This window comes from Streptomyces albidoflavus (assembly GCF_000719955.1).
GTDB classification, from domain to species: domain Bacteria; phylum Actinomycetota; class Actinomycetes; order Streptomycetales; family Streptomycetaceae; genus Streptomyces; species Streptomyces albidoflavus.
This window is the reverse complement of record NZ_JOII01000003.1, coordinates 170341-227078: the sequence shown is the minus strand read 5'-3', so window position 1 is coordinate 227078 and position 56738 is coordinate 170341. Positions and strand designations below refer to the sequence as shown.

Sequence of the window (56738 nt, the reverse complement as noted above, 5' to 3'; positions counted from 1 at the left end):
ACTCGACACCGGCCTCGACGACGTGCAGTTCGCGGCCGGAGGGCAGCCGGACCACCACACGGCCGCCCGGCCAGACGTGCCAGCGGGCGCCGGGCACGGTCCGCACCACGACGGTGCCCAGGTACAGCCCGGCGTCGTTGCCGAGCCAGGGCAGCACCTCGGGGTCGTCGCGCCAGCGCGGCAGCAACTGGTCGAGGGCTGCCAGCGAGGCCGGGGTGTCGTCCAGCTCCAGCCCGGCCACCTGCGCGTGCGAGCGCAGCAGTTCGCACTCGGCGAAGAGGTCGGCGGCGGCGTCCGGGTGGTCCTCGAAGACGGCGGCGGCCGAGCGTCCCGGTCCGCTCTGCCGTTCGCGCCACTTGTCCAGGAAGGGGATGTGCATGCCGTCCAGCGTGGCACCGCCGGACGCCGGGAGGCCACAGGCGCGCGGCCCGGAACCGGACATGGCCTGTTCGGTGCCTGTTCACGTCCCGTCGGCCGAGGCGCCGTTGACGCTCCCTCAGCGGCGTTTCTACCGTGGTCCGGACCTTCCGCCGCCCCGTCCGACGCACCGAAGACCCCCGGCACCACGGCACCGGCCCCGCCGACCGGCACCATCGTGTCGGCGGCGGGCCGCGACGCGTCGGTCGTGCGGCCCGCCAGGACGACCGAGGACAGACGACCGAAGAAGGGGGCGCCCGTGCGCCGACAGCTGTGGGGGCCCGCCCTCGTTCTGGCCCTGATCACCAGCGCGGCCTCGCTGACCTCTGCGGGCGCGGCCGAGGAACGGGAGCCGCGGCCACTGCGCGAGCTGTACGACAACCGGGCGGTCAGCGAGGACGGCCGGCCGGGCGCCGCCGACTTCGACGGGCAGGGCCGCTCCCTGCCGGCCGCCGCGCTGCGCGCCGCCGGCTGGCAGATCGGCGCCCGCCCCGCCGTGGAGGGCACCCGGCTCGACTGGCCGGTCTCCAGACCCGGCAGACCCGACAACGTGCGCGCCCACGGGCAGCGGGTGGCCGTCGAGGGGCGCGGAGACGCGCTCACCTTCCTGGTCGCCGGAACGGGCGGCGAGGCGACCGGCATCGGCACCGTCCACTACCGCGACGGCGGCCACAGCCGCTACCGGCTGACCGCCCCCGACTGGCGCACCGGCCCACTCGCCACCAAGGCCGTCGCCCTGCCGTACCTCAACAGCCGCGAGGGCCGCGTCGCGGACCCCCCCCGGCTGTACGTGGTGACGGTGCCGCTGGACGCGGGCCGCACCGTGGAGTCGGTACGGCTGCCGCACGTGCGGGGGCTGGGCCGCTCGCTCCACGTCTTCGACCTGCGGGTCCGTCCGGCGGCGGAGGGCTGGACGGGGAGCTGGTCGGCGTCGACCGCGGGGCTGCCGGAGGTCGGGCCGTGGCGTGACCAGACGCTGCGGCTGGTGGTCAACCCCACCAAGTCCGGGCCGACGGCGCGGGTGCGGCTCTCCAACACCTTCGCGGGGACGCCGGTGCGGGTGGGCAGCGCCACCGTGGCCGTCCGCGCCGAGGGCGCGGAACCCCGGTCGACGCCCGTGCCGCTGACCTTCGGCGGGCAGGAGTCGACGGTGCTGCCCGCCGGGGCAGAGGCGGTCAGCGACCCGGTCGGGCTCGCCGTGGAGGAGGGCGCCGATCTGCTGGTGAGCCTGCATCTGCCGGGCGCCGTGCCCTCCGTCCCGCTGCACGACAAGGCGGTACAGAAGTCGTACCTGAGCACCCCGGGCGACCACGCGGCCGACGCCGACGGCGCCGCGTACACCGGGACGGTGGGGACCTGGCCGCTGCTGACCGGGGTCGACGTGAGCGGCGGGCCGGGGTCGGTGGTGGTGCTCGGGGACTCCATCACCGAGGGGGTCGGCACCACCGAGGGCGCCAACAAGCGGTGGACCGACGCGCTCGCCCGGCGGCTGCGCGACCAGGACCGCGTGCCACGCTACGGCGTGCTCAACCAGGGCATCTCCGCCAACCGCGTGCTCAGCGACCGCTATCCGGGCGACGGCGTCTCCAGCGACACCGGCGGCGTCAGCGCCCTCCACCGGCTGGACCGGGACCTGCTCTCGCAGACCTCGGTGCGGACCGTCGTCCTCTTCGAGGGTATAAACGACGTCCGGTGGGGTGCGCGCGCCGACGAGGTCGTCGACGGGCTGCGGCAGCTGGCCGAACGGGCGCGCGCCCGGGGCGTACGGGCCGTGGTGACCACGCTCGCGCCGTGCGAGGGCGAGTCGCGGTGCACCCCCGCCGTCGACGCCGAGCGGACCGAGATCAACCGGGCGCTCCGCGCCGACCGGGACTCCTTCGACGCCGTCCTCGACTTCGACCGCGTCCTGCGCGACCCCGACCGCCCGGCGCGGATGCTCCCCGCCTACGACAGCGGCGACCACCTGCACCCGGGCGAGGCGGGGCTCCAGGCGCTGGCCGACGCCGTCGACCTGACCGTGCTGGACGGGCGGCGGGGGCGCACGCGGTGAGCGCCCCGGCGGCTCAGACGGTGAGGTCGGTGACGACGGGGGCGTGGTCGGAGGCGCCCTTGCCCTTGCGCTCCTCGCGGTCGACGTAGGCGTCGGAGACGGCCGCACGGAACGGGTCGTTGCCGTAGACGAGGTCGATGCGCATGCCGCGGTTCTTCGGGAAGCCGAGCTGGCGGTAGTCCCAGTAGGTGAACGGCTGGTCGTACTTGAGGGGGCGCGGGACCACGTCGTCCAGCCCCGTGGCGCGCAGGGCGGCGAGGGCCTCGCGCTCCTCGGGGGTGACGTGGGTGGCGCCGATGAAGGCGGTGGGGTCCCAGACGTCGGTGTCGTGGGGGGCGATGTTGTAGTCGCCGAGGACGGCGAAGGGGCGACCGCCCGCCGCGTCGTCGGCGACGGCGTCCCGCAGGGCCTTGAGCCACTGGAGCTTGTAGGCGAAGTGGGGGTGGCCGACCTCGCGGCCGTTCGGCACGTAGACCGACCAGACGCGGACCGGGCCGCAGGTGGCGGAGATCGCCCGGGGCTCCTCCACGCCGTCGTACTCGGGGCCGCCGGGCAGGCCGCCGACGACGTCGTCGAGGCCCGCGCGGGAGACGATCGCGACGCCGTTCCACCGGCCGGTGGCGCGGACCGCGCTCTCGTATCCCAGCTCGGCGAGGGCGTCGGCGGGGAAGGCTTCCTCGGTGGTCTTGGTCTCCTGGATGCACAGCACGTCCGTGCCGCTGCTCTCCAGCCAGGCCAGCAGCCTCGGGAGGCGCGCGGTGATCGAGTTGACGTTCCAGGTGGCGATGCGCATGCCTGACAACCTAACCGACCCCGCCGACAACGCCCGTCAGACCTCGGTGAACGTGCCGGGGCCCAGGTGGTGGTGGTCGGTGCCGGCCAGCGCGCCGATCTGCCGCTCGTAGACCGGGAGGGCCAGGTCGGTGAGGAGGGCGTCGTGGATGTCGTAGGCGCGCGTCGGGCGGACCTCGCGGACGTAGTCGACGACCTCGGAGAGCTTGTTCCAGGGGGCCATGACGGGCAGCAGCAGGGTTTCCACGGGCCGGTCGGGGACGGTCAGCGCGTCGCCGGGGTGGAAGACCTCGCCGTCGACCAGGTAGCCGACGTTGGTGACGCGCGGGATGTCCGGGTGGATGACGGCGTGCAGCTCGCCGTGGACCTCGACGTCGAACCCGGCGGCGGTGAAGGTGTCGCCGTGGCCCACGGTGTGGACCCGGCCGGGGAAGGCGGCGGCCATGGGCCCGGCCACCGAGGCGAGGGTCCACAGCTGGGCCGCCGGATTGGCCTCCAGGGCGGCGCGCAGGCGGCCCTCGTCGAAGTGGTCCGGGTGCTCGTGGGTGACCAGCAGGGCGTCGGCGCCGAGGGCCGCGTCGGGCTCGGTGAAACCGCCCGGGTCGATGACGAGCGTGCCCGACTCCTTCTCCAGCCGGACACAGGAATGGCGCTTCTTGATGAACCTCATGCTCCCATCGTGCTCCTCTCCTCCGGGCCCGGCACGTTCCCCCCTCCCCCGGCCGTGAAGAGCGGCATCAGCACCTCGTCGACGAGCGCCTCCACCTCGTCCCGCGGGACCGTGCCGTGCTCCATGTGGGCCGCGATCACCAGGCGGGGCGCGGTGGCGGCGGTCCGGACGCCGAGGGCCCCGGGACCGGCCTCGCCCCGCTCGACGGCAGCGCCCAGGACGCCCAGCAGGATCTCCTTGTGGGGCAGGACGACCCGCCGGTACACCTCCGCGTACAGCTCGGGGTGGCGGGCGCGCTGGGCGAGCAGCGGACGCAGGGCGCGGCCGTGCGGGCGGTCCAGGGCGTCGGCGAAGGCGCCGAGCAGCCGGACGAGGTCGGTGCGCAGCGATCCGGTACGGGGCTGGGGCGGGGGGTCGCCGAAGCCGGAGACGGGGTCGGTGAGGGCTTCGAGGAGCAGTCCGGCCGGGGTGCTCCAGCGGCGGTAGAGCGAGGCCTTGCCGGCACCGGCGCGGGCCGCGATCCGCTCGAAGCTCAGCTCCTCCAGGCTCGTGTCGGCCAGCTCGGCCAGGGTCGCCAGGTGGATCGCCCGCGTCAGGTCGGCGCCGTGGCGGCGGGGCGGCCGGCCGCTCGGCGCGGCGTCCGGGGCCTGGGGGTCCGGGGCGGAGGTCATGGCTTCTGTATAGCGGCACGGGGCGAGGTCGGAGAGCACGGGGCCGCGTTAGGGTCTCAGTGAACAACTTCGTCTCTTGAGACGCGGAGAGAGCCAGGCCCGCGCACCCGCCGAACGCCCACCCGGATGGAGCCCCCGTATGACCGCGAGCACCGCCACGGCCCTGACCCACGTCCGCGTCTTCGACGGTGAGCGCCTGCGGGAGCCGGGGACCGTGGTGATCGACGGGCCGCTGATCGGCACCGACCCGGCCGGCGCCCGGGTCGTGGACTGCCGGGGCGCCACCCTGCTCCCCGGCCTGATCGACGCCCATGTGCACGTCCGCGACGCCGGGACCCTGGACCGGCTCGCCGACCACGGCGTGACCACCGCCCTGGACATGGGCGGCTGGCCCCGGCCCTCCTCGACTCGCTGCGCGGTCTGCCGGGCACCACCGCCCTGCTGCGCGCCGGGGCCCCGGCCGCCGCGCCCGGCAGCGTCCAGTCGCGCATGCCGCACTTCCCCCGGAGCGGCCTGCCCGCCGGGCCCGGGGACGCGCCGGCCTTCGTCGCCGAGCGGGCCGAGCAGGGCGTGGACTACGTCAGAATCATCGCGGAGGTGCCGGGCACGCCCGGGGCGCTCTCCCAGGAGACGCTGGAGGCCGTGGTCCGCGCCGCCCGCGAGCGGGGGCTGCGCACGGTGGCCCACGCCTCCGCCGTGGCCGCCTTCGCCGCCGCCCGCCGGGCCGGGGTGGACGCGGTCACCCATGTGCCGCTGGACGCGGAGCTGCCCGCCGGCGAGGCCGAACTGACGGCCGCCGAGGGCCGGTTCGTGGTTCCGACGCTCGCCATGATGGAGGCCGTCGCCGAGGCCCTCGGCCACCTGGGGCTCGACTACGCCCACGCGCGGGCGGGCGTCGCCGCCCTGCACGCCGCTGGGGTGCCGATCCTCGCCGGGACCGACGCCAACAACGCGCCCGGCGCCCCGGCCTCCGTCCCGCACGGCCCGAGCCTCCACCACGAACTAGCCCTGCTGGTCGACGCGGGCCTCACTCCGCTCGACGCCCTGCGCGCCGCCACCGTCCTGCCCGCCCGCCACTTCGGCCTGACCGACCGCGGCGCCGTCGCCCCGGGGCTGCGGGCCGACCTGGTGCTGGTCGACGGCGACCCGCTGGCCGACATCACGGCGACGGCCCGCGTCCGGGCGGTCTGGTGCGGGGGTGTGGAGCGCCCGGGCCTGTGACCCGGGCCCAGGCCCGCCGCCTACTCCTGCGGCGTCGTCTCCTCGGCGACCACCGCGCGGGCGACCCGGAACGCCTCCTCGGCAGCCGGGACCCCGCAGTAGACGGCGGCCTGGAGCAGGACCTCGCGGAGTTCCGCGACGGTGAGGCCGTTGCGGAGCGCCGCCCGTACCTGCGCGGGCAGTTCGGCCGTGTGCCCGGAGGCGATCAGCGCGGTCAGCGCGACACAGGAACGGGTACGGCGGTCCAGACCGGGCCTGCTCCAGATCTCGCCCCACGCGTACCGGGTGAGGAAGTCCTGGAACTCGCCCGAGAAGCCGTCGGCCTCGGCCAGTTCACGGTCGACATGGGCGTCGCCCAGCACCTCCCGGCGCACCTTGATACCCGACTCGTACGGGTCGGGCCGCACGGCGGCGTCGGGGTCGACCCAGGGGGCGATCTCGGCGACCGGGCCCGTGGGCTGCGGCGGCACGACCACCGGTGCCGGAACCGGCGACAGGATCTGGCCGGTCGCCTCCGGGGCGGGGCTCCAGGGCGCGGAGAAGTGCCGCACCAGCAGGTCGGTGACGGCGGCCGGCTGCTCCACCGGCGCCAGGTGCGAGGCACCGGGCACCACGGCGAGGCGGGCGTCCGGTATACCGGCGACCAGGGTGCGCGCCTCGGCGGGCCCGGTGACCTGGTCCTCGGAGCCGACCAGGACGAGGGTCGGCACCCCGATCCGCCCCAGTTCGGGGCGGATGTCGAAGGAGGCCAGCGCCTCGCAGGCGGCGATGTAGCAGCCGGGGTCGGTGGTGCGCACCATCTGCACCGCCCACTCGGTGATGGCGGGCTGCGCCCCGGCGAACCCCGGCGTGAACCACCGCTCGGGCGCGGCCCGCGCCACCGGGTCCAGCCCGTGCGACCGGACCACCACTCCGCGCTGGCGGAACTCGTCGGCGGTCCCGAACCGCGGGGAGGCGGCGATCAGCGCCAGCGAGGCGACCCGCCCGGGGTGCCGCAGCGCCAGCTCCGCCCCCACGGCCCCGCCGAGCGCACACCCGGCGTACCCGAACCGCTGCACCCCGGCGGCGTCCAGCGCGGCGAGCACCCGGTCGGCCAACTCGGCGACCGACCCGGCCGGATGAGCCGGCGCCCCGCCGTGCCCCGGCAGATCGAACCGGAACACCCGCCAGCTGCGCGCCAGTTCGGGAACCTGGCGGTCCCACATGTGCCAGGTCGTCCCCAGTGAGGGACCCAGGACGAGAACGGGGGCGTCTTCCGGCCCGTCGAAGCGGTACTGAAGGGTGTTCGCTGGTGTCTCACTCACGCTTCAGACTTTCTCACGCCTGGCGGAATCTCACACAGCCGGGGGAAGAGCGATACGGGGCCGGCCCGGCGCGTCCGGAGGATGCCGTCGCCCCGTCACCCGGCCAGGCGCCCGCTCAGCCCTCGATGCGATAGCGACTCTGCGAGACGACGGCCTGCCGGATCTTGGTGGTGAAATCAGGAGTACGGGCGATCCGGTCCACGCCACCTGCCTTGTTACGGCGCAGGGCGCTCTTGAAGCCCTGCTCCAGCGTGCCCACCATGCGGAACATCAGGTCGTCGCTGAGGTGACTCAGGTCGATGTTGAAAAGGTCACGCTGCGTGGGCTGCCGCAGCCGGGTCAGGGTGTAGGCGGACATGGCCGCCAGCGGGTACAGCCAGTTCTCCAGCGAATCACCCAGCAGGGGGCGGTCCTCGGCATGACGGGTGAGGAACGTCCGCAGCCTCGTGTGGATCTCGAGACACAGGAGGTAGATGTCGAGGTCGTTCCGCGACGAGAAGATCTGCGCGTAGTGGTGATCGTCGAGCAGAAGCGCGTCGGATTGGCGTAGCGCGGTGTGCGGTTCGCGCAGCGCGAAGGCGGTGAACTCGCGGGCCAGCCTGGACATGCTGACGACCCGGTCGAGCGGGAAGCCGAGATTGCGGTAGTAACTGGCACGGCGCTCGTAGTAATAGCCGCCCGCCTGGCCGAGACTCTCCTCGATGTCCTTCTGGATGGACTCGGTCGCCCGCAGGGCACCGGCGGGGAGCTGGGTCTGGCTGTTGGTCGCCCGGATGATGCGGTCCCGGGCCGTGCCGGACTCCGGTGCGACCACGATCTTGACCAGGAGGGACCGGTCGCGATGCTGGCCGCCGTTCTGGACGTAGCTGTAGATCTCGTGGCTGGTCTGCAGCCCGTTGACGATCTGGGGCTCCCTGACCACGATCTTCTTGCCGGCGATCTGGGCCGCGTCCGCGACGACGGTGACCCCGTTGTTGAACCACCAGAAGTCCTCGCCGGTCCCCGATTTCAGGGTCTCGCCAATGGCGTTGTTGACGGCGGTCGACCCCGCGTAGTCGCGCACGTTGGACTCGAACAGCTCCAGGCGCAGGGCCTCGTTGTCGGAGGTGATGAAACGGTAGTACTCGTCCAGCCGGGCCAGGCACACGTACCCCTCGCCGAGCGATGTGCTCATCGGCGTCTCGGTGAACACCATCTGCGCGACGGCCTTGGCGCCACGGGCGGTGCGCTCGCGCAGGTCGGCGGCGTTGAGGTACTCCAGGTCGGCCTGGGTGTCGGAGGTGATCTTCGCGAGTTCGCGCCGGAGCCTGTCGCCCTTGGCCTTCACGTTGGGGTGCGGGGTGTCCGCCGACTTGTTCGCGTAGATGACCTTGATGCGCACCTGCGGAAAGGAGGAGGCCAACTTCTCGAGGATGTGCAGGAAACGGCGGGTGCGCTCCAGCAGCTTGGCGTTGGTGTGGGCGACCAGGTCCTCTTCGTCCCTGCCCATGTCGAGCAAGGTGGGCAGGTGGAAGTGCAGCTTCTCGATCACCGACTCCTGGTAGCCCGATGAGTTCTTCGCCTGGAGAATGATCAGCTCGATCTTTCCGGCGCGCGAAGGAAGGAACTGGTGCGCGTCGGCGGTGATGTAGCGCTCGTCCACGAAGGTCCAGATGCCGTCGATACCGCAGTCGTGCGCGCCGTCGACGATGCCGTCCGCGATCTCGTCGTTGTCCAGGTCCCAGTCCTGCAGCGCCTTGTCCGCGGCGAAGAACGTGAAGAAATCGTCCCTGTTCTTGTCCGGCGCCAGCTTGCGGTGCTGGTCCTCCAGGATGCGCTCCAGGAGTCGCTGGTCGTTGCTCTGCACTGCCCCCATGTACCCCCCAATGCCCTATTGACATCGAGATGTTGACAGACCCGGTCGCGCCTGAACAGACCGCCCGCACCAACCGGCCGCTGCCGATGGCGGGCTACTCGCGGAACGGCCGGCCTTTGCCGGCCGGATCCGCGGCGAGAGACTTGCGCAGTGCCCGGTTGATGTGGGGGTCTCGGTGTGCGACGTAGGAGGCGATCGGGGTGTACCCACGGCTGGTGTAGAGAGCCAGGGCGGCGACGTTGGCGACCCCGGTCTCCAGGATCACCTGCGTCATGCCGCGCCGGCGGGCATCGCCCTCCAAGGCCGCGAGGATCTGTCGGCCCAGCCCGCGCCCCCGGGCTGCCGGCGTGACGTACATCCGTTTGATCTCGGCGGTGGCCTGTGCCGCGGTGCGCCAGCCGCCGCAGGCCAGGGCAGTACCGTCCGGCCCGGTGACCACGAGGAACGCGCCCCGCGGAGGGGTGAAATCGGCTGGTCGTGCGGCCTCGGGGGCGTCGGCCCGGCCGTAGAGGCCCACCTGCTCCGCGTGGAGGGCTCTGGTGAGTTCGCGGGCGGCGGGGCTGTCGTAGGAGACGGGGATGAGCGCTCCCGCTCGGTCTGCCTGAGCGTGCGGGTACGACGCGGGGCCCGCAGGGAACTCGTCGCGGGCCCCGTCGGCGGTCGTCACCCCGGGATCCGCCCCAGCACCCCGTCGAAGTCCGTCCCCGGCTCCAGGGTCCCGAAGGCCAGGCCCCGGTCGCCGGCGAGGCGGGAGGCGCAGAAGGCGTCGGCCACGGGGGTGGGGGCGTGGCGGACCAGGAGGGAGGCCTGGAGGACGAGGGCGGCGCGTTCGATGACGCGGCGGGCGCGCAGTTCGGCGTCCTCGGTGAGGGTGAGCCGGCTCTGGAGCTCGCGCCAGGCGGTGTCCAGGCGCCGGTCGGCGCCGGAGGCCGCCTCGATCTCCGCACGGAACGCCTCCAGGGACTCCGGTTCGCGGGCCAGGGCTCGCAGCATGTCCAGGGCGTTGACGTTGCCCGAGCCCTCCCAGATGCCGTTGAGGGGGGCCTCGCGGTAGAGGCGCGGCATGCCGGACGCCTCGTCGTAGCCGTTGCCGCCGAGGCATTCCAGGGCCTCGGCGACGGCGGCGGGCTGGCGCTTGCAGACCCAGTACTTGCCGACGGCGGTGGCCAGGCGGAGGAAGGCGCGCTCCCCCGGGTCGTCGCGCCGGGCCCGGTCGGCGGCGCCGGCCAGGCGAAGGGCGAGGGTGGTGGCGGCCTCGGACTCCAGGGCGAGGTCGGCCAGGACGTTGCGCATCAGCGGCTGGTCGACCAGCTTGGCGCCGAAGACCGAGCGGTGGCGGGCGTGGTGGGCGGCCTGGACGAGGGCGGCGCGGGTGCCGGCGGCGGAGCCGAGGACGCAGTCGAGCCGGGTCATCGTCACCATCTCGATGATGGTCCGCACGCCCTTGCCCTCGTCGCCGACGAGCCAGGCTACGGTGGCGTCGAACTCGGGCTCGCTGCTGGCGTTGGAGCGGTTGCCGAGCTTGTCCTTGAGGCGCTGGATGCGGAAGGTGTTGCGGCTGCCGTCGGGCAGGACGCGCGGGACCAGGAAGCAGGAGAGTCCGCCCGGGGCCTGGGCCAGCACCAGGAACAGGTCGTTCATGGGGGCGCTGGTGAACCACTTGTGGCCGCGCAGCAGCCAGGTCCCGTCGCCCTGTTCGGTGGCGGTGGTGGTGTTGGCGCGGACGTCGGTACCGCCCTGCTTCTCCGTCATCCCCATCCCGGCGAGCAGGCCGCGCTTGCCTGCGGGGGTGCGCAGCCCGGGGTCGTAGACGCGGCTGGTGAGCAGTGGTTCGTAGGTCTTGGCGAGGTCGGGGGCGTGGCGCAGGGCGGGGACGACGGCGTAGGTCATGGAGACCGGGCAGAGGTGTCCCGGCTCGACCGTGGTGGCCACCATGAAGCCGGCGGCGCGGGCCACGTGGGCGCCGGTCCGCTCGTCGGCCCAGGCGGCGCCCGCGAGGCCGGCGCTCACGGAGGCGTCCATCAGGGCGTGGTACGCGGGGTGGAACTCGACCTCGTCGACGCGGTGGCCGTAGCGGTCGTGGGTGCGCAGTTCGGGCTCGTGCCGGTTGGCCTGGTCGGCCCGGTGCTGGGCCTCCTCGCTGCCCGCGTAGCGGCCGAAGCGGTGCAGCTCGGGCAGGTGCCACGCGGCTCCCTCGCGGCGCACGCCCTCCAGCAGGACCAGGTCGTCCGCGACGTCGTGGCCGGTCAGCGGCGGGGCCTGGTTGGTCACTTCATGGGTGACGGAGCCGGTGGTGTGCATGGGGCGTCCTCCAGGTGCGGGATGCGGGGCGGGAGCGGGAGCGGTGACGGGTGGGTCAGGTGGCCGGGGGGGCGCCCGCGCAGCGCAGGGCGGTACCGGTGAGGTCGGCGAGGAGCGCCTCGGTGGCGTTCTCGTCGGGGGCGGCGAGCGGGTCGACGAGCACCTCGCCGATGGCGCCGGTCAGGGCGGCGGCGGTGATCTCGGCGTTCTGCGGCGGGAGGGCGCCCGCGGCGATCCCCTCGCGGACCACTGCGGCGAAGAGGGCGCGGTAGCGGCGGCGGAAGTCGAGGCGTTCCGCGCCGACGGCGGGTTCGGCGGGGGCGGCGAGCAGCGCGTAGGCCAGGCCCCGGTTCTCCAGGGCGCGGCGGGCGAAGACCTCGGTGCCGCGGGCGAGGCGCCCGACGGGGTCGCCCGGGCCGTGCAGCACCTCGCCGAGCACCTCCACCTCGCGTCCGGCCGCGCGCCGGAAGACCTCGACGGCGAGCGCCGCCTTGGAGGGGAAGTGCTGGTAGACCGAGCCGGCCGCGATGCCGGCGGCGTCCGCCACGGCGGTCACGGACGCCTGCGCCCAACCCACCTCCGCCACGACCTCGGTGGCGCGGACCACGAGGTGGTCGCGGGCGGCTTCGAGCCGGCTGATTTCGGCAGGGGTCTTGCGGTAGGCCATGAAAGAAGTGAACCATCATTCAGACTTTCCCGCTACGGCCGCTTCCCGCCGGCCGGTGGCTCGTCAGGAGAACGTGATGCACCTCAGTGCCCTGCTGGACAGCGCGGTTCGCTCGGCCGGTGAGAAGGAGGCGGTCGTCTACGGCGACCGGCGATGGACGTACCGGGAGTTCGCCGACGGCGCCCGGCGTGCGGCGACGGTGCTGCGCGAGGCCGGGCTGCGCCCCGGCGACCGGCTGGCGGTGATGACGTACAACACGCCCGCCTTCCTCTTCGCGGCGTTCGGCGCCTGGTACGCGGGGGCCACGCTGGTGCCGGTCAACCACAAGCTGCGGACCGCAGAGGTGGAGCGTCTGCTGCGGCACTGCGGCGCCCGGCTGGGGGTGGTCGACGCGGAGATCGGTGAGCGGGCGACCTCGGCGGGGGTGGACGTGCCGTGGCTGGTCAGCCACCCCGACGCCGACGAGCGGTCCCGCCCCGGGGACTCCTTCGAGTCCCGGCTGGCGCTCGCCGAACCGTGGCCGGAGCAGGAGCCCGGCGCGGACGACACCGTCGCCCAGATCCTCTACACCTCGGGCACCTCCGGCGCTCCCAAGGGCTGCGTGCACACGCACCGCTCGATCGCCCTCACGGCCACCTGCACGGCGGCCACCATCCCCCTCCACCGCGACGAGCGGTTCCTGATCTCCATGCCGATCTGGCACGCCTCCCCGCTCAACAACTGGACGATGAGCACCCTGTTGCTCGGCGCCACCGTCGTCCTCCAGCGCGAGTACGACCCGCGCGGCATGCTGGAGACGATCCAGCGCGAGCGGATCACCGCCCTCTTCGGCGCCCCGATCGCGCTCATCGCCCCGCTCCAGACCGTCCCCGACCTCGCCGCCTTCGACCTCACCTCGGTCCGCGCCTGGATCTACGGCGCCGGCCCCCTGGACGCCGACACGGCCCGCCGCCTGATGAAGGCGTACGGCTCGGACAACTTCCACCAGGTGTACGGGATGAGCGAGACCGGGCCGGTGGGCGCCTCGCTCTCCCCGGCCGAGCAGGTCGCGAAGGCCGGGGCGATCGGGCGCGGCGGCATGCCCGGGGTGGATCTGCGGGTGGTGCGGACGGACGGCGCGGACGCCGGGGCCGGGGAGACCGGCGAGATCTGGCTGCGCTCGGACACCCGCATGGTCGGCTACCTCGACGACGAGGCCGCCACCGCGGCGGCCTTCGCGGGTGACTGGTACCGCAGCGGTGACCTGGGCCGGGTCGACGAGGACGGCTTCGTCACGGTGGTGGACCGTATGAAGGACGTCATCATCACCGGCGGTGAGAACGTCGCCTCGCAGGAGGTGGAGGGCGCGCTGCGCGGCCACCCGGACCTCCTCGACGTGGCCGTCGTCGGCCGCCCGCATCCGCAGTGGGGCGAGACGGTCGTCGCCGTCGTCGTCCCGCGCGAGGGCACCGCACCGGAGCTGGCGGCGCTCCGAGAGTGGCTGGAGCCGCGCATCGCCCCCTACAAGATCCCGCGCGAGCTGGTCCTGCGCCCGGAGCTGCCCCGCACCCCGTCGGGGAAGGTCACCAAGCATGTGCTGCGGGAGGAGCTGGGGCGGGCCGCGACGGAGGCGGCGAAGGACTGAGAACTGCCGCACGGGCTCCCTGGCACTGGCACTGCCCGGCGTTTCGGCCACCCCGCGACGGCGGCCGCTCCCGGGCGGACCAGGGAACACGAGCCCCGGTGCGCCGCCGCCCGCCGTCGGCGGGCCCCGCACCACGGCCGAATGAGGTGTGTTCGATATCCCCGCCAGGTCGTTGGTCCCCACGACACCGCCGCAGCCACCACCCCAGGGGGACCGATGACCTCGTCCGTCACACAGGAACAGCCGCCGGGACGGCCGGCCGGAGCGCCCCAGGACGCCGTGCCGGAGGAAGCCGGTGTTCGAGAGGAGGAGTTCCTCTACCGGGACGCCTCGCGGCTCCAGGCCGGTTCGCTGCTGACCACCCGGACGATGGCGCGCCGCCTGCCGGCGCTCGTCCTGCGCTCGCTGCGGCTGGCCTGGGGCGTGGACCGCGCCGCGACCGTCGGGCTGCTGGTCTGCCAGATCGCCACGGGCGCCCTCGCCGCTCTCGGCCTGCTCGTCGTCACGGGCACGATCACCGCGCTGGTCTCCTCGGGCGACATCGCGGAGCGCCTGTGGGAGGCGGCACCGCAGCTCGCCGTCATCGCCGGAGCCACCGGCCTGCGGGCGCTGCTGGGCATCGCGGTCGTCTGGCTGACCGGGCGGCTGCGGCCGGTGCTCGCCCGAGCCGCGGAGCTGACGATGGTCGAGGCCGCACTCGGCGCCGAACTGGCCGCCAACAACAAGCCCGGCTACAACGACGCCTTCGACATCGCCGACCGCGGGGCCCAGGTCACCCCCGACCTGGTGGAGGAGGCGCAGGACGTGCTCGCGGCGGCCGCGACGCTGACGGCGGGCGCCGCCGTCCTGGCCGTCCTGCACCCGCTGCTCCTCCCCCTGCTCCTGCTCGCCTGCCTGCCGCAGGCCGCCGCCTACATCCGCTCGGCCCGGGTGATGTACCTGGCGAAGGTGGCCACGTCCGGGCGGCGCCGGATGCTGAGCAAGCTGCGCTGGCACATGGCCTACCAGGAGTCGAGCGAGGAGATGCGGGCCTGCCTGGCCGGCCCGTTCCTGATCGGCCGGTACCGGAAGCTGGCCGACTCGGTCAACACCGCCGAACGCGAGGCGGCGAACACGGGGGCCCGGATGGGGCTGGCCGGTGCGCTCGCCGGCGGGGTCGCCTCGGCCGCCGTCTGGGCGGCGCTGCTGTGGCTCCTCTCCTCCGGGCGGATGAGCCTGGCGGCCGGCGGCGGCGCCGTCTTCGCGCTCCAGACGGCCACCGGCTCCGTGCGGGGCATGATCAACGGCGGGGCCCGCCTGGTCCGCACCGGCTGGTACGTCCAGGACTGGCAGAACTTCCTCGACAACGCCCACGGACAGGCCATGGCCGACTCCCGTGGCAGCCGGGTCCTGTCGGCCGTACCGGAGCGCTTCGAGGTCCGCAACGTCACCTACCGCTACGACGGTGCCCCCAAGGACAGCCTCAGCGGGGTCTCCCTCCATGTGCGGCGCGGGGAGATCGTGGCCCTGGTCGGGGAGAACGGCTCGGGCAAGTCCACCCTCTCGCGTCTGCTCTGCGGACTGCTGCTGCCCACCGAGGGCGAGGTCGCCTGGGGGCACACCTCCACGGCACAGCTCGACCCCTGGGCGGCGTGGGGGCATGTCGCGCTGGTGCCGCAGAAGTTCACCTATCTGCCGCTGACGATGCGGGACAACATCACCTTCGGCCAGGGCGACACCGGCGACGCGGCCCTGCTCGCCGCGTGCGAGGCGTCCGGCGCCTCCGAGATGCTGCCCCGCCTCCGCTCCGGCCTGAACACCCTGCTCACCAGCGAGTGGTTCGGCGGGCAACAGCTCTCCGGCGGCCAGTGGCAACGGCTCGTCCTCACCCGCGCCTTCCACCGGCAGGCGGCGCTGCTGGTGATGGACGAGCCCACCGCCGCCCTCGACGCGCGGGCGGAGCACCGCATCTTCTCCGGCCTGCGCGAACTGGCCAAGGACCGCGCGGTCCTGCTGATCACCCACCGGCTCACCAACGTGGCCGTCGCCGACAGGATCGTCGTCCTCGACGAGGGCCGGATCGTGCAGGAAGGCACCTACGCCGATCTCACCCGCACCCCCGGGCTCTTCCGCTCCTTGTGGGAGTTGCAGCGCAGGATGAGCGGCGACCCGGCCTGACCCTCCCCCGCCCCCTCCTACCGCCCGGCCAGCAGCCCCTGCATCTCCGGATACGGCACCGCGTCCGCCAGTGCGTCGTACGTCCCCCCGGCCAGCAACTCCCGCGCCGCCCGCCCCACCACCCCGTAAGCCGCCTGAGCCACCCCCGACCCCAGGCTCACCCGGGCCACCCCCAGGCGGCCCAGTTCCGCGACGGACGGCGCTCCCGGGCCCGCCATGACGTTGAGCGGTACGGGGATCTCCGCCGCCAGGGCGCTGATGGTGGCGGGGTCGGTGACGCCCGGGACGAAGATGCCGTCGGCGCCCGCGGCGACGTAGTGGTGGGCGCGGGTCAGGGTCTCGGTGAGGCGGTGTTCGGGGGCGCCGAGGCCGAGCAGGTAGGTGTCGATGCGGGCGTTGAGGAACGGGTCGGTGCCTGCCTTGTCGGCGGCGTCGCGGGCGGCGGTGAGGCGGGTGGCGAAGTCGGCCGGGCTGCGGGTGCCGTCCTCCAGGTTGATGCCCGCGGCGCCGGCCGCGAGGGCGCGGGTGACGGTGGCGCCGACCTCGGCGGGGCCGGCGCCGTAGCCGTCCTCCAGGTCGGCGGTGACCGGGACCGTCACGACGGCGGTCACCTGGGCGAGGGCCGCCAGCGCGCGGTCGCGGTCGAGGCTGTTGCCGTCGACGCTCCCCAGCGCCCAGGCGACCCCGGCGCTGGTGGTGGCGACGGCCGGGGCGCCGGCGGCCTCGACGACGCGGGCGCTCGCGGCGTCCCAGGCGTTGGCGAGGGCCAAGGGGGCGGACGGGGTGTGCAGGGAGCGGAAAAGGCGGACGTGAGCGGCGTGAACGGCGTGAGCGGTGGTCATGACCGCAGTCAAGCAGCGAGGCGGGGGCCTGGTCCGGCGGGAAAACGACATGGACGTGCGGGGAGTCACGGGCGCCGTCAGTCCCTCAGTCCGTCAGCCGCCAGAGGTGGTCCTCCGTTCCGTTGTCCGTGTACTGGACGACCTGGGCGCTGTTCCCGGTGGCCATCTCGTGGACGCCGAGGACCTTGCCGCTGTGGGCGTTGCGGAGCAGGAACCAGCCGTCGCCCTGGTCCTCGCGGGTCCAGAGCAGGTCGGGGCGGCCGGTGTCCTCGTACTGGACGGCGAGGGCGCTGTCGGCGGTGGAACTGTCCCGTACCGCGAGGTACTTGCCGCTCTGGCCGTTGCGCAGGCGCAGGGCTCCCCCGGGTACGGGCAGCAGTTGCCAGGCGTGGTCGCCGGTGCCCGCGTTGTCGAACTGGACGACCCGGGCGTCGTTCGCGGTCGACATGCCGTCCACGGCCAGGACCTTGTCGCTGTGCTTGTTGAGTATCCGGTGGTGAGGGGGTTCGGGTGTCCAGGGGTGGCCGGTGGGGGCGGCCGTGGGAAACGCCGTGATGCGCAGGCGGGCGGCTCCCATCGGCACCAGGGTCACCTCCTCGACGGCGGCGAGGCTGCGCGCGGGGCTCTGCTGGAGGGGTGCCACCACCTGTTCGTCGTCCGCGGTCCACTCGGGGATGCGGCGGGCCCGCGCGGTGAGGGTGACGGGCGTTCCCTCCAGGGTGAAGGGGTTGCCGTCGCGTGCGCCCCGCGCTCGGTGGAGGGTGAACGAGCCGTCCGGCGCCAGGCCGTAGTTCCAGGCGGAGGCGGCGTGCACGTCGTACTCGGGGAAGGGGTCGCTGCCGCCCGTGCGGACGTAGCGTTCCTCGATCCTCAGGGAGTACGTCAGCGGGCCGTGGTCGACGCTGACGCGGTCGTGGTTGCCGGACCAGGTGCGCAGGGTGGTGCGCTGGGGCAGTCGGAGCACCACCTCGTCGCCGTCGTGCCAGGTGCGGCGGATCTCGGCGTAGCGGGGTCCGCCGGAGACGGGGACGGCTTCCCCGTTCACCGTCAGCCGGGGCGCTTCGCACCAGCCGGGGACGCGCAGACGCAGCGGGAACGCGACGGGCCGCTCGACGCCGATGGTCAGGGTGACGGTCTCGTCGAAGGGGTAGTCGGTCCGCTCCCGGACGGTGGCGCCGACCCCGTCGCCGACCTCGGCGCGCACCTCGCAGTCGGCGTACATCGCGGCGACGAGGCCGCCGTCGGCCGCGAGCCAGAGTTCCTCGGTGAAGTAGGGCCAGCCCATGCCGTAGTTGTGCGGGCAGCAGCGGTACTGGTCGACGCCGGCCCGGAAGGACTGCATGGCGAAGCTGTTCTGGAACTGGCCGTCGGACTTGCGGACGTTGTCGAGGTGGACGCCGTTGGCGCTGGTGACATAGTGGATGGCCTTGCCCTGCGGGTCGAGGGCGGCGGGCAGCATGTTGAAGGCCAGCTCCTCGCAGCGGTCGGCCCAGACCGGGTCGCCGGTGATGCGGGTGAGCAGTTCGTGGCTGGCCATGAACTCGACGATGCCGCAGCTCTCGAAGCCCTGCCGGGGATCGCCGAACCCGGGGCGCAGGTTCTCGTCCCCCGCGATGCCGCCGCCGGGGAACTGGCCGTGCGAGGCGAGGACCTGGTCGTAGGTGCGGTAGGTGGCGCGGGTCAGGGCGTCGGCGCCGTCGGTCGTCCACTGGGCGTACTGGGCGGGTTCGCGGAAGCCCTGGGAGATGTCGACGTTGTGCGGGGTGGGCAGGGCGATGCCGGTCCAGTCGGCGCCGAAGCGGTGCATCTTCTCGACGAGGCCGGCCAGGAAGGCGTCGCCGGTGCGGTCGTGGAGCCAGCGGGCCGTGTCGATGCCGTCGCCCCAGCGCACGGAGACCCAGCTGGAGTCGAAGGCGCTCTCCCCCTGGTCCGCCATGTACCGCAGGAAGCGGCTGAGGAACGGCACGATGCGGGTGTCGTCCGTGTACTCCTGCCAGGTGCGCAGTGCCATCAGGAGCGGCAGGTAGGGCCAGAAGTCGGGGCCGTCGTCGAGGCCGGTGCGCAGGGCGCGCGGCCCGAAGAACCCGTCCGCCTCCTGGGTCGCGAGGATGGCGTCGATCCAGCGCTCGCAGGTGGCGAGGGCGGTGGCGTCCTGGGTGGCGATGGCGAGGGGGACGTAGCCGCGCAGCCAGTAGGGCAGTTCCTCCCAGGCGCCCAGTTCCGGGTGGACCCAGCCGCAGGTGTCCATGGCGAGGAAGTGGGAGGTCTCCGCGAACCGGCCGCACAAGCCGTCGAGCTGGAGTCTGAGCTGGCCGGCGAGCCAGCCGTGCGCGGTGATGCTGCCCGGGGGCAGCCGGGTGAAGGCGTCGGGGGCCACGGCTCCTTCGGCGCGTGCCGGGCGGGGCCGGGCCTCGGCCGTACCGGCGCCGACGCCGGCCAGGGCGGCGGCCGCCACCGCCGTACTGCTCTGGAGCACGGTGCGGCGTGTCAGTGTCATGAGGAGAGTCCTGCCTGTGGGGGCCGGTGAGGGGGCGGGTCCGGCGGGCGGGCCCGCCCCCTCGGCCGGCGGGCCGGTCAGGAGCAGTTCGGCACGGTGTCCTGCGAGGCGTCGCGGATCAGCGCCCGATGGGCGTCGTGCACGCGCTTCACGTCCGGCTTGACGACCCTGCGGTCGTACGTCGCGAGGCCGTTCAGCTCACCCTCGACGTCGGAGATCTGCGTGTAGACCGCGCCGTTGCTGCCGTCGCAGGCCAACTGGCGCACCTCGTCCAGCTTTTCGAGGTAGTCGTCCGTGTACGTGGCCGGGTCGACGTCGACGTAGGACTGCTGCACCGCCCAGGCGTGGCCCGGGACCGCGAGGCCGAGACCGCCGTACTCGCCGGTGACCATGGCGCGTTCGCCGTCCGGCTTCGGCGGCAGGGCGGGGCTGGGGTAGCCGTGTTCGTCGAGGATGTCGCCGGTACCGCCGTCGACGCCGAGGTTGATCCCCGACATCGCGTTGACCAGGCGGGTCGGGTCCCAGGACTTGGCCTGGTCGGCGAGGCGGGCTTCGTCGTACTGGCCCCAGCCCTCGTTGAGGGTGACCCACATGACGACCGAGGGGTGGTTGCGGTGCTGGTCGATCATGGTCTTCATCTCGCGCTCGAACTGGGCGCGCGCCGCCTGGCCGGGGTTGCGTCCCGCCTCCATGGACGGCATGTCCTGCCAGACCAGCAGCCCGAGCTTGTCGGCCCAGTGGAACCAGCGGTCGGGTTCGACCTTGATGTGCTTGCGGACCGAGTTGAAGCCCAGCTTCTTGTGCAGCTTGAGGTCGTAGGCGAGGGCCTCGTCACTGGGCGCGGTGTGCAGGCCGTCGGGCCAGAAGCCCTGGTCGAGGGTGGCCATGAGGAAGACGGGCTCGCCGTTGAGCAGGGTGCGCGGGGTGCCGTTCACCTTCTCGACGGAGATCGTGCGCATCCCGAAGTAGCTGCCGACCCTGTCCTTCCCGACGCTGACCTTGAGGTCGTACAGGTAGGGGTCGTCGGGCGACCACAGGTGCGGGTTCTTGATCTTCACGGTGAGCGGGGTGCCGGAGGTGCCGGTGGCGGTGGCGATCTTCCGCTTGCCCGCGAAGACGTCGGCCTTCACGGGGAGGCCGTCGCGGACTCCCCCGGTCTCGACGGTGAGCTGTTCCTTCGCCACGTCGGGCGTCAGCTTGAGGTCGTCGACGTGGTCGGCGGCGACCGGTTCCATCCAGACGGTCTGCCAGATGCCGGAGGACGGGGTGTACCAGATGCCGCTGGGGTCCAGGCGCTGCTTGCCCATCGGCGGGTTCTCGCCGCTGTCGGCGTCGGTGGGGTCGTAGACGCCGACGATCAGTTCCTGGGTGCGGCCGGGCTTCAGGGCGTCGGTGACGTCGGCGCTGAACTTGTCGTAGCCGCCTTCGTGACCGGCGACCTTCTTCCCGTTGACGTAGACCTCGGACTTCCAGTCCACGGCGCCGAAGTTGAGCCGCAGGCGCTGGCGCTGGCCGATCTTCCAGTCGGCGGGCACGGTGAAGGTGCGGCGGTACCACATGCGGTCCTCGTGCCGCTCGATGCCGGAGAGCTGCGACTCGACCGGGTACGGCACGAGGATCTTTTCGCCGAGCTTCCTGCCGACCGGCGGACGCTCGCCCTCCTTCGCGCCGGCGAACTGCCAGGTGCCGTTCAGGTTGCGCCACTCGCCACGGGTGAGCTGGGGGCGCGGGTACTCGCGGTGGGCGTTGGCCGGGGTGACCTCGTCGCCCCAGCGGGTGGTCAGCTGGTGCGTGGAGTGGTTGTCGCCGCTGGTCCAGAAGGCGTCGACGGGCGTGCCGTCGCTCTCGACGAGGCCGCCTTCGCCGTCGTAGGTCAGGTCGGCGTTGCCGGGGGCGTCGCCGTTCTTGTTGCCGACGACCGGTTCCGCGAGGCCCACGAGGAGGGCGCGCGGGTCGTCGGGGTCGGGCTTCACCCCGTCCAGCGGCCATTTCGCGCCACCGATGACGGCGGTGAGGTGGTTCTCCAGGCCGGCCGGGAGCGGTCCCGGCTTCCGGGCGAAGTCGAGTTTCAGGGTGCGGCCGTCCGCCTGGACGGTGGAGCCGATGGCGCCGTTGTACTCCCAGTCGTCGGGCAGCCGGAACGCCGAGGACGGGACGGGCTCCTTCTGCCCGCCGGGTTCGGTCCAGCGCAGGCGGAGGCTGGAGCCGCCGAAGTGCTCGAAGTACTCGACCTTGATGTCCACCTCCTCACCGGCGGTCAGCTCGACCTCGTCGGAGATCTGTTCCTTGTCCCAGTCGTCGACCCAGTGGTCGATGACCAGTTCGTCGTCGACCCAGAGCCGGAAGCCGTTGTCACCGGTCATGGAGAACGTCGTCGCGCCGGTCTTCTCCGGGACCAGCTTGCCGGTCCAGCGGACGCTGACGTCGTCCGCCTGTCCGGTCGTGGACTGGAGCCGGGCGTCGAGGCTGGGGAAGTCGATGTCCGGATCGAAGACGGTGGCCTTCAGCTCGTGGAAGTCGAAGGCCCCCTCGGCGGAGTGGGTGTAGTACTCGCCCTTGAGGCCGTGGGCGACGACCGGTTCGTCGTCGCCCGACGCCGCGCCCGAGGGGGCGACGCCGAAGGCCGTGAGGGCCAGGGCCGTGGTCAGGAGCAGTGCCAGGTGACGTCCGTGACGTCTGAGGCCGGTGGTGCGCACGGGTCCTCCTTGCGTGAACTGCGGAAAACGCTTCGGGGGGAGGTGGCGGCTCGCCGTTCCGGCCGGGGCAACGTGGTTGTACAACGTTGGAAGGAACGGCAGTTGGCATGACAGCACGCGCACCGCACACTGTCCAGACCCCGTGCACGAGCGCCCGTGACCATGGCTGGAACCGGTAGGGAGGGTGGTGGCGGGGCCCGGTCTCAGCCCTCGCCGTTCCAGGAGCGCCACAGCCCCGCGTAGACGCCGCCGGCCGCCACCAGCTCCTCGTGGGTGCCGAGTTCCACGACGCGGCCCGCCTCCATGACGGCGACCCGGTCGGCGTCGTGGGCGGTCTGGAGGCGGTGGGCGATGGCGATCACGGTACGGTCCGCGCGGACGGCGGCCATGGCGCGCTCCGCCTGCCGTGCCGTCCTCGGGTCCAGCAGCGAGGTCGCCTCGTCCAGGATCAGCGTGTGCGGGTCGGCCAGCTGCACCCGGGCGAGGGTGAGCTGCTGGGCCTGGGCCGCTTCGAGGACGAGCCCGCCGGGGCCGAGCCGGGTGTCCAGGCCGTCGGGCAGCCCGGCCACCCACTCCGCCTCGACGAGGGCCAGCGCCGCGAGCACCGCCGCGTCGTCGGCCCCCGGCGCGGCCATGGTCATGTTCTCGCGCAGGGTGCCCAGGAAGACGTGGTGCTCCTGGGTGAGGAGGACGACGCGGCTGCCCAGTTCGCCGGCGGCGGCCAGCTCGGCGACGGGGACCCCGCCGACCAGGACGCTGCCGCTGTCGGGGGTGTCCACCCCGGCCAGCAGCTTGCCGAGGGTGGACTTGCCCGCGCCGGAACGGCCCACCACGGCGAGCCGTTCACCTGGGCGCACGCTCAGCGTGACGTCGCGCAGGACCTCCTGGCCGGGGAGGTAGGAGTAGCCCACGCCGGTGACCTCGACGAGGTCGCCGGCGGGAGCCGCCACCGGGGTGTCCTGCGGGTGGGCGACCAGTCCGACCCCCTTGATCCGGGCGAACGAGGCGCCGCTGCGCTGGAGTTGTTCGACCCAGACGAGGAGCTGGTCGAGCGGGTCGACCAGCTGCCACATGTACAGCCCCCCGGCCACCACCGCGCCGAGCGAGAGCGCCCCCTCCAGGTACCCGAACCCGCCGGCCAGCAGGATCAGCGCCAGCGGCAGGGTGTGCGCGAACTCGGTGACCGGGAAGAGCACCGACCGCAGCGCGAGGGTGCGTTCACCCGCCCGGTACGTGGTGTCGACGGCCTCGTCGAGGACTTGGCCGCGCCGCTCCTGGAGCCCGTACGCCTCGACCGTACGGGCGCCCAGCGCCGTGGAGTTGAGGATCTCGGAGACCTCGCCCGCCGCCGCACCCTCGGCGAGGTACGCCTCGCGGGAGCGGGCCAGGTACCAGCGGCTCACGCCCGCGATCAACGGCAGCCCCACCAGGGAGCAGAGGCCGAGGAGCGGGGAGAGGAGGAAGATCGCGCCGAAGAGGAAGACGGCCTGGACGACGGCGACGAAGATGTCCGGCCCGGCCGAGCGCAGGGTGGCCGCGACGGTCGCCACGTCGAGGGTGGCCCGGGTGACGAGGTCCCCGGTGCCGGCCTTGTCCGCGACGCGGCCGGGCAGGGCGAGGGCCCGCTCGACCACCTCCTCGCGGAGGCGGGCCAGGGCGCGTTCGCCGAAGCGGTGGGAGACGCCGCGGGCCCAGCGGGTCAGCAGCAACTGGGCCGCCGCGCAGCCCAGTACGGCCGCGGCCAGCAGGTCGATGCCGGAGGCGGCCAGGCCGCCCGCCTGGACCCGGTCGACGATCCGGCCGAGGAGCCAGGGGCCTGACGCCGCCGCGAGGGCGACGAGGCAGGTCAGTACGAGGGTGGCCCACACGGCGCGGGAGTCCTCCCTGACCAGCTGCCGGACGGCCCGGCGGACCGTCGCGGCGTCGGCGACCGGCAGGCGCGGCGCGGGGGCGGGGCGGCTCATCGGGCGTCCCCTTCCAGGGGCCGGAGTGCGGCGTCGGGGGCGGTGCCCCGCAGGACCAGGGCCGCGTAGGCGGGCCGGGTGGCGAGGAGTTCGCCGTGGGTGCCAGTGGCGCGGACCTTGCCGTCGTCCAGGTGGGCGACCTCGTCGGCCTGGGCGAGGACGAGCGGCGAGGTGGTGACGACCAGGGTCGTCCGCCCGCGCCGGTGGGCGGCGAGGCGGGTGGCGACCGTCGCCTCGGTGTGCGCGTCGAGGGCGGAGGTCGGTTCGACCAGGAGGAGCACCTCGGGCTCCGCGAGCAGGGCGCGGGCGAGCCTGAGGCGCTGGCGCTGGCCGCCGGAGACGTTGCGTGCCTGGTCGTCGAGGTGGCCGTCGAGCCCGTCGGGCAGACCGTCGGCGATGTCGGTGGCGGCCGCCGCGTCGAGGGCGGCCCGGACGGTGTCGCCGGGGCGGTCGGTGCGGCCGGAGAGGGCGGTGCGCAGGTCGCCGGCGAAGAGGTAGGCGTCGTGGTCGGCGAGGAGGAGGTGGCGCCGCAGGGCGTCCCGGTCCCAGGCGGCCAGGGGGGTGCCGCCCCAGGTGACGGCGGAGGCGCCGTGCCCGGCGAGGCGTTCGGCGACGGCGCGGGTCTCCTCGGGCCGTACGCCCACCAGGGCGGTGACTCTGCCCGGGGTGACGGTGAGGCCGGAGTCGGGGTCGTACAGCTCGGCCGGGGTCTTCGGCGGGTCGAGGCGGGGCCGGCCGGTGGCGGGCGGTGGGGCCAGGGCGAGGATGTCGGTGACGCGGCGGGCGGAGACGAGGCCGCGGGGCAGGTCGTCGGCGCCCTCGATGAAGGCCGAGACGGGGACCAGCAGCGCGGAGACGTAGCCGTAGACCGCCACCAGTTCGCCGACGGTGATGGTGCCGGCGGCCGCCATGCGCGCGCCGATCCAGGTGACGACGGCGAGGAAGAGGACGAGGAGGCAGGCGGTGAGGGCCTGTACCCAGCTGGTGAGGGCGGCGACGCGGTAGCCGAGCGGGACGAGGGCCTGGGAGCGGGCGTGGTGGCGGGCGGCGAAGACCCGTTTGCCGCCGATGCCGTTGAGGACGCCCAGCCCGGCCACCAGGTCACCGGCGAGCGCGGTCAGCTGCCCCTGCTCCTCGCGGTAGCGGCCCTCGGCGCCGTGGAGCCGGCCGAGCAGCGGGCCGACCGTCAGGGCGAGGGCGGGGACGCCGAGCAGGACGACCAGGGCGAGCAGCGGGGAGATCCCGAGGAGCAGGACGGCGGTGACCGCGTAGGCGGCGGCCGCGCCGACGCCGGGGCCGGTGACGGTCAGGGTCTGGGCGATCCGGCCGATGTCTCCCGCCTGGAGATGGGTGAGTTCCCCGGCGGAGACCTGCCGGGGCAGGGCGGAGCCGAGGCGGGTGACGTGGCGGGTGACCACCTGCACGGTCCGGTAGGCCGCGTCCACCCGGACCCGGGTCATGGTGCGGTGGCGCAGGATGCCGAGGACGGCGAGGGCGGCGCCGGTGGCGAGCAGCGCGCCCGTCCACAGGAGCAGCGCCCCGGCGTCCCGGCCGCGCAGGCCGTCGTCGATCGCCCGGGACATCAGGTAGGGCGGGGCGATGAGCAGGCACATCCAGGCGGTGCCCCAGAGGGACCCGAGCAGCACGCGGCGGCGCTGGCTGGTCGTCAGCCACCACAGGAACCTGAGCGGAGTGCGGTGGTCCGGTACCCCCGGGTCCGCGTAGGGGACCCGGCGTGCGTGGCCCGGCCGCGCTCCTGGGCCGCTGCGATCCCGCCGCTCGTTCCTCGCCATGGTTCGTGCCCCCCGTCCCCGCACGCCGGAGACCGGACGGCCCGGGCGCGTTCACCCGTCCACCCTAGTGAGACGCCCCCGCCGTCACGCGTGCGGGACCACCATCGGCGTCCCGGTGACCGGGTCGGGGACCACCACGCACTCCAGGTCGAAGACGGCCTCGACCAGGGCGGCGTCGACGATGTCGGCGGGGGCGCCCTGGGCGACCACCCGGCCGCCGCGCATCGCCACCAGGTGGTCGGCGAAGCGGCACGCCTGGTTGAGGTCGTGGAGGACCGCGACAACCGTACGGCCCTCGTCGCGCAACCGGGCCAGCAGCCGCAGCAGTTGGTACTGATGGGCAAGGTCGAGGAAGGTGGTCGGCTCGTCGAGGAGCAGGTACGGGGTCTCCTGCGCCAGCACCATGGCGACCCAGACCCGCTGGCGCTGGCCGCCGGAGAGCTCCTCCACGCGCCGCTCGGCCAGTTCGGCGACGCCGGCGGCCGCCATCGCGTCGGCGACGGCCTGTTCGTCGGCCGGGGACCAGGTGGCCAGCAGCGACTGGTGCGGGTAGCGGCCCCGGGCCACGAGCTGGCGGACCAGGGTGTTCTCCGGCGCGGTCAGCCCCTGCGGGAGGAAGCCGAGCCGGCGGGCGACCGTCTTGGGGCGCAGGGCGTGCAGGTCCTCGCCGTCCCAGCGGACGGTCCCGGAGTTCGGGGTGAGGAGCCGGACGAGGGCCTTGAGCAGGGTCGACTTGCCGCAGGCGTTGGCGCCCACGACGGCGGTGAAGGCGCCGTCCGGGATGTCCAGGGTGAGGCGCGGGGCGACCACCCGGTCCCCGTAGGCGAGTTCGAGGGCGTCGGCGGTGAGGCGGGGCATGGCGGTGGGTTCTTTCCGGGGGTTCGGTCTCGGCGCGGGGGCCGGTGGTGGTACGAGGCCGGGGCGGCCGGTGCCGGGGGTCATCGGCGCACCTCGCGGACGAGGAGCCAGAGGAGGTAGCCGCCGCCGACGACCGTGGTGACGGCGCCGACCGGCAGCGCCACCGGGGCGAGGACGGTCTGCGCGGTCAGGTCGGCGACCAGCAGGAGCACCGCGCCGGTCAGCGCGGCCGGGAGCAGCGGGACGCCGGCCGCCCCGGCCAGGCGGCGGCCGATCTGCGGGGCGGCCAGGGCGATGAAGACGACCGGCCCCGCCACCGCGGTGACGGTCGCGGTGCAGCCGACTCCGGCGAGCACCACCAGCGGCCGGTAGCCGGAGAGCCGGACGCCGGAGGTGACGGCGAGGTCGTCGCCGACCGCGACCTGGTGCATGGGGCGGGCCAGCGCCGCGAGCAGCACGGCGAGGGCGGCGAGGATCGCCAGCGGCAGGCGCAGGTCCTCCCAGCCGATGCCGTTGAGCGAACCGGCGCTCCAGCCGACGGCCGCCATGGCGACCTCCAGTTCGGCGCGGAGCACGATCCAGGAGTTGAGCGCGGTGAGCATCGCGTTGACGGCGATGCCGATGACGACCAGCCGCAGGCCGCCGAGGCCGGAGCCGAGCGAGAGCAGGTAGACGACGACGGCCGCGGCCAGCCCGCCGGCCACCGAGCCGACCGCCAGTTGGACGCTGGTGCCGGAGAGCACGGTGAGGGCGACCAGCGCGCCGGTGTAGGCGCCCGCGTCGAGCCCGATCACGTCGGGGCTGCCCAGCGGGTTACGGGTGAGGTTCTGGAAGACGGCTCCGGCGGCGCCGAGGGCGGCCCCGAAGGCCAGCGCCGCCGTCACCCGGGGCAGCCGCCACTCCTGCACCACGAAGGCCGCGTCACCGTGACCGGCCAGCGCGGCGATCACCTCGCCGGGCGCGTCCCAGGCGTCCCCCCGGCACAGCCCCACGAAGGCGAGGACGGCGGCGACGGCGGCCAGGACCACGGCGGCGACGGCGCCGCGCCGCTCGACGGCGGCCGAGAAGGGCCCGATCCGGACGGCCAGCGGGGGCCGGGCGACGACGGGGCTCCCCATCTCCGGGGCACGGTCCTCCCGCGCCCTCTTCTCCTCCACCTTCACAGCGTCACCGCCCCATAGCGTCGTACGGCCCAGATGAGTACGGGTCCGCCGAGGAAGGCGGTGACCACGGCGACCGGCACCTCGCCGGTGGGCAGCAGCAGCCGGGCCGCGACGTCGGCGGTGAGCAGGACCAGCGGGCCCAGCACCATGCAGAGCCCCAGCAGCAGCCGGACCGAGCCGCCGGCCAGGCGGCGGGCCAGGTGCGGGACCATCAGGCCGAGGAAGGCGATCGGCCCGGCCAGCGCGGTCGCCGCCCCGGCCAGCACCGTGATGAGGACCAGCACGGTGATCCGGGTCCGCCGCACCCGGCTGCCCAGGGTGCGCGCCACCTCGGTGCCGAGCCCCAGCGCCTGGAGCGGCCGGGCGGCCAGCAGCGCCCCGGCCAGTCCGGCGACGATCACCAGCAGCGGCAGCAGATAGGGCACCTGCTCCCGCCCGGCGAGCGAACCGACCACCCAGAAGCGGTACGTGTCGAAGACGTCGGGGAGCGTCATGCGCAGGGCGAGCGAGAACCCGGCGAGCACGAACCCGAGCGCGGTCCCGGCCAGCACCAGGCGCAGCGGGGACGCGCGGCCCACGGCGTACACGAGGAGCGCCGCGAGCAGGGCGCCGAGGGTGGCGAGGCCGAGCTGGGCGGCCTGCGAACCGGCGAGGCCCGCGACCGCCCCGAGGGTGACGGCGAAACCGGCGCCGCCGGTCACCCCGAGCACGCCCGGTTCGGCGAGGGCGTTGCGGGTGAGGGTCTGCATGAGCGCGCCGGAGACGGCGAGGGCGGCTCCGACCAGGACGCCGATGACCGTGCGGGGCAGGCGTACCTCGCGGATCACCAGGTGGTGGGCGAGGGTGGTGCCGTCGCCGGGCGGGGCGTCGGTGAGGGCGCGCCAGACCTCGGCCGGCGGCACGGTGCGCGTGCCGACGGCGAGGCTGGCGACGGCGGCGGCCAGGAGCAGCACCAGGACGCCGAAGAGCAGGGCGGTGCGGGGTGGTTCAGTCCTCAAGTCCGGCCACTCCGCGCTTCCAGTAGCCGGTGAACAGGGCGTCGCAGCGGTCCTGGCTCCAGGCCCGCAGCGGCTTGATGTCGCCGGACTCGCCGGCGGCGAAGAGGAAGCTCCGGCCGGGGCGGGCGGGCAGTCCGCGCACCGTGCCGGCGAGCCGGGACGGGCCGCCCGCACGGGTCAGGCGGATCACCTCGACGCCGGGGCGCTCGGCGAGCGGGTAGGCGTGCTCGCACTCCTCGTCGGTCTCCAGCACCACCTGCGCGGAGACGTCCTGCGGGCTCTCCTCCAGCCAGCGGGCGAGAGCCGGCAGGGCGGTGGCGTCCACGGCGAAGAGGTAGTGGTCGTAGGTGTGCGGGAAGGACTTGGCGCCGGGCGGTCCCGCCACGGTGATCCGCTCCCCCAGCGGCACCGAGACGGCCCAGCCGGAGGCGTGCCCGCCCTCGTGGACCACGAAGTCCAGGTCGAGTTCGCGGGCGGCGGCGTCGTACCGGCGCACGGTGTAGACGCGGCTGAGGGGGCTCGGGCGCGGCCAGGTCAGCATGCCCCCGGGGGCGGGCACCGGCGGGCGCAGGGTGCCGTCCGGGTCGGGGAAGACGAGTTTGACGTGGTCGTCGGCCTGGTGGGTGTGGAAGCCGTCGAGTCCGGGGCCGACGAGGGTCAGGCGGACCATGCGCGGGTTGATCCAGGTGCGGGCCAGCACCTCCAGGGTGCGGACCTCGATCGGGTAGGGGATGCGGGCCAGGGCGGTGCCCGCGCGGTGGTGTTCGGCGACCTTGGGACCGGGGTCGGAGCGGTCGACGGTGGGGTCGTCGGGTCCGGCCCGGCGGACGCGGGGGTGCGGGTGGGAGTGTTCGGTGGTCATGCCGGTCACCGGTCCAGGAGCGGCTGGAGCGCCTTGTCGAGGGCGTCCAGGGTGCGCAGGGCGGAGGGGTAGGTCGCGGCCTCGGTGTAGCGCAGCGGCACGGTCAGCCCGTCGCGGACGGCGGGGAGTTCCTTCCACAGCGGGGAGTCGAGCACGTACTGCACGGCGGCGGCCGGTTCGCCGTCTGGCTGCACGGTGTACGTGACGACGTCGGCGTCGCCGAGGCTCTCGGGCAGCTGCTCGATGGAGGGGTTCTCGCTGACGTCGCCGCTGCCGCCGGTCTTCTTCTTCACCTCGCCGTAGTAGGTGACGCCGATGTCCTCGGCGATGTTGGTGCCCCAGGAGCGGGAGAACTCGCGCTGGAAGGAGCCCTTCCCGGCCTCGCTGTAGGCGCCGACGTGGCCGAACCGCCGCCCGTCCAGGACCTTGGCGTACTTCTTGCGCAGCTCGCCGGCGCGCTTCTCGTACGCCTCCTTGGCCTCCTCGAAGTGGTCGAGGCGGCCGGCCGCGTCGGACTGGCGGCGGGAGAGGGTGCGCCAGGCGTCGGGCTGGGTCGGGCCGATCGCGACGACCGGGGCGACCGACTCCAGCCGCTTCACGTCGATGTCGGCGAGGACGGGGGTGGGCACGCCGATCACGATCAGGTCGGGGCGGGCCTTGGCGATGGCCTCGTAGTTGGTCTCGGCGGCGGTCTCGCCGGCGACCTTGGGGACCTTCTCGTAGCGGGCGAGGTGCTTGTCGGTCATCAGGTCCAGGCCGCGCTTCCAGGTGGAGATGCCGACCAGCGCCGCGTCGGCCTCGATCAGGGCCGGCACCGCGTACCCGGTGGCGACCACGCGCTTCGGGTCGGCCGGGATCTCGATCTCGCCGTTGTCGGCCTTGAAGACCCGGGTCTTCGGCTTGTCGCCGGCCTTGTCCTCGGTGGCGGTGCCGCAGGCGGTGAGGCCCAGGGCGAGCGCGAGGCCGAGGGCGCCGGCCCGCAGCGGGGCGCGGAAGAAACGCGGGCGGCGCCGGGCGCCGGGCGCCTCGGTGGCGGGGGTCGGGGCGGGCGGCGGGGAAGTCGGGGACATGGAGCGCGTTTCCTTCGGCGTTCGGTGCGATGAGATGCCACCCGCGAGGGCGACGTGGTTAGGTTAGCCTTACTTATCTACCGGATGTGTCGCTGAAAGGACGCGTTGTGTCGCTCGGGGGACAACGAGGGGACGATCCCGTGCGCTGCCAGGAGTACGGCTACGGCCTGGGGCGCCCGGAGGGCATCTTCGTGCTGCGCTACCAGTCGGCGGGGCCGCTGGAGTTCGGCGCCATCGCCCGGCAGGACTTCCTGCACCAGCTCTACTGGTCGCCGGACGGTGCCTTGTCGGCGCTGCACGGAGCCGAGGCCCGCTTCCTGGGGCCCGGTGAGGCGTTCTGGGCGCAGCGGGCGGTCAGCCACGAGGTGCGGGCCGCCGACCGGCAGACGGTGTACCGGATCTGCCTGCGTGAAGTCCCGGCCGCCCTGGCGGAGTTGCGCGCCGGCCCGGTGGTGGTCCCGGAGGAGACCGGGCGGCTCGTCCGGGGGCTGGCCCGTTCCGGGGTGGCCGAGGCGGACGCGCTGGCGGACCGGGCGCGCATCATGGCGGCCCTGGTGCCGTACTCCTTCGCCGGGGACGGCCCGCCCGGCGCCCCGGCCTCGGGCCGCGGTGCGGGGCACGCGCTGCGGGTGGCCCGCGCGCTGGCCCACGACCCCTCGGACACCCGGGAGCTGGCGGCGTGGGCGGCCCAGCTGCACATCAGCGCCAAGACCCTGCAACGCGACTTCCAGCGGGAGTTCGGCATGTCCTACACCCGCTGGCGGACCCTGCTGCGGCTGAGCGCCGCCCGCGCCCTGCTCGGCACCGAGCCGGTCACCCGGATCGCCCGGCGGGTGGGGTACGCCAGCCCGTCGGCCTTCGTGGCGGCCTTCGCCAAGGAGTACGGGCGGACCCCGGCCCGGTACGCCCGCGACGGGGCCGGGGCCTGAGGCTCAGGCCAGCAGGGCCGCCGCCAGTTCGGCGGGCCGGGCGGCGAACGGGCTGTGGCCGCCGGGGAGGGTCCGGACCGTGAACCGGCGGCCGGGCATGGCCCGGTCGGTCTCCGCGATCATCAGGTCCTGCACCGCCGGGGTGAGCGCCTGGTCCTCCGCGCAGCGCAGGAAGGTGCGCGGGATGCTCCCCCAGCGTTCCGGGGTGAGGGTGACCGGCGTGGTGGGCACGGACAGCGGCACGTCGGTGCCGAGGGCGGCACGCCAGCGGGCGAAGCGGCCGGGCGGGGTGTCCTGGTAGTAGGCGAGGCGGAGTTCCTCCACGTAGGCGGGGTCGGGTGAGAGCGGATTGATCCGTACGGCGCCGAGCGCGGCGGAGTCGCCGAGGGAGAGGGAGTGGCCGCGCGAGGTGGCGTTCTCGGGCGCCTCGATGTAGTCGAGGAAGCGGGGGCGGCCTGCGGGGACGAAGGCGGAGAGGTGGACGAGGGCGTCGACGAGGTCCGGCGCCCGCTCGGCGGCCAGCGCGGCCGGGCCTCCGCCCGCGCTGTGGGCGACCAGGACGACCCGGTGGTGCCGGCGGGCCGCGCGCAGGGTCTGAAGGACGGCTTCGGCACAGTCGTCCATCGTCACGGAGGCGAGCGGGGACCTCTCGGTGAGCAGCCCCGGCTGGCCGGGCAGCAGGTAGCCGCCGGGCAGCGGTCCGTCGAGCCCGTGCCCCGGCAGGTCGACGGCGTAGCCGGCGGCGCCGAGGCGGGCCAGCGCCTGGAGCGTGGCGGCCCACTGGGCGGAGCTGTGCCAGGCCCCGTGCACGAGGACGAAGGCGGTGCGGGAGCGGGCGAGTTGAAGGGCGACGGGCGCGGTGGCGTTCATACCCGCCATCCCACGCGGCCCGCTCCCGCCCGGCCACGGGAAGATCCCGCGGGCCCGCCGACGATACCCAGGGGGTATCGCGCGCCGGACGGTGTCGCGGGGAAGGACGGGGACGATGGAGGCACGGCACCTGCGGTACGCGGTGGCCCTCGCCGAGCACGCGCACTTCGGGCGGGCGGCCACCGCGCTGGGCATCGCGCAGCCACCGCTGTCGAAACAGATCGCCGCCCTCGAACGCGAGGTGGGCGCCCGCCTCTTCGACCGCACCCGCCGGGGCGTCTTCCCGACGGCGGCGGGAGCGGCCTTCCTGGTACGGGCGCGGGCGGCGCTCGCGGAGATCGGCGCGGCCTCCGTCGACGCGGCCCGGGCGGCACGCGGCGAGAGCGGCCGGCTGCGCCTGGGCTTCATCGCCTCGGCCCTGCTGGACCCGCTGCCGGGTGTGCTGCGCCGGTTCAGCCGGGAACGGCCCGGAGTGAGGCTGGAGTTGCACGAGATGGCGTCCAGCCGCAGCAGCGCCGCCCTGGCCGGCGGGGAGCTGGACGTGGCCGTCACCCTCGGCCGGCCGCGCGGAATCGGCGCCGAACGCCTGGTGTCGGTCCCGGTCGGCCACGACCACCTGGTCGCCGTGGTGGGCTCCGGCCATCCGTACGCGGGACTGCGGTCGGTGGCGGTGGCCCAACTGCTCCACCAGCCGCTGATCCTGGCCTCCGGCGAGGACGAGCCGGCGGTGGCGGCCGGGCTGCGCGACCTGCTCGGCGAGGGCTCCCCGGCGCTCGCGTCGGCGACGGTCGCCCGGGACGTGCACACCGTCATCGGCCTCGCCGCCTGCGGGGTCGGGGTGGGCCTCGGACCCTCCCGGATGCTGGCGGCCCCGCGTCCGGGCACCTGGTTCTGCGAGGTCACCCCGCGCACCCCGCTCCCGGACCTGGTGCTCTCCTTCTCCCCCGAGGACCGCTCCCCCGTCCTGGACGCCTTCCTCGACGTCGTCCGCGCCAACTGCCCGGTCGTGGGCGCCGCTCTGGACCGGCGGCTCGGCCCCCGGAGCGAGGCGGCGGGGTAGGTTCGGCCCATGAGCGACGACTGGCGGACGGACCGCGTCGGCAGCGCCCTGCGCGGCGAGAACCCCACCGTACTGCGCCGGCTGACCGCCGGCTTCGCCGTCATCGGCGACGTGCAGTTCCTCCCGGGCTACTCGGTGCTGCTGGCCGACGACCCCGCCGTGGACAGGCTCTCGGACCTCCCCCGCCCCAGGCGGCTGGAGTTCCTCTCCGACATGGACCGCCTCGGCGAGGCCGTCGAACGGGCCTGCGCTCGCGCGGACCCCGCCTTCCTCCGCGTCAACCTGGAGATCCTGGGCAACACCGACGGCTTCCTGCACGCCCACGTCTGGCCCCGGTACGCGTGGGAGCCAGCGGAGCTGGTGCGCCGGCCGGTCTGGCTCCACCCCCGGGACCGGTGGAGCGACCGGCGGTACGCCCTCGGCCCGGGGCACGAGGTGCTCCGCGAGGCGATCGGGGAGGAGCTGGACCGCAGCGCCCTCGCTAGCTGAGCGACAGAAGCATCACGAGCAGGAACAGCGCACTCGGCGTGAGCAGCATCGCGGCCAGGTGCCCGAGGAGGGTCCGCGGCAGGCCCGCCCCGGCGAACAGCACCAGCCCGGCGGCGAGCCAGATCCCGTAGATCTCGGCGCCCAGGATCCAGGAGGCGGTCTCCTCCTCGCGGGTGGAGGCCCCCGCCCCGGCCACCATCCACCAGAGGACGACGCAGCAGAGCAGCAGATCGCCGACGACGACAGCGAAGGCCGCCGGCCTGTCCGACCGGCGCAGCCGGCTGCGCAGTTCTACGAGGCTCACAGCCACGGGAGCCTATACGGGGCGCGCGTCCGCCTACGGCCGTGGGGCCCGGGCCGACCCCCGCTCCAATCTCCCCGGCAGCTCCGTCCTGCGCCGTATGCCGAGCTTGCGGTAGGTACTGGTCAGGTGGGTCTCCACGGTGCGGCGGGCGAGGTGCAGCAGGTCGGCTATCTCGGTGTTGGTGTGCCCTTCGGCGGCGAGGGTGGCGATGCGGTGCTCGCTGTCGGTGAGGGCGACGGAGCCGGTGCGGGCCGCCGCCGGATGGCGTGCCCCGCCCTCGCGCAGGGCCTGGGAGGCGAGCCCGAGCCAGCGCACGGCGCCGGAGCGTTCGGCCAGTTCGGCCGCCTCGCGCAGCCGGACGCGGCCCCGGCCGCGCTCCCCGGCGGCGACCAGCTGGCGGCCCTGGGCGAGAAGGGCCGGGATCAGCTCCGCCAAGGGGTCGCCGGGGACCTCGCGCAGGGTGTCGACGGCTTCCTCGGCCAGTTCCAGGCCGTGGCGGCCGCCGGTGGCGGTGCCGAGGACGCTCAGGGCGCGGCCGACCGTGCGCGGGGTGCCCCACACCCGGGCGAGCCGCACTTCCTCCGTCGCCAGGTCCAGCGCCTCCTGACCGCCGCCGAGTTCCAGCCGGCAGGCTGCCACGGCGCTGCGCCACGGGGTGACGACGGGACTGACCACCTCGCGGGCGCTCTGCCTGCGCCCGCACTCCAGGAAGTCGTGGACCGCGCCCGCCGGGTCGCCGGTGGCGGACCGCAGCACGCCGCGCGCATAGAGGAAACGGTTCACCTCCCAGCCGTCCGGCGCCGAGTTCAGGTCGAAGCGGCCCGCGAAGCCGCGTGCCTCGTCGGTGCGTCCGGTGTGGACCAGCGCCATCAGCACATGGGCGTCCTGGTTGGTGGGGACGGCGCGGGCCTCGCCCTGGCGCCCGGCCCGGCCCGAGGCGAGCAGGCGGGCGTGGTCGCCCCGGGCGGCGGCGATGTCGGAGCCGGTGTTGAGCAGGGCGGCGAGCATCGGGTGGAGCAGCCCGGGGTGCTGCCCGGCGAGCCCCCGCTCGACCAGCCGGTCCGCCTCGTCGAGCTCGTCGGCCCACTGGGCGACGGCGGCGGCCGTGCCGACGAGGAAGGGTTCGGCGAGCGGATCGGTGGGCTGGGCGAGCAGCTCCCGCATCCGGCGCATCGCCTCGGGCGCCGAGACGAGCCCGGCCGTCGCGGCGTACCGGACGAGGAGCGCCTGTCCGGCGGTGCCCACCAGTTCCGGGGAGCGTTCGCCGGTCTCGCAGAGCCAGCGGTACACCTCCTGCCTGCTGGCCAGGTCGCCGTCGGAGACGAGCGCCGAGGCGGCCCGTACGGTGCGGGCCAGCCCCGGGTGGCCGGAGAGGCTGCCGCCCGCGCGGCGCAGCACCTCCATGGCGGTGCGGATCTCGCCCCGGGCGGCCAGGGCGGCGCCGAGCGCGACGGCGGTACGGACCCGGTCGCGCGGCCCGGCGGGCAGGTGCTGGGCCTCGGCGAGGCGGGCGATGGCGGCGGGGGCGTCGGCGGAGGCGTACTCCAGGGAGCCGAGCTGGGTGAGGAGCCGTTGCCTGAGGCCGCCGGTGAGTTCCTCCTCCAGGGCGCGGCGCAGGTAGCCGACGGCGTCGTAGGGGCGGGCGTCGTGCACGGCGACGGTGGCGGCGTCGCGCAGGACGCGCAGGGCCCAGGGCGGTCCGGCGGCCGGGACCCGTAGCAGGTGGCGTGCGATCTCCTCGACGCGGTCGCCCCGGCGCGTCATCGCCTCGGCGGCCGCCCGGTGGGCCGCCTGCCGGCGGCGCAGGGGCCAGCCGGTGAGGACGGCGTCGCGCAGCAGGGGGTGGGCGTAGCGGGGGCGGCCGGCGGCGTCGGTGCGGAGCAGGCCGAGCCGGCCCATGGCGGCGAGCCAGCCGGCGACACGGGCGGGGTCCGCCCCGGCGGCCTCGGCGAGGAGCCCGGCCGGGTCGCGGGCGGCCGCGCCGGACCCCCCTACGGTGGGGGGACGTTCGCGCACCGACGGGTGGGGCGGCTCCGGCGGGGCGTCCGTCCCGGTGTCACCGGCGGCGGACGGTGACGGCCACGCCTCCTCCAGCGCGGCCAGGCACCGGGCCACCTCGGCGGTGGCGGCCCCGGCGTTCTCCAGCCACCAGGAGACCGCGGCCGGGTAGGAGCCGGGGTAGAGCGCGGCGCAGCTCTCGGGCAGGGCGGGCACCCCGTCGGCGGCGGGTGCGTCCGGCTCCGGCCAGGGGGTCGCGCCGAGGTCGTCGAGGAGTGCGTGGAGGAAGAGCGGGACGCCCGCCCCGGCACGTACGCAGGCTTCCGCCCACACCTCGCCGGCCGCCGGGAACGCCTCGCGTACGAGGGCGGCGGCGGCCTCGTCGCCGAGCGGGGCGACGGTGCGGGTGCGGACCAGGGAGGGGGCCAGCGACTGGGCGAGCCCCGGGGGCCGGGGTTCGATGTCGTACTGGCTGCGTTCGGTGGCGACCAGCAGGAGCGGTAATCGGTCGAGGCGGCGGGCGGCGTCCAGGAGCCAGCGGCGGGAGGGGTCGTCGGCGAGGTGGACGTCGTCGACCGCCACGAGCAGCGGGGCCTCGGCGGCGTACGTCCGCAGGGTCCGCCAGAGCCGGGCGGCGGTGCCCCGTTCGTCGCCCTCGGGGACGAGGTCGGCGAACTCGTCCTCCGGGCTGAGCAGTTGCCGGACGGCGGCGAGGGGGACGCCGGTGTCCTCGGGTGAGCAGCGCGCCCGCAGCACCCGCAGGCCCCGGGCTGCGGCGGCGCGGACAGCGGCGTCGAGGGCGGTGGTGCGGCCGGTGCCGGTGGCGCCGCGCAGCAGGACCAGGCGTCCGCTGCCGCTCCGGGCGCGCTCGATCTCGGCCGCGAGGGGCCCGTCGTGGTGAGGGTGCTCGCGTGGCGGTCGGGTCATCGGTGCCTCCGTGTGCTCGATCCTGCTCCCCCGCTCTGTGAGACGCGGGAGCGCCGGGGTTCGGTGGGGTGAGAAGACCCACGCGGGGATACGGCGTGTCGCGCTCGACGGCGCGCGCTGTGGTGACGGTCACGGTGGGGAGCGGGCGGCCCGCGCCTCTCCCCCGACACCGCTCCGACCTGCGAGGACAGGGGACTTCCACGGGTCTCGGCGGGGCGGCCGGCACCGGTCTCGTGGTGTGCCTCGTGGTGGTCCACGATTGCGCCCGGGCCGGTGGCGGCAGAAGTGTGGATCTTGCCTGGAGGCTGGCGGTCGGCGCCGGCCGGCGGGCTCGTGAACAGGGGATGACGGTTGCTCAACTCATCGTGGACTGCCTCCACTCCCGCCCCCGACGGCGGCCGGGGCGGGCCCGTGCCGGTGGCGGTGGTCGCCGCCGACCCCATCAGCAAGGAGGGCGCGGTCAGCCAGTTGCGCCGCCAGCCCGAGGTCGAACTGCGGGAGGAGTCGGCGCCGGGCACGGTGGCGCTGGTGGTCGAGAACGCGCTCGACGAGAACGCCGTCGGGCGGCTGCGCCGGATCGTGCGCGGCGAGGGGGCGCGGGCCGCCCTGGTGGTCGGCACGCTCCAGGAGCGCGAGTTGCTGGACGTGGTCGAGTGCGGGGTCGGCGCCATCGTCTGGCGCCACGAGGCGACCGCCCGGCGGCTGGTCTCGGCGGTGCTGGCCGCCTCGCGCGGCGACGGCGACCTGCCGGCGGACCTGCTGGGGAGCCTGCTGAGCCAGGTGGGCACCCTCCACCGCGGCGCGGTGGGGCAGCAGGGCGGTCCCTCGCTGGGGCTCACCCCACGTGAGGTGGACGTGGTGCGGCTGATCGCGGAGGGGCTCGACACCGGGGAGATCGCCGGCAAGTTGTCGTACTCCGAACGCACTGTCAAGAACGTGATCCACGGGGTCACCACCCGGCTCCACCTGCGCAACCGCGCACATGCCGTGGCCTTTGCCCTCAGGGAAGGATACATCTGACCGAACGGGCAGCCGAGAGGGCCAGGAGGGCAGCCCACGATGCCCTCCCGTCGTCCCCGCCGCGCCTGCGGGCCCGGCCGGGCCCCGGGCAGGATCGGTGGTGCACGCGGACCGGCGGCAGGGCGGTGCGGCAGGCGGCGAGGCGGGAGCGCGAGAGTGATCCACGAGGTGGACGAGGTCCTCAAGGGGCTGTTCGGCACCGGGGTACTGGCCGGGTCGGGAATCGACGTCTCCTTCGAGGCGCCCACCCGGGACTGGGCGGCACGGCGCAACGCCCCCGTGGTCAACGCCTACCTGTACGACATCCGGGAGGACGTGGCCCGGCGCCAGCGCGGCCAGGAACCGGTCCGCGACGCGGCGGACATCGTGGTGCGGCGCCGCCGCCCGCCCCGCTGGTTCCGCCTCTCCTACCTGGTGACGGCCTGGACGAAGACCCCGCAGGACGAACACCGCCTGCTCTCCGCCGTCCTGGCGACGCTGCTGCCCCGCGAGGTCCTGCCCCCGGCCGAACTGCCGGGCGCGCTGGGGGCGCTGGGCCTGTCGGTGCCGCTGACGGTGGCGGGCATCCAGACGGAGTCGCGTTCGCTCGCCGAGATCTGGTCGGCGCTCGGCGGCGAACTGAAGCCCTCGGTGGACCTGGTGGTGACGGTGCCCTTCCCGTCCTACCCGGAGTACGACGCGGGCCCGCCGGTCACCGAGGGCGCGACGGTGCGGCTGCGCGGCGTGAACGGCGATCCGCCCCGCTCCGGCGAACGCTCGCACCGGCCGCGCCAGGTGGCGGCCGTCCGCGCGGCCCGTGAGGCGGCACGCCGCCGCCGGGGCTCGTGATGACCGCCTACGACCCGCCCCTGCCCGGCCTCGCCGAGGACGTACCGGACGCGGCGGCACCGGCGCTGCTGGCCCGGCTGGCCGTACTGCGCGACGGGGTGGCGGCCCTGGTGGCGCGACGGGCGGCCGGTGACCCGACGGCCGAGGACCCGCTGCGCGGGCTGTACGTCTCCGACGAGGCGGCGCGGCAACTGCTGGACCGGTGGCGGCCGGAGGAGGAGGCCGAGGAGTCCGGCGCGCCCGCCCCGAGCGCCGTCGCGGCCGGGGCCCACCCGGACGGCGCGCCCGGCGACCGCCTGGCCCGGCTGGCCTTGCGGGCGGGACTGACCGGCCTGGACACCGCCCTCCTGCTGATCGCCCTCGCCCCGGACGTGGACCGGGGCGTCGAGCCGCTCTACGGCTACCTCAACGACGACGTGAGCCGCCGCCGGGCCACCGCCGGGCTGGCCCTGGAGCTGTGCGGGGTGCCCACCTCGCAGGCGGCGGCCCGGGCGCGGCTGCACGCCTCGGCGCCGCTGCGGGCCTGGGGCCTGCTGGAGGTGGAGGAGCCCGAACGCCCCTTCCTGACCCGCTCGTTGCGCGTCCCCGACCGGGTGGCGGGGCATCTCCTCGGCGACGACACCCCGGACGCCGCCCTGCTCGGCCTGTTGCAGCCCCTGCCGCCGCCGCTCCCCCAGGACCCCGAGGCCACGGAGTTCACCCGGCTGCTCGCCGCCCGGCTCGGCGCGGGCCCGGTCACGGCCTACCTGCGCGAGCCGCGCGAGGGCGACGGCCTCGCCGTACTCGCCGCCGCGCTGCCCGCCGCCGGGCTCTCCGCGCTGACCTGCATGGCCGCCGAGGAGCGGGTCCCGGAGCTGCTGCGCGAGGCACGGCTGACCGGGCGGCCCCTGGTCGTCCCCGGCCTGCCCGAGCGGCCCGGTCCGCTGGTGCGGGCGCTGACCGCCGCGCCGGACGTGACGGTGCTGCTGACGGACCGCCGCCCCTACGACCCGGAGTGGTCGCCCGCCGACGTGCTGGTGCTGGACGCCCCCGGGCGCCGGGCCGGCGGGACGGCCGCGTGGCGCGCGGCGCTCGGCGCGGACGCGGACGGCTTCGACCTGGCCGCCGCCGTGGCCCCGTACCGGCTCGGTGGTGACCGGGTGCGGCGGGCGGCGCGGGCGGCCCGCGCGCTGGCGGAGTTCGAGGGCGCGCCGGTGGGCGCGGCCCACGTCCGGCGCGCCGCCCGGCGCCAGTCGGCCTCCGGCCTCGAACAGCACGCCCGGCGCATCCGGCCGGCCGTGGACTGGGACGATCTGGTGCTGCCCGAGGGGCCGCTCAGCCAGTTGCGGGAGCTGGCGCTGCGCGCCCGCCACCGGGACCGGGTGCTCGGCGAGTGGCGGCTGAACGCGGGCGGCGGGCGCGGCCGGGGGGTGCTCGGGCTGTTCGCGGGCGAGTCCGGCACCGGCAAGACGCTCTCGGCCGAGGTGGTCGCGGCCGACCTCGGACTCGACCTGTACGTCGTCCAGTTGTCCTCGGTGGTCGACAAGTACGTCGGGGAGACCGAGAAGAACCTGGAGCGGATCTTCACCGAGGCCGACCGGACCGACGCGGTCCTCCTCTTCGACGAGGCGGACGCGGTCTTCGGCAAGCGTTCGGAGGTGAAGGACGCCCACGACCGGTACGCCAACATGGAGAGCGCCTACCTGCTCCAGCGGCTGGAGTCCTTCGAGGGGATCGCGCTGCTCACCACCAACCTGCGCGCCAACATCGACGAGGCGTTCACCCGCCGTCTGGACCTGGTGGTGGACTTCCCCTTCCCCGACGCCGGGCAGCGTCTGGCGCTGTGGCGGCACGGCCTCTCGCACGTACCGCACGAGGAGGGGACCGACCCGGCGGAGCTGGCCCGGGAGTTCGAGCTGGCCGGCGGGTCCATCCGCAGTGCCGTGGTCACCGCCGCCTATCTCGCGGCCGGCCGGGGGACCCCGGTGTCCGGCGGGGACCTGCTGGAGGGTGCCCGCCGCGAGTACCGCAAGGCGGGCCGCCTGGTGCCCGGTGAGGGCGGCTGGTGAGCCGCCCTCACCGGAGCTCCGGCCGGCCTTCTCTCAGGAGCCCGTCTTCTGCTGCGTGGGCATGATCTCCCACTCCTGGTCGTCGGTGAGGGTGCAGGTGAAGATGAGCAGCCGGGCACCGATCTTGCCGTCGCCGGAGCCCGCGACCTCCAGGCAGAGGTTGTTGCTGACGGCGTTGCGTATCCAGTAGGCGCCGTTGTCGAGTTCCTGGGCCCACCAGAGCTGGTTGTCGTTCATGGTGCCGTCGCAGGTGAACTCCGAGATCGGGGTCCTGATCGGCTGGGGGCCGAACTTCGGCAGGTCCATGCAGAGCCGGTCCATGGTGTTGCGGATCAGGAAGAGCGGGGCGCCGTTGGGGCCGCCCTTCTCCTGGGTCACCACGAGGTCCCAGAGCTGGTTGTCGCCCGTCTCGTGGCAGGTGGCCTGCTGGACCCGCTCGTTGATCTTGCCCTTGCCCCGGTCGGGGACGTCGGCGCAGTAACCGGTGGTGGTGTTGCGCAGCAGGACCCGTTCGGCGGGCACCACGCCCGGCTCCTCGGTCGGTGAGGGCTCGCCTCCCCCGCCGCCGTCGGCTCCGCCCGCGGGCTCCTCGCTGGGCTCCGGCTCGGGCTCGGGCGGCGGCGCCTGGCTCGGCGGGTCCGGGGTGGGGCTGGGGGCGAGGGCGTCGGCCGCGGCGGCCTGTTCGGTGGCGCTGGTGCGGACCTGCGGCTTGTAGGCGATCCAGATCATCACGAAGGCGATGGCCAGGGCCATGAAGATGCCGAGGAAGGTGGCGAGCCAGCGCGGCAGGAACCCGCGCTGCACGTAAGTGCCCTCCACCTCGCCCGGTTCGGCGCCGGAGCGGCGCAGGGTCAGGGTGAAGGGCCGCTCCTCCTTCGAGCCGAACCAGATCTTCTGCCGCGGCCGGACCACGGTGTCGACGAAGGCGGCACGCCCCGGTTCGATCTGCACGTTCTGCGGCCGGATCTCGTACGACAGGTGGTCGCCGTTGTCGCTGCCGCTGACGGAGGCGGTGACCTTGGTGTTGCCGAGGTTGTCGACGGCCAGCCGGGGGCGGCCGCGGAAACGGCCCTTGACGGTCACCGGCACCAGCTCGGCGCGGACCTCGGTGAAGGGGGAGACGGTGATGTTGCCCTCGGGGACGGTCACCGCCTCGGGGTGTTCGGTCGGGGTGATGCGCACCGCGTACGGGTTGGGGCCGGCCACCGCGTCGGGCGTACGGGGCGGGGAGAACGTCAGTTCCACCGTGCCCGTCGTCCCGGGGTAGAGCCGCAGCGTCTGCGGTTCCACCCGGGTCCAGGGCGCGAGGGCCCCCACGGGTTCGAACCGGTACTCGTCCACCACGTCGCCGGTGTTGCGCACCCGCAGCCGCACCTGCGCGGAGCCACCGGGCTCGACGCTCGCCGACGCGGGCTCAAGGGAAGTCCATAGGCTCACGCAGCCACGCTAGACAACGTCCGACGCCCCGTCACGGGCCACGGGGGCAGACCTCGCTGCCCGCGCGGGCAGGGTCGCCGGGCAGGCTTCGGCCGGCGAGGCGTGGAGCGGCGTTCCCCGGGGAAGTTCCCCGGCGGCACCCCTCCCTGGTTGCCGGAGCGCCGGGCCGGCCCGGCGACGGCTGCCCCTGCGGGCAGAGTTGGGGGCAGCACTGCTGCCCCGCGACCGGCCCCCACGGCCGTTCCGGCGAGGGCGGCTCGCGCGTGAGGGTGAGCGACGTCCTGTCTCGTACCCCGAGGAGAGCAGAGCATGCCGTCCTACCTGTCGCCCGGCGTCTATGTCGAGGAGGTGGCCAGCGGTTCGCGCCCCATCGAAGGGGTGGGCACCTCGGTGGCGGCCTTCGTGGGCCTCGCCCCGTCCGGCCCGCTGAACGAACCCACGCTGGTGACCAACTGGACGCAGTACGTCGCGGCCTTCGGTGACTTCACCGAGGGGTACTTCCTCGCCCACTCCGTCTACGGCTTCTTCAACAACGGCGGTTCGGCCGCCTACGTGGTCCGGGTCGGCGGCTCGGCCGAGGGCACCGCCGGCGAGGCCGGCCCGGCCGCGGTGACGGGTACCACCGCGCCGGCCGCGCTGCCGGCCGCCGAGCCCGCGCAGCTCGGCACCTTCGCGGTGACCGCGCTCGCGCCCGGCACCAAGGGCCCGCTCACCGTCGAGGTCGCCGACCCCGAGGGCGAGGGGGCGGCCGAGCGGTTCAAGCTGGTCGTCAAGGACGGCGGCAAGGCCGTCGAGACCTTCGACGTCAGCGCCAAGAAGGGCACCCGCTCCTACGTCGTCACGCAGGTCAAGGAGCAGTCCAAGCTGATCTCCGTGACGGAGGCCGCGCCCACCGGGCAGCTGGCCCGCCCGGAGAACCAGACGGTCACCCCGGCGGCCCCGCCCACCGCCCCGGCCGAGCCCGCCACCGCCCCGGCCACGAAGAACCCGGCGAACCCCGGCCCCGCCCAGTACCTCGGCGACTCCGCCGACCGCACCGGCTTCGGCGGCCTGGAGGCGGTGGACGAGATCTCCATGGTCGCCGTCCCCGACCTGATGGCCGCCTACCAGCGGGGCGCCATCGACCTGGAGTCGGTCAAGGCCGTCCAGCTCGGCCTCATCGCCCACTGCGAGCTGATGGGCGACCGCGTCGCCATCATCGACCCGCCGCCCGGCCAGAACGCCCAGCAGATCCGCGTCTGGCGCCAGGAGACCGCCGGGTACGACTCGAAGTACGCGGCGCTGTACTACCCCTGGATCAAGTCCTTCGACCCGGCGTCGGGGCAGGCCCGCCTGATCCCGCCGAGCGGCCACGTGGCCGGCATCTGGGCCCGCAACGACTCCGAGCGCGGCGTGCACAAGGCGCCCGCCAACGAGGTGGTGCGCGGCGCCGTCGACCTGGAGCTCCAGATCACCCGGGGCGAGCAGGACCTGCTCAACCCGATCGGCGTCAACTGCATCCGCGCCTTCCCCGGCCGCGGCATCCGTGTCTGGGGCGCCCGTACCCTCGCCTCCGACCCGGCCTGGCGCTACCTGAACATCCGCCGGTACTTCAACTACCTGGAGGAGTCGATCCTGATCGGCACCCAGTGGGTGGTGTTCGAGCCGAACGACCACAACCTCTGGGCGCGCATCCGCCGCAACATCTCGGCCTTCCTGGTCAACGAGTGGCGCAACGGCGCCCTCTTCGGCCAGAGCCCCGACGAGGCGTACTACGTCAAGTGCGACCAGGAGACCAACCCGCCGGAGTCGGTCGACCTCGGCCGGGTGGTGTGCGAGATCGGCATCGCGCCGGTCAAGCCCGCCGAGTTCGTGATCTTCCGGCTGGCGCAGTTCTCCAGCGGCAGCGGTGAGCTGGAGGAGTAGGCCGGGCTCCGCCTCCCGCACGCAGGTCCCACGCTTTCCCGCATTCCACCGCATTCCCGAAGGACAGCGAACAGATGAGTCTCCAGCCGGGTGACGCCCTCACCTCACACAATTTCGGCCTCCAGATCGACGGGGTGATGGTCGAGTACCTCGCCGAGGTCAGCGGCCTCACCCTCGAACAGGACGTCATCAAGTACCAGCAGAACAACGGCGCGACGGGCAAGGCCGGGGTCTCGCTGCTGCCGGGCACGCAGAAGGACGGCCAGTGCACGGTGGTGCGCGGCATGACCCAGTCGGCGTCGTTCACGCAGTGGATCAACGACTCGATCAACGGCCGGATGGCCACGGCCCGCAAGAACGCCTCGATCATCATGATGGACTTCGAGGACAACCCGGTGAAGCGCTACAACCTGCGCAACGCCTGGTGCAGCAAGATCGACACCAGCACGGTGAAGGCGGGCGAGGCCGCCGCGCTGACCGAGTCCGTGACCATCGTCTTCGAAGAACTGGTCATCGAGTAATGCGGCGCACGGCCGCCGCGGCTCCCGGCGCCGCCCCCTCGGCCGCGGCGGCAGGAGCGGATCTCCCCCGTCCCGCTCCTGCCGCCGCACCCGCGCCCCCCGAGGCTCCGGCACCGGAGCAGCGGGAGCGGCTGCGCACGGAGTTCCCCTTCGAGCTGCCGCGCGGGTACGTCGACGAGTCGGGCACCGTCCACCGGGACGGGGTGATGCGCCTGTCGACGGCACGGGACGAACTGGTCCCGCTGCGCGACGTACGCGTCCAGGAGAACCCGGCGTACCTCTCGGTGGTGCTGCTGGGCCGGGTCATCACCCGGCTCGGCGAGCTGCCGATGGTGCACGACGGGATCGTGGAGAACATGTTCGCCTCCGACCTGGCGTTCCTCCAGGACTTCTACCGGCAGATCAACGCGGAGGGCCACACCCGGGCCGGGGTCCGGTGCCCGCACTGCTCCGAGCCGTTCGAGGTGGAACTCGGCGGGAGCCGCCTGGGGGAATCGTGACGTACGCGACCGACCGGCTGCACGAGGAGATCGCGTACGTCGCCTTCCACTTCCACTGGGGTCTGGAGGCGATCCTGGACCTCGAACACCACGACCGCCGCCGGTACACGGATCAGATCGCGTCCCTGGTGACGCGGGCGGAGGGCTGAGCGGTGGGATTCCTGGAGCGGCTGCGGGGACGCAGGGGCGGTACGCCGGAGACTCCCGGCGCGGACTCCGCCGGCCCCGCGCCGGCGGTGCCGTCGGGGCCGGTGGCGGAGGCGTCCCCGGCGCCCGCGCCCGTGGTGCCCTCGTGGTCCGGGCTGCCGCCGGTCCAGCTCGCCGCGCGTGCCGGAGGCGCGGGGGTGGCGGACAACGCCTTCGGCGGCACCCTGCCGACCTGGCAGAACCCGTCCTTCACCGCGACGGCCTCCCCGGCCGTGCTGAACCCGGCGGCCGGCGCGGGCCTGCTCCCGGGCGCGCTCGGCACCTCCGGGACGCCCGTGACGGGGATGGAACGGCCCGCCGGACCCATGCCGACCGCCGCCCCGGCGGCCGGCACCCCGGCCCCGAGGCCGCCGGCGGCACCGCTGCGCGCGCTGCCCGGGACGGCGTCCGCGCCGGGCTCCGGCAGCCCCGCCCCGGTGCGCCCCTCGCCGGGCGCGCGGGCGGCCGAACGTCCCGCCGCACGCCGGGAGCCGGCTCCGCCGGTCCAGCGGACGGTTCCGCGCGGGGCACCCTCGGCGGCTCCGGCGGCAACCCCGGCGGCGAGCCCGTCCGCCCGGGCTCCGCGTGGTCCGCAGGGGCCGCGCGTGACACCGGTCCCGTCGGAGCCGGCCGCGCCCCGGCAGTCGCTGACTCAGGCCCCGTCCCGCGCGGGGCAGGTGCAGCGGCGCGCCCTGCCCGCTGCCCGCTCCGCCACCCCGAGCGCCCCGCCCCGGACGGCGACCCCGTCCGGGGCGGGAGCACACACCGGCGGCGAACACGCCCCCGGCCCGGAGCCCTCCCCAGGACAGCCCGCGCCTGACGCGGGGCGGCCCGCGGGTGACCGGCGGCCGCCGTCAGGCCCCGCTCAGCGAGGAAGCGCCCCGGCGCAAGCTCCCGCGGACAGCCGGAAGACCCCCTCCGCGTCGCCCCGCCCCACCGGCAGCCCGTCGCCGCAGGCCCCCGTCCAGCGGGCCACCGCGCCCCGGGCCGGCGCGGCAGGCAAGCCTGCCGACACGCCAGTTGTCGACACATCGATCAGTAGTCACGCACCTGCCCCGGTCGCCCGTACCGACAAAGCGACCCGCGCCCCCGCAGGCCGGGCCGAAGGACCTTCGGGAGTCCCGGCTCGGCCGACCGCGACCACGGGTGCCCCCACTCCCCCGCCCCCGGCAGCACCGGCACCGCAGCCCGAGCGCCCCCGCCAGGGACAGGCGCCGGAGACCAGGGCGGCCGCCGATGCCGCCCCGGTCTCCGGCGCCGCGAGTGCTCCCGCGCGTCCGTCCGCGAGGCCCACCGGCGGCAGCACGCCGGGCGGTGCCCCGGTCCAGCGTGCCGTCTCCCGCCAGGAACGACCGGCCACGCCCGCACCGGCTGCCGGGAATCAGCGGCCCGCAAGCGCCCCGACGGTGCCCGGAACCGGCAACAGCACGGAATCCGCCACCCCTTCTCCCGCCCCCTCTCCCGCGCCCGCTCCGGCCGTACGTCCCGACTCCGCGCCCCCGGCCGGGCGCACCCCCGCACAGTCGCAGCCGGACCTGCCCGTCCAGCGGGCCACCGCCAAGAACTCGGCCAGAGGGTCGGGCCCGGTCGGCGGGGCGCCGGGGGGCGCCTCGCCGACGGCCGGCTCCTCCCCGACCGGGCACGCCTCGCCTGCGAGGTCCGGCAGCCCCGCAGAGCCGGTCGCGCCGTCCGGCTCCGGGCCCTCGTCCCGGCCCGCGCCTCCCACCCCGCCTGCCACGCCCTCCGGGCCCGCTCCGGTGAGCAGGGCCGCCACCACGTCCGGCTCTCCCTCGTCGAGCGGTTCGGTCCCCTCGTCCTCAGCCCCGTCGCCCTCCACCGGCCCGAGCCGACCGGCGCCGGAAAGGGCCGCCGGGCGTGCCGGAGCCGAAGCTCCCCCGGCGCACAACACCCGGGCGGGTTCAGCGACTTCACCGAGTCAGGCCCCGGCGCCCCGTAAGGGCACCGAAGGCTTCGGGTCGTCCCGCCCGGACCGGCCTTCCGGCGCGGCGGGCGCCGCGCGTCCCCCGGCCGCGCCCCCCGCGACCGGCGCGACCGCGCCCGTCCAGCGCAAGGCGGCCCCCTCGTCCGCGAGCCAGGCACCGGCGGACCGCGCCGGGCAGACGAGGACGCCCGCGACGGAGTCCCGCCGAGGCGACGGCAGTTCACCGGCTCCCGGTACTTCGCCGCTCCCCGCGCCCTCGCCGGAGCAGGCACCGCGTACGCCCGGTGCTCCACTGCCTTCCGGTGCAGGCCCGGTACCGCCCTCGGTCTCGGCGGGCCGCGCTGCCGGTGCGCCTCACCCTGCGTCCGCTCCCCCGGTCCAGCGAGCCCGGTCCGGCCTCGGCGCCCCCGTCTCCTCCAAGCCGGTCTCCTCCAAGCCGGTCACGTCCGAGCCGGTGACCTCCAGGCCGGTGGCCTCCAAGCCTGTCGCGAAAGCACCGGATGCCCCTTCGGCCGCGCCGGCCTCCCGCCCGGCCTCCGCGCCGGCCCCGGCCTCGGTGCAGGCTCCTGCTCCTGCTCCGGATTCGGCCTCCAGCCTCCCCTCAGGTCCCAGCCCCACCCCCGCACGCCGCCGCTCCCCGATCGGCGCCCCGCTCAACAGCCCCCCGGCGGGCACCACTCCGCTCGCCGCCCGAGGGTCCGCTCCCGCGTCTCCGACGGTGCAGCGGGCGGTGGCGCCCGTACCGGTCGCCAAGCGGCCGCACGCACCCGCCCCGCTGCCCGCGCCCGGACCCACTCCCACGCCTGCGCCCGCGCCCGCGCCGACTCCGCCGGGCATCGCCGCGAGTCCGCAGCCGGCCGCCCCGGGGCACGTTCCGCCGCCCGCGTCCGGGGCAGACGCGCCCCGGCCGCCGTCCGCCGCGCTGCTTCCGCCCGTCCAGCGGGCGGCCGTGGCTTCCGCCCGGACCGCTCCGCCGGTCGTACCGCTGCGGCGGCCCGCGCCCGTCGCGGCGCCCGTGGCCGGGCCCACGCCGAGCGTCGCCCCGCTCACGCCTCCCCCGGCGCCGCCGGTCACGCCGCTCGTCCGGCCGACGCCGGCCCCGGCGCCGGCCGAGCCGACCGTGCAGCGTGTCCCGGGCCGTACCACGGGGGCGCTCGCGGCCTCGGCGGCGGCAGCGGTGGCGGCCTCGTTGAGCCGGTCGCGGCCCGCCCCGGCGCCTGCCGGGCCGCCGCCTCCCTACGAGCCGCCGCCGGCCTACAGCGCGTCGGCGTCCGGTGCTCCGCCGCCGTACACGCCGGGCGGCTCCGGGGGGTCGTCCTCGGCCGGCGAGGAGCCGCCCGCGTACAGCGCGGTGGCCCAGGGCGGGATGGACCCGAGGGAGCTGACCGACTTCCAGCTCGACGAGCTGGTGCACCGGATCATCGGCCGCGTCACCCGGCTGGTCCGTACCGAACTGCGGATGGACCGGGAGCGGATCGGTCGGCTCCGGGACCCCCGGGGCTGACCGGGCCGACCGCCCCGAGAGGACCGGCCGACCACCGACCGGCCGCCCGCACGCTCCGGCGGCGGGCGGCGACACGAGAGAAAGGGCGCCGTACCGATGCCGCGTCAGGACCCGGGTTCGACGATCTGGTTCACCCTCACCATCGACGGGGAGAGCCTCGGCTACTTCAACGGCTGCGACGGCCTGTCCTCCCAGGTCGAGGTCGAGCACCGGCAGGAGGGCGGCAGCAACGGCTTCGTGTGGACGCTGCCGACCCGCGTCACCTTCTCCACGATCCGGCTGACCCGTCCGCTCACCCCGGACACCACCAAGGTCGCCAAGTGGATCTCCTCCGTGCAGACCGGGATCAAACGGCCCACCGCGCAGATCGCGGCGCTGCGCGCGGACGGCTCCGAGGTGGCGCGCTGGGGGCTGATCGACGTCCTGCCGGTCAGCTGGCAGGGGCCCTCCCTGGACCCGGCCAGCCCGGCGGTCGCCACGGAGGTCCTGGAGATCGCCCACCACGGCTTCACCGACTGACGCGCGGTCCGCAACCGCACCACCTGACGGACCGCAGAGAAGGACCCCATGGCCAAGAGCAGCAAGGGCGCGGGCAAGAGCCTGGTACGCGCCTCCCTCTCCATCCACGAACCGCCGCGCGGCAAGAGCACCACGCCGGGCGGGCTCATCCGGACGTTCCACTTCGACTTCAACCCGGCGCAGCTCACCATCAGCCGCGGCGCCAACTGGAAGTTCACCCCGAGCCCGGCGGTGCGCAAGGGCAGCAAGCCGGAGTTCCTGGGCCCCGAGCCGCGCGAGATGACCGTGGAGGTGTTCCTCGACTCCTCGGGCGAGCCGACCGGCAACACCGTCCTGAAGAAGGTGGAGGCGCTGCTGGGCTGTTGCGAGACGACGGCCCGCAGCATCGCGGCGAAACAGCCGTCGCCGCCGTGGGTGGTCTTCGAGTGGGGGGCGTTCTCCACGGCCCGGTTCACGGCGTACGTCTCCTCGGTCGAGGCGTCCTACACGCTCTTCGGGACCACTGGGGTGCCGATCCGCGCGACCTGCCAGATGCGGCTGCACGAGATCCCCTCGAAGACCAAGGGCCAGAACCCGACCTCGGGGGCGCTCACCGCGCAGCGGGTGCACCGCGTGGTCGCGGGCGACACCCTCCAGTCGCTGGCGTGGCGGGAGTACGGGGAAGCCTCGGCCTGGCGGGCCATCGCCGAGGCCAACAACATCGACGACCCCTCGCGGCTGCGCTCCGGCACCGAACTGGTGCTGCCCGCCGCCGAGGAGGTGCGGCGCTGATGGTGCGGACCGCTTTCTCCAGCGTCATCCAGGTCTCGATCGGCGGGGCCGAGCTTCCGAAGGACATCGCCCCGCTGCTGGTGGAGGGCTGGGTCGACCAGGGCGCGGGCGTGCCCGCCGCCTTCCGGCTGACCTTCCGCGACCCGTACCGGATCGTCCTCGGGGAGCTGGGGGTGAAGTTCGGCACCGAGGTGGTGCTGACCCCGGTCGCCGACGGCGAGGGGCTCGGCGATCCGCTGCTCACCGGCGAGGTCACCGGCCTGGAGGCGGACTACGACGGCACCGGCAGCTTCGCCGTCGTACGCGGCTACGACTTCGGGCACCGCCTGATGCGCCGCCGCCGGGTCTCCGCGTACCGCAACCAGACCGCCTCCGACATCGCCCGCAGGCTGGCCGCGAAGGCGGGCGTGCCGATCGGGCGCATCCAGTCCACCCCGGCGCTCTACGAGTTCATCAGCCAGCCCAACATCAGCGACTGGGACTTCCTCTCGCGCCTCGCCGACGAGAACGAGTCGGTGATGTCGCTGGACGCGAAGGGCAAGTTCCAGTTCGTGAAGCCCAAGGCGTCCTCCGGGGCGCCCTCGCCGGGCACGGACGGCGACAAGAGCCCGTTCGTGCTCCAGGGCGGCCACGACATCCTGCGGCTGCGGGCCGCCGTCACCGCCGCCGACCAGGTCAACAAGGTGGAGACACGCGGCTGGAACGTCACCACGAAGAAGAAGATCACCGAGGTCAAGACCCTCACCACCGACCCGGGCATCAGCATCGGCGTCACCCCCGGCGAGATCGCCCGCTCCTTCAAGTCCGCGACGCTGGTGGAGACCGCCTCGCCGTACGACAAGCAGTCCGAGGTGCAGCACGCCGCCGAGGCCCTCGCCACCGACGTCACCTCCTCCTTCGCGGAGCTGGAGGTGGCCGCGCGTGGCAACCCCGAGCTGCGGCCCGGCGTCCCGGTGGCCCTCTCCGACGTGGGCGAGCCCTTCGAGGGCAAGTACACGGTGACCTCGGTACGGCACGTCTTCGGCGACGGCAGGCACTACGAGTCCTGGGTGACCGTCAGCGGCCGCCAGTGGCGCTCGCTGTACGGGCTGGCCTCGGGCGGCAGTGAGGCGGGCGGCGGCGCCTCCCGGCTGCCCAGCGTCGCCAACGCCGTCGTCACCGACGTGCAGGACCCGCTGCGCCAGGGCAGGGTCAAGCTCACCTTCCCCTGGCTGAACGACGCGTACGTCAGCGACTGGACGCGGTGCGTGCAGCTCGGCGGGAAGAGCGGCGGCGGGATCTTCCCGATGGACGTCGGCGACGAGGTGCTGGTCGCCTTCGACCGGGGCGCGCTCGACCACCCCTTCGTCATCGGCGGGCTGTACAACGGCGTCGACCTGCCGACCCGCGTCCCGGACGTGCCGCTCCACGACGGGCTGCGCAAGCAGGCCACCCGGCACACCCTCTCCGACCGCCAGGGCAACCGCGTCGACCTGCTCAGCCAGCGCTCGGGCGGAAAGCAGGGCGTGCGGGTCGCCTCCGGGGACGGCCGGCTGACCGTCAACCTCGACCGCACCAACACCGAGATCACCGTCGACAGCGACGGGGACGTCACCATCAAGGGCGGCAAGTCCGTCTCCGTCGAGGCGGGGACCGACCTCACCCTGAGCGCCCGCCGCAAGCTCACCCTCAAGAGCGGCGGGATCATCAACATGCAGAGCCGGGGCGCCACCAACCTGCGGACGCTGGCCGGCGGCTTCAACGTCAACGCGACCGGCGTCCTCAACCTCCAGGCGAGCGGCACCGCCCTGCTCAACGCCATCGGGACGGTCCAGATCAACTCGGTGGCCAGCGTCGGCATGCGGGCGATCAACATCCCGCTCATGGGCGTGGTCACCATCAACGGGAAACCGGTGCCGCTGTGACGGACCGCCCCCACGACCGCCGCCCCCTGCCCCACCGCCTCAGCAACGGGAAGTCCTGATGTCCGAACAGTTCGTGGGCTCCGGCTGGGCCTTCCCCCTACGGATCGGCCCCACCGGCGGCATCGCCCTGGTCAGCGGCGAGCGCGAGATCGAGGAGTCGATCCGGCTGGTCCTCGCCACCGCGCCCGGCGAGCGGCCGATGCGCCCGGAGTTCGGCTGCGCCATCCACGACCTCGTCTTCGCGCCGGTCAACGAGCAGACCGCCGGGCGCATCCAGCACGAGGTGCTGACCAGCCTGGACCGGTGGGAGCCGCGGATCGAGGTGCACGACGTGGAGGTCACCGCGGGCCACGACCGCAGCGTGCTCTTCATCGACGTCCGCTACGCCATCCGCGGCACCAACAACCCGCGCAGCCTCGTCTTCCCCTTCTACGTCATCCCCTCCCACGACGAGCCGGGCACGCCCGGCGGCGCCGCCGGCCCGAACGGCCCCGGGACCCTCCCCGAAAGCGAACGCTGATGTCCCTGCCCTCCCCCAACCTCGACGACCGCCGCTTCCAGCAGTTCGTGGACGACGCCAAGCGCTACATCCAGCAGCGGGCGCCCGAGTGGACCGACCACAACGTCTCCGACCCCGGCGTCACCCTCGTCGAGACCGTCGCCCACATGGCCGACCAGATCGTCTACCGGCTCAACCGGGTCCCGGACAAGAACCACCTGGCCTTCCTCGACCTGGTCGGCATCACCCTGTTCCCGCCGTCGGCCGCCCGTACCGAGGTGACCTTCTGGCTCTCGGCGCCGCAGGAGGAGACGGTGGCGGTGGCGGTCGGCACCGAGGTCGCCACCGCCCGTACCGAGCGGGACGAGGCCGTGGTCTTCGCCACCGAGCGCGGGCTGGACATCGTGCCGACCGCTCTCAGCCATCTCGTGGTGCAGCGCCAGGGCGGCCCGGTCACCGACCGCACCACCGAACTGGCCGAGGGCAAGGACCTGCTGTGCTTCTCCGAGGCACCGGAACCAGGCGACTGCATGCTGATCGGCCTCACCGCCGCCGCCCCGCGCTGCGCCCTCGCCCTCGAACTGGACAGCCGCGTCGACGGTGTCGGCGTCGACCCGCGCCAGCCCCCGCTCTCCTGGGAGGCGTGGACGGAGGACGGCTGGCAGCCCTGCGAGGTCGACCGGGACGGCACCGGCGGCCTCAACCGCCCCGGCGACATCGTGCTCCACCTGCCCGAGGGCCACGTCCTCTCCCGCAACGGCGGCCACGAGGCCGGCTGGGTGCGCTGCCGGGTCACCGAGCCGCTGACCGGCCAGCCCTTCTACACCACCTCCCCCACCATCCGCTCCGCCGAGGCGTACACGGTCGGCGGCACCACCCGCGCCGTGCACGCCGAGACCGTGCGCGACGAGGCGCTCGGCGAGTCCACCGGCCTGCCCGGCCAGCGGCTGCGCCTGGCCCACGCCCCGGTCGTCGCGGACTCCCCGCCCGTGCTGCTCCAGACCGCCACGCACGAGGGGTGGCACGACTGGGAGGTCGTCCCGCACTTCGCCTCCTCCCGCCCCGACGACCCGCACATCACCCTGGACGGCGCCACCGGCGAGATCGCCTTCGGCCCCTCGGTCCGCGAGAGCGACGGCACCCTGCGCCAGTACGGCGCCGTCCCGCCCAAGGGCGCCGTCATCCGGGCCCGCCGCTACCGCACCGGCGGCGGCCGCGCCGGCAACGTCGCCCGCCACGCCGTCCAGGTCCTGCGCACCTCCATCCCCTACGTCGGGGAGGTCGTCAACCGGGAGGCGGCGCGCGGCGGGGTCGACGGCGAGACGGTGGAGGAGGCCAAACTGCGGGCCCCCATCACCCTGCGCGCCCAGGAACGCGCCGTCACCCTGCGGGACTACGAGGAACTGGCCCGCCGCGCCGCCCCCGAGACGGCCCGGATCACCTGCCTGGAGGGCGAGGAGGGCGAACACGGGGCGTACGCGGTGCGGGTCCTGGTCGTCCCGCAGGCCGTCCCCGACCCCGGCGGGCGGCTGCGTTTCGAGCAACTGGTCCCCGGTGACGCCCTGCTGGACCGCATCACCCGCCAGCTCGACGAGCGCCGCCTGATCGGCACCCGGCTCGCCGTCGGCCCGCCCTTCTACCAGGGCGTCACGGTGGTCGCCACGGTGCACGCCTTCCGCGCCGTCGACACCGACCGGGTACGCCGTCAGGCCCACGACGCCCTCTACCGCCACCTCGACCCGCTCACCGGCGGCGCCGACGGACGGGGCTGGCCCTTCGGCCGCCCGGTGCAGGCCGGGGAGGTCTTCGCGGTGCTGCAACGCGTCCCCGGCGTCGAACTCGTCGACGAAGTCGTGCTGCACCCGGCCGACCCGCTGACCGGCAAGCGCGGCGACCCCACCGACCGCATCGACCTGGAGGCACCCGCGCTGGTCTTCTCCTACGACCACCGGGTCCGGGTCGTCGGGGACACCCCGTGAGCGCCCGGGGTTCGGTCGACGGGCTGGAGTCCTCCGCGCCCCTCGCGGCGATGCTGCCCGCGGTCTTCGCCGACGACGACCTGGCCCAGCGCTTCGTCGCCGGGCTCGACGAGGTCCTCGCGCCCATCCTCAACACCCTGGACTGCCTGGACAGTTACTTCGACCCGGCGCTGACGCCCGCCGACTTCGCCCGCTGGCTCGGCACCTGGATCGGCGCCGAGACCGACGGCACCGAGCCTGATCCCCGGCTGCGCGCCATCGTCGCCGCCACCGCCCGCCTGCACCGGATCCGGGGGACCCGGCAGGGGCTGGCGGAGACCGTGCACCTCGCGTTCGGCGCCACGCCGGAGATCACCGAGTCCGGCGGTGCGGCGTGGAGCGCCCGCCCGCTGGGCCCCTTCCCCGGTCCTGCCCGGCCGGCGCTGCACGTCGCGCTCCGGCTGCCCGACCCCACCCCGGCCGACACCCACCGCCTCGACGCCCTCGTCGCGGCGGCGCGCCCGGCCCACATGCCCTACACGGTCGAAGTGACCGCCGCCGAAAGGACATCGGAGCGATGACCACCAAGAACTGCGCCGAGTGCGGGACCCGCGCGGAACCGGGCCAGTCCTTCTGTGACGCCTGCGGCGCGGTCCTGAGCTGGGACCCGGCACGCGGCGCCGCCCCCCGCGCCACCGCGGCGGCCCCGGCCGCCGCCCCCGCCGCCACGTCCGCCTCCACGGACGGCGGCTCCGCCTCCACCCCCGCCGACTGGGACGCCTTCGACCGGCCCGGCCCCGGCGGCACGGGCCTGGCCCCCGGCCGGACGGCCCTCGGCACCTCCACCGGCCCGGACCGGCCCGCCACCCCGGCGGCACCGGCCGCCGGGGAGACCCCCGAGCCGTCCCCGGCGAGCGGCACCGAGAACGCCTCCGACGAGGCCGAGACCGTCCCCGTACCCCGGACCGGCGGCGACGAGCAGGCCCCCGACCCCGGTGCCGAGCGGGCCCGTTCGCTCCTGGTCCCGGTCGCGGACCCGGAGCCCGCTCCGGCCGCCACCCGCGTCGTCACCCCGGTGCTGCCCGGGCGGCCCGACGCCGACCGGCCGCAGGTACGTGCCCCGCTCTACCGCGAGGAGCCCGCCGGAGGACCGCCCTGCCCCTGGTGCGGTACGGCCAACCACCCCGACCGCCACTTCTGCGGCCACTGCGCCATGCGCCTCGCCGACCACGAGGAGCGCGAGCCGGGTCCCCGCCCGTGGTGGCGCCGCCTCTTCGGCGGCCGGCGGCAGGAGACGCCGTGGGCGGGCGACCGGCCGCCGCTGCGCCGGGTCTTCGACCGCATCGCCACCTGGATCGGCGCGGCCGTCGCCCTGGCCCTGCTCGTCCTGGGCTTCGTCTACATCCCCGACGGGGTGCAGGCCACCCGCGACCACTTCGCCAAGCGAGCCCCGGTGGCGCCGGACACCATCAAGGCGTCCCGGTCGTACTCCGGGCACAAGCCGCTGCTCGCCTTCGACCAGCTGAGCAACACCTGGTGGGGGCCGGGCGTCTCGCAGTCGGGCCAGGGCGAGTGGATCGAGGTCGGGTTCAGCGAGCCCACCCGCCTGCTGGACGTCATCATCACGCCGGGTGTCTCCGCCCGCCCCGAGCAGGTCCGCGAGTCGGCGCTGCCGCACCGCGTCAAGGCGAAGGTGACCCTGGCCGACGGGAAGACGAAGACCCTCGACATGACGCTCGACCAGGGCGCGGGCGGTCAGCGCCGTCCCTTCCGCGTCGGCGAGGTGACCAAGGTCCGCTTCACCATCGAGTCGGCCCACGCCGCCTCCGCGAAGAAGCAGGTGGCCATCGCGGAGATCGAGTTCTTCGGCCCCTCGCGCGGAAGCCGCTTCTGACCTCTCGGCTGCCTGGTGGCGGGGTTCAGGCCCCGCCGCCGGGCAGCGCCCCGAAGACCGCCACGGGGTCCAGGCCCGGCGTCCCCGTGGGCCACCAGTCCTCGCGGCCGGGGTCGGAGATGTAGCCGTACCAGAGGCCGTCGCGGCCCAGCCGGAGCTGGCGGTCGCCGGCCGGGTGGGTGAGGCGGTTGCGTTCGGGGCGCGGGCGCGGATGGCCCGCGGCGAGCAGGGCCGGGCGGGCCCGGTCGAAGGG

The 56738-nt window shown here is 74.7% G+C and carries 47 protein-coding genes and 1 pseudogene (2 of these 48 only partly in view); 22 read left to right on the top strand and 26 right to left on the bottom strand.

Annotated features, from left to right (window positions below):
• Positions 1–379, bottom strand: partial view of a DUF6278 family protein gene (locus IF45_RS0104385; protein ID WP_003951849.1) — the 5' portion only. It extends 59 nt beyond the left edge of the window; only the first 379 of its 438 coding nucleotides appear in the window; the start codon lies at positions 377–379; the stop codon falls past the left edge of the window.
• Positions 380–676: 297 nt separating this feature from the next.
• Here IF45_RS0104385 and IF45_RS0104380 point away from each other — a divergent pair, with 297 nt between their 5' ends.
• A complete protein-coding gene (locus IF45_RS0104380) occupies positions 677–2467 on the top strand; it encodes an SGNH/GDSL hydrolase family protein (protein ID WP_030305588.1) in 1791 nt (596 codons plus the stop codon).
• A gap of 13 nt (positions 2468–2480) precedes the next feature.
• Here IF45_RS0104380 and IF45_RS0104375 read toward each other — a convergent pair whose 3' ends face one another.
• The 3 genes from IF45_RS0104375 to IF45_RS0104365 are packed head-to-tail and all read right to left on the bottom strand — an operon-like array spanning position 2481 to position 4600.
• A complete protein-coding gene (locus IF45_RS0104375) occupies positions 2481–3260 on the bottom strand; it encodes an exodeoxyribonuclease III (RefSeq protein WP_003951847.1) in 780 nt (259 codons plus the stop codon).
• Between the two features lie 36 nt (positions 3261–3296).
• A complete protein-coding gene (locus tag IF45_RS0104370) occupies positions 3297–3929 on the bottom strand; it encodes an MBL fold metallo-hydrolase (protein WP_003951846.1) in 633 nt (210 codons plus the stop codon).
• On the bottom strand, positions 3926–4600 hold the full coding sequence (locus tag IF45_RS0104365; protein WP_030305585.1) for a TetR/AcrR family transcriptional regulator: 675 nt from the start codon (positions 4598–4600) through the stop codon (positions 3926–3928). The genes IF45_RS0104370 and IF45_RS0104365 overlap by 4 nt, the downstream gene beginning before the upstream one ends.
• Positions 4601–4739: 139 nt before the next feature.
• On the opposite strand from IF45_RS0104365, the pseudogene IF45_RS31240 reads away from it, so the two are divergent.
• Positions 4740–5821 (top strand): annotated as a pseudogene (locus IF45_RS31240) (amidohydrolase family protein).
• A 20-nt stretch (positions 5822–5841) separates the two neighbouring features.
• On the opposite strand, the gene pcaDC reads toward IF45_RS31240, so the two are convergent.
• The 5 genes from pcaDC to IF45_RS0104335 form a co-directional block, all read right to left on the bottom strand.
• Positions 5842–7125, bottom strand: a complete 1284-nt coding sequence (pcaDC, locus tag IF45_RS0104355; RefSeq protein WP_030769295.1) for a bifunctional 3-oxoadipate enol-lactonase/4-carboxymuconolactone decarboxylase PcaDC — start codon at positions 7123–7125, stop codon at positions 5842–5844.
• 115 nt (positions 7126–7240) lie between these two features.
• Positions 7241–8980 (bottom strand): AIPR family protein, encoded by a 1740-nt coding sequence (locus IF45_RS0104350; protein WP_030305582.1) that lies wholly within the window; start codon positions 8978–8980, stop codon positions 7241–7243.
• Between the two features lie 94 nt (positions 8981–9074).
• Positions 9075–9647 carry a GNAT family N-acetyltransferase gene (locus IF45_RS0104345; protein ID WP_241780390.1) on the bottom strand — a complete coding sequence of 191 codons (573 nt, stop codon included), beginning with the start codon at positions 9645–9647 and terminating at the stop codon, positions 9075–9077.
• A complete protein-coding gene (locus IF45_RS0104340) occupies positions 9644–11281 on the bottom strand; it encodes an acyl-CoA dehydrogenase family protein (RefSeq protein WP_030305577.1) in 1638 nt (545 codons plus the stop codon). Before IF45_RS0104340 ends, IF45_RS0104345 begins: the two co-directional genes overlap by 4 nt.
• A 55-nt stretch (positions 11282–11336) precedes the next feature.
• Positions 11337–11948, bottom strand: coding sequence for a TetR/AcrR family transcriptional regulator (locus IF45_RS0104335; protein WP_030305574.1), 612 nt, complete (start codon positions 11946–11948; stop codon positions 11337–11339).
• Positions 11949–12024: 76 nt separating this feature from the next.
• Here IF45_RS0104335 and IF45_RS0104330 point away from each other — a divergent pair, with 76 nt between their 5' ends.
• Positions 12025–13572 (top strand): class I adenylate-forming enzyme family protein, encoded by a 1548-nt coding sequence (locus IF45_RS0104330; protein ID WP_008416916.1) that lies wholly within the window; start codon positions 12025–12027, stop codon positions 13570–13572.
• Positions 13573–13788: 216 nt separating this feature from the next.
• Positions 13789–15729, top strand: a complete 1941-nt coding sequence (locus IF45_RS0104325) for an ATP-binding cassette domain-containing protein (RefSeq protein ID WP_008416914.1) — start codon at positions 13789–13791, stop codon at positions 15727–15729.
• Between the two features lie 17 nt (positions 15730–15746).
• Here the strand turns inward: IF45_RS0104325 and IF45_RS0104320 are convergent, their stop codons facing one another.
• From IF45_RS0104320 to IF45_RS0104275, 10 genes are all read right to left on the bottom strand, one after another.
• On the bottom strand, positions 15747–16571 hold the full coding sequence (locus IF45_RS0104320; protein ID WP_003951836.1) for an isocitrate lyase/PEP mutase family protein: 825 nt from the start codon (positions 16569–16571) through the stop codon (positions 15747–15749).
• Between the two features lie 85 nt (positions 16572–16656).
• Positions 16657–19068, bottom strand: coding sequence for an RICIN domain-containing protein (locus tag IF45_RS0104315; RefSeq protein WP_030305567.1), 2412 nt, complete (start codon positions 19066–19068; stop codon positions 16657–16659).
• A gap of 77 nt (positions 19069–19145) precedes the next feature.
• Positions 19146–21764 (bottom strand): glycoside hydrolase family 2, encoded by a 2619-nt coding sequence (locus IF45_RS0104310; protein ID WP_015506823.1) that lies wholly within the window; start codon positions 21762–21764, stop codon positions 19146–19148.
• 203 nt (positions 21765–21967) lie between these two features.
• Positions 21968–23728 (bottom strand): ABC transporter ATP-binding protein, encoded by a 1761-nt coding sequence (locus tag IF45_RS0104305; protein ID WP_030305564.1) that lies wholly within the window; start codon positions 23726–23728, stop codon positions 21968–21970.
• Complete coding sequence (locus IF45_RS0104300) at positions 23725–25521, bottom strand: ABC transporter transmembrane domain-containing protein (RefSeq protein WP_030305561.1); 1797 nt, start codon at positions 25519–25521, stop codon at positions 23725–23727. Before IF45_RS0104300 ends, IF45_RS0104305 begins: the two co-directional genes overlap by 4 nt.
• An 84-nt stretch (positions 25522–25605) precedes the next feature.
• Positions 25606–26379 carry an ABC transporter ATP-binding protein gene (locus tag IF45_RS0104295; RefSeq protein WP_010641004.1) on the bottom strand — a complete coding sequence of 258 codons (774 nt, stop codon included), beginning with the start codon at positions 26377–26379 and terminating at the stop codon, positions 25606–25608.
• Between the two features lie 80 nt (positions 26380–26459).
• Positions 26460–27542 (bottom strand): FecCD family ABC transporter permease, encoded by a 1083-nt coding sequence (locus IF45_RS0104290; protein WP_030305559.1) that lies wholly within the window; start codon positions 27540–27542, stop codon positions 26460–26462.
• Positions 27539–28540, bottom strand: a complete 1002-nt coding sequence (locus IF45_RS0104285; protein ID WP_008417377.1) for a FecCD family ABC transporter permease — start codon at positions 28538–28540, stop codon at positions 27539–27541. The genes IF45_RS0104290 and IF45_RS0104285 overlap by 4 nt, the downstream gene beginning before the upstream one ends.
• Entirely contained in the window at positions 28530–29402 is an 873-nt protein-coding gene (locus tag IF45_RS0104280) for a siderophore-interacting protein (RefSeq protein ID WP_030305557.1), read from the bottom strand. The genes IF45_RS0104285 and IF45_RS0104280 overlap by 11 nt, the downstream gene beginning before the upstream one ends.
• A 5-nt stretch (positions 29403–29407) precedes the next feature.
• A complete protein-coding gene (locus IF45_RS0104275; protein ID WP_030305556.1) occupies positions 29408–30472 on the bottom strand; it encodes an ABC transporter substrate-binding protein in 1065 nt (354 codons plus the stop codon).
• Between the two features lie 140 nt (positions 30473–30612).
• On the opposite strand from IF45_RS0104275, the gene IF45_RS0104270 reads away from it, so the two are divergent.
• Positions 30613–31401: a helix-turn-helix transcriptional regulator gene (locus tag IF45_RS0104270; RefSeq protein ID WP_008417382.1), complete on the top strand. Its 789-nt coding sequence runs from the start codon at positions 30613–30615 to the stop codon at positions 31399–31401.
• A gap of 3 nt (positions 31402–31404) precedes the next feature.
• Here the strand turns inward: IF45_RS0104270 and IF45_RS0104265 are convergent, their stop codons facing one another.
• Entirely contained in the window at positions 31405–32271 is an 867-nt protein-coding gene (locus IF45_RS0104265) for an alpha/beta hydrolase (RefSeq protein WP_015506826.1), read from the bottom strand.
• A gap of 115 nt (positions 32272–32386) precedes the next feature.
• Between IF45_RS0104265 and IF45_RS0104260 the strand changes: the two genes are divergently transcribed.
• Positions 32387–33331, top strand: coding sequence for a LysR family transcriptional regulator (locus tag IF45_RS0104260; protein ID WP_003951824.1), 945 nt, complete (start codon positions 32387–32389; stop codon positions 33329–33331).
• A gap of 9 nt (positions 33332–33340) precedes the next feature.
• A complete protein-coding gene (locus IF45_RS0104255) occupies positions 33341–33820 on the top strand; it encodes an HIT family protein (protein WP_030305553.1) in 480 nt (159 codons plus the stop codon).
• On the opposite strand, the gene IF45_RS0104250 is transcribed toward IF45_RS0104255, so the two are convergent.
• Both IF45_RS0104250 and IF45_RS0104245 read right to left on the bottom strand, forming a co-directional pair.
• A complete protein-coding gene (locus IF45_RS0104250; protein WP_165397667.1) occupies positions 33813–34124 on the bottom strand; it encodes a hypothetical protein in 312 nt (103 codons plus the stop codon). The genes IF45_RS0104255 and IF45_RS0104250 overlap by 8 nt on opposite strands.
• A 33-nt stretch (positions 34125–34157) precedes the next feature.
• A complete protein-coding gene (locus IF45_RS0104245; protein WP_030305548.1) occupies positions 34158–37049 on the bottom strand; it encodes a helix-turn-helix transcriptional regulator in 2892 nt (963 codons plus the stop codon).
• Positions 37050–37400: 351 nt separating this feature from the next.
• Here IF45_RS0104245 and IF45_RS0104240 point away from each other — a divergent pair, with 351 nt between their 5' ends.
• From IF45_RS0104240 to IF45_RS0104230, 3 genes are all read left to right on the top strand, one after another.
• On the top strand, positions 37401–38069 hold the full coding sequence (locus tag IF45_RS0104240; protein WP_044474650.1) for a helix-turn-helix transcriptional regulator: 669 nt from the start codon (positions 37401–37403) through the stop codon (positions 38067–38069).
• Between the two features lie 156 nt (positions 38070–38225).
• Positions 38226–38897, top strand: a complete 672-nt coding sequence (locus IF45_RS0104235; RefSeq protein ID WP_003951819.1) for a Pvc16 family protein — start codon at positions 38226–38228, stop codon at positions 38895–38897.
• Positions 38897–40945, top strand: coding sequence for an ATP-binding protein (locus tag IF45_RS0104230; RefSeq protein WP_030305545.1), 2049 nt, complete (start codon positions 38897–38899; stop codon positions 40943–40945). The genes IF45_RS0104235 and IF45_RS0104230 overlap by 1 nt, the downstream gene beginning before the upstream one ends.
• 33 nt (positions 40946–40978) lie before the next feature.
• On the opposite strand, the gene IF45_RS0104225 is transcribed toward IF45_RS0104230, so the two are convergent.
• Entirely contained in the window at positions 40979–42382 is a 1404-nt protein-coding gene (locus IF45_RS0104225; protein ID WP_003951818.1) for an RICIN domain-containing protein, read from the bottom strand.
• Between the two features lie 309 nt (positions 42383–42691).
• Between IF45_RS0104225 and IF45_RS0104220 the strand changes: the two genes are divergently transcribed.
• From IF45_RS0104220 to IF45_RS33230, 4 genes are all read left to right on the top strand, one after another.
• Positions 42692–44287, top strand: coding sequence for a phage tail sheath subtilisin-like domain-containing protein (locus tag IF45_RS0104220; protein ID WP_030305543.1), 1596 nt, complete (start codon positions 42692–42694; stop codon positions 44285–44287).
• 74 nt (positions 44288–44361) lie between these two features.
• Entirely contained in the window at positions 44362–44808 is a 447-nt protein-coding gene (locus IF45_RS0104215) for a phage tail protein (RefSeq protein ID WP_003951816.1), read from the top strand.
• Complete coding sequence (locus IF45_RS0104210; protein WP_003951815.1) at positions 44808–45308, top strand: hypothetical protein; 501 nt, start codon at positions 44808–44810, stop codon at positions 45306–45308. Before IF45_RS0104215 ends, IF45_RS0104210 begins: the two co-directional genes overlap by 1 nt.
• Positions 45305–45457, top strand: coding sequence for a DUF6760 family protein (locus tag IF45_RS33230; RefSeq protein WP_008413748.1), 153 nt, complete (start codon positions 45305–45307; stop codon positions 45455–45457). Before IF45_RS0104210 ends, IF45_RS33230 begins: the two co-directional genes overlap by 4 nt.
• Here IF45_RS33230 and IF45_RS0104200 read toward each other — a convergent pair.
• Positions 45421–45777: a hypothetical protein gene (locus tag IF45_RS0104200; protein WP_129805348.1), complete on the bottom strand. Its 357-nt coding sequence runs from the start codon at positions 45775–45777 to the stop codon at positions 45421–45423. The two genes, IF45_RS33230 and IF45_RS0104200, sit on opposite strands and share 37 nt — an antisense overlap.
• A gap of 1098 nt (positions 45778–46875) precedes the next feature.
• On the bottom strand, positions 46876–47331 hold the full coding sequence (locus IF45_RS0104195) for a hypothetical protein (protein ID WP_030305539.1): 456 nt from the start codon (positions 47329–47331) through the stop codon (positions 46876–46878).
• A 1225-nt stretch (positions 47332–48556) separates the two neighbouring features.
• On the opposite strand from IF45_RS0104195, the gene IF45_RS33095 reads away from it, so the two are divergent.
• From IF45_RS33095 to IF45_RS0104145, 8 genes are all read left to right on the top strand, one after another.
• Positions 48557–48940, top strand: coding sequence for a hypothetical protein (locus tag IF45_RS33095; RefSeq protein ID WP_129854188.1), 384 nt, complete (start codon positions 48557–48559; stop codon positions 48938–48940).
• Between the two features lie 96 nt (positions 48941–49036).
• Complete coding sequence (locus IF45_RS0104175; protein ID WP_003951810.1) at positions 49037–49459, top strand: phage tail protein; 423 nt, start codon at positions 49037–49039, stop codon at positions 49457–49459.
• A gap of 48 nt (positions 49460–49507) precedes the next feature.
• Positions 49508–50230 (top strand): CIS tube protein, encoded by a 723-nt coding sequence (locus tag IF45_RS0104170; RefSeq protein ID WP_003951809.1) that lies wholly within the window; start codon positions 49508–49510, stop codon positions 50228–50230.
• Entirely contained in the window at positions 50230–52134 is a 1905-nt protein-coding gene (locus IF45_RS0104165; RefSeq protein ID WP_008411668.1) for a VgrG-related protein, read from the top strand. Before IF45_RS0104170 ends, IF45_RS0104165 begins: the two co-directional genes overlap by 1 nt.
• Before the next feature lie 58 nt (positions 52135–52192).
• Positions 52193–52654 (top strand): GPW/gp25 family protein, encoded by a 462-nt coding sequence (locus IF45_RS0104160; RefSeq protein WP_003951807.1) that lies wholly within the window; start codon positions 52193–52195, stop codon positions 52652–52654.
• Positions 52654–54612, top strand: coding sequence for a putative baseplate assembly protein (locus IF45_RS0104155; RefSeq protein WP_030305534.1), 1959 nt, complete (start codon positions 52654–52656; stop codon positions 54610–54612). The genes IF45_RS0104160 and IF45_RS0104155 overlap by 1 nt, the downstream gene beginning before the upstream one ends.
• Entirely contained in the window at positions 54609–55172 is a 564-nt protein-coding gene (locus tag IF45_RS0104150; RefSeq protein ID WP_030305533.1) for a phage tail protein, read from the top strand. The genes IF45_RS0104155 and IF45_RS0104150 overlap by 4 nt, the downstream gene beginning before the upstream one ends.
• Entirely contained in the window at positions 55169–56485 is a 1317-nt protein-coding gene (locus tag IF45_RS0104145; protein ID WP_030305532.1) for an NADase-type glycan-binding domain-containing protein, read from the top strand. Before IF45_RS0104150 ends, IF45_RS0104145 begins: the two co-directional genes overlap by 4 nt.
• A 25-nt stretch (positions 56486–56510) precedes the next feature.
• Here the strand turns inward: IF45_RS0104145 and IF45_RS0104140 are convergent, their stop codons facing one another.
• Positions 56511–56738, bottom strand: the 3' portion of a protein-coding gene (locus IF45_RS0104140; protein WP_030305531.1) for an SWIM zinc finger family protein. 1071 nt of this gene lie beyond the right edge of the window; the window shows 228 of its 1299 coding nt (coding positions 1072–1299); its start codon lies beyond the right edge, outside the window; the stop codon is at positions 56511–56513.

Bases quoted from the DNA above. Each gene is read 5' to 3' on its own strand.
- IF45_RS0104260 (WP_003951824.1), top strand. From the start codon at position 32,387: ATGGAGGCACGGCACCTGCGGTACGCGGTGGCCCTCGCCGAGCACGCG.
- IF45_RS0104365 (WP_030305585.1), bottom strand. From the start codon at position 4,600: ATGACCTCCGCCCCGGACCCCCAGGCCCCGGACGCCGCGCCGAGCGGC.
- IF45_RS0104245 (WP_030305548.1), bottom strand. From the start codon at position 37,049: ATGACCCGACCGCCACGCGAGCACCCTCACCACGACGGGCCCCTCGCG.
- IF45_RS0104215 (WP_003951816.1), top strand. From the start codon at position 44,362: ATGAGTCTCCAGCCGGGTGACGCCCTCACCTCACACAATTTCGGCCTC.
- IF45_RS0104300 (WP_030305561.1), bottom strand. From the start codon at position 25,521: ATGGCGAGGAACGAGCGGCGGGATCGCAGCGGCCCAGGAGCGCGGCCG.
- IF45_RS0104325 (WP_008416914.1), top strand. From the start codon at position 13,789: ATGACCTCGTCCGTCACACAGGAACAGCCGCCGGGACGGCCGGCCGGA.
- IF45_RS0104340 (WP_030305577.1), bottom strand. From the start codon at position 11,281: ATGCACACCACCGGCTCCGTCACCCATGAAGTGACCAACCAGGCCCCG.
- IF45_RS0104165 (WP_008411668.1), top strand. From the start codon at position 50,230: ATGGTGCGGACCGCTTTCTCCAGCGTCATCCAGGTCTCGATCGGCGGG.
- IF45_RS0104320 (WP_003951836.1), bottom strand. From the start codon at position 16,571: ATGACCACCGCTCACGCCGTTCACGCCGCTCACGTCCGCCTTTTCCGC.
- IF45_RS0104350 (WP_030305582.1), bottom strand. From the start codon at position 8,980: ATGGGGGCAGTGCAGAGCAACGACCAGCGACTCCTGGAGCGCATCCTG.
- IF45_RS0104315 (WP_030305567.1), bottom strand. From the start codon at position 19,068: ATGACACTGACACGCCGCACCGTGCTCCAGAGCAGTACGGCGGTGGCG.
- IF45_RS0104155 (WP_030305534.1), top strand. From the start codon at position 52,654: ATGTCCCTGCCCTCCCCCAACCTCGACGACCGCCGCTTCCAGCAGTTC.
- IF45_RS0104145 (WP_030305532.1), top strand. From the start codon at position 55,169: ATGACCACCAAGAACTGCGCCGAGTGCGGGACCCGCGCGGAACCGGGC.
- IF45_RS0104375 (WP_003951847.1), bottom strand. From the start codon at position 3,260: ATGCGCATCGCCACCTGGAACGTCAACTCGATCACCGCGCGCCTCCCG.
- IF45_RS0104220 (WP_030305543.1), top strand. From the start codon at position 42,692: ATGCCGTCCTACCTGTCGCCCGGCGTCTATGTCGAGGAGGTGGCCAGC.
- IF45_RS0104175 (WP_003951810.1), top strand. From the start codon at position 49,037: ATGCCGCGTCAGGACCCGGGTTCGACGATCTGGTTCACCCTCACCATC.
- IF45_RS0104230 (WP_030305545.1), top strand. From the start codon at position 38,897: ATGACCGCCTACGACCCGCCCCTGCCCGGCCTCGCCGAGGACGTACCG.
- IF45_RS0104305 (WP_030305564.1), bottom strand. From the start codon at position 23,728: ATGAGCCGCCCCGCCCCCGCGCCGCGCCTGCCGGTCGCCGACGCCGCG.
- IF45_RS0104255 (WP_030305553.1), top strand. From the start codon at position 33,341: ATGAGCGACGACTGGCGGACGGACCGCGTCGGCAGCGCCCTGCGCGGC.
- IF45_RS0104275 (WP_030305556.1), bottom strand. From the start codon at position 30,472: ATGTCCCCGACTTCCCCGCCGCCCGCCCCGACCCCCGCCACCGAGGCG.
- IF45_RS0104280 (WP_030305557.1), bottom strand. From the start codon at position 29,402: ATGACCACCGAACACTCCCACCCGCACCCCCGCGTCCGCCGGGCCGGA.
- IF45_RS0104170 (WP_003951809.1), top strand. From the start codon at position 49,508: ATGGCCAAGAGCAGCAAGGGCGCGGGCAAGAGCCTGGTACGCGCCTCC.
- IF45_RS0104265 (WP_015506826.1), bottom strand. From the start codon at position 32,271: ATGAACGCCACCGCGCCCGTCGCCCTTCAACTCGCCCGCTCCCGCACC.
- IF45_RS0104160 (WP_003951807.1), top strand. From the start codon at position 52,193: ATGTCCGAACAGTTCGTGGGCTCCGGCTGGGCCTTCCCCCTACGGATC.
- IF45_RS0104210 (WP_003951815.1), top strand. From the start codon at position 44,808: ATGCGGCGCACGGCCGCCGCGGCTCCCGGCGCCGCCCCCTCGGCCGCG.
- IF45_RS0104295 (WP_010641004.1), bottom strand. From the start codon at position 26,379: ATGCCCCGCCTCACCGCCGACGCCCTCGAACTCGCCTACGGGGACCGG.
- IF45_RS0104370 (WP_003951846.1), bottom strand. From the start codon at position 3,929: ATGAGGTTCATCAAGAAGCGCCATTCCTGTGTCCGGCTGGAGAAGGAG.
- IF45_RS0104335 (WP_030305574.1), bottom strand. From the start codon at position 11,948: ATGGCCTACCGCAAGACCCCTGCCGAAATCAGCCGGCTCGAAGCCGCC.
- IF45_RS0104330 (WP_008416916.1), top strand. From the start codon at position 12,025: ATGCACCTCAGTGCCCTGCTGGACAGCGCGGTTCGCTCGGCCGGTGAG.